Raw genomic sequence first — 57671 nt, 5'->3', positions numbered from 1 at the left:
GACCGAGGTCACGAGCGTTCATCGCGCCCGTGCCCTCGGTCGCGCGGCCACCGCCCCCAGCGGATCCGTCGAAGTTCTCGGGGGAGATCGATCGGGTCTGCACCGGTCGCAGCGCTGCGAGGGATGCCAGATCAGAAGCAGAGGAAGTCATGGGCGCCAATGTAATCGATTTCAGATGAGAACGCCAGAGAATCGAGGTGTGCGCGATACTGTTGCTTTCACGTCCGGCGCGTCCGGGCAGGCAGTGAGGGTGCATGGCCACGATCTATGACGTCGCGGAACTCGCGGGTGTCTCCCCGGCGACCGTCTCGCGTGTGTTCAACGGCACGAGCGTGTCCGAGGAGAAGGTGGCCGCCGTGCGCGACGCCGCGGCCCGGCTGAACTTCACGCCGAATCGCACGGCTCGTACACTCCGACGCCAGAGCTCCGAGGTCATCGCGCTCGTGATCCCGGACATCGAGAACCCCTACTTCACGGAGATGGCGCGAGGGGTCGAAGACGTCGCCTCCGAGGCGGGCTACTCGGTCGTCCTGTGCAACTCCGACGCGCAGATGGAGAAGGAGGCGACATACCTCCGTATCGCGATCTCCGAGCACATGTCGGGGATCATCATCGCGACGGCCGACGAGCGGTCCAACCTCGAGGGCATCCTCGCGACGGGGCGTCCCGTCGTGGCGGTCGACCGCAGCACCACGTACGACATCGACGGTGTCGTGATGGCGAACCGTGCAGCGGGCACGTCCGCGACGCAGGATCTGATCGACGCGGGCTATCGTCGCATCGCCTATATCGGCGGGCCCGAGCACATCGATACCGCGGCGGAGCGAGCCGCAGGATGGCGCTCCGTGCTCGCTGCGGCTCAGCCCGACCTCGACCTCGACGAGCTCGCACGATTCGCGACGTTCCGCGTGGAGGGGGGCCGTGCCGCTATGGAGGAGCTCCTCGCGCTTCCCGAGCCGCCCGATGCCGTGGTCGCCGGGAACAACCTCATCGGCGTCGGCGCCATCCAGGTGCTCACCGAGCACGGGCTCACTCCGCCGCAGGTCGGTGTCGCCGTGATCGGGTCACTGCCCTTCACGACGCTGTCTCCCACCGCCGTCACCGTCGTTCGCCTGCCGGCGCGCCACATGGGTGTGACGGCGGCGCGGATGCTGCTCGAGCGCATCAAGGGCGACCGGCAGCCCGCGCGCACCGTGGTGCTGCGCAACGAGATCCAACCCGCCAGCCAGCGGGTCTAGCGGGAGCCCCAGAAGCGGGTCGCCAGGTGGGCGACCTCTTTGTCGAGCTCTTCGAGTCGTCGATCGACAGAGCCCAGTCGCGCGTCGAACGTCGCCTCCAGAGCGTCGAATCGGGTGTCGACCCTCGCGTCCATCGCCTCGAACTTCGTCTCCATCGCCTGGAGCTTCGTCTCCATCGTCTCGAACCGGTATCCCAGCTCGCGCCGGAGGGACGATGTCATCTTGTCGTTCTGGCGGATGAGGACGGTGAGCGCCCCCAGCATGAAGGCAGCGAACACGCCGATCAGAGTCCAGACCTGGGGTTCGTTCATCTGCATGGCTCCATCCTGCGGGGGAGTCCTCAGATTGTCACGGTATTCCAGTGCGGCTCGGGCTCGAGCCCGTGAAGAGTGGAGAGCGCGCGCTCCCCGCAGATCGTGCAGGAAAGGTCGGATCTTCTTGCGATGTGAAATCGATTTCGCATAAAGTGGCCACAGGTTTCAGATTCTGTGCCCGGTTTCAAGGAGGACACCATGCGCTGCACCCTCGGGGTGGACATCGGCACGTCCAGCAGCAAAGGCGTGCTGGTGGGGGTCGACGGCACGATCATCGCGTCGGCGAGCCGTGCGCACGAGGTCCGCCGCCCCCACACCGGCTGGGTCGAGATGGACGGCGACGTGTGGTGGGACGAGTTCGTCTCGATCTCTCGCGAGCTGCTCGAGACGGTGCCCGATGCCGAGGTGGTCGGAGTCGGTGTGAGCGGGATGGGGCCGTGCATCCTCCTCGCCGACGAGGATGACCGCCCGGTGCGTCCCGCCATCCTCTATGGCGTCGACACACGCTCGACGGCGCAGATCGATCGGATGACGGCCGACCTCGGCATCGAGGAGATCACGCGCGTCGGCGGATCGACGCTCACCTCGCAGGCGGGTGGCCCCAAGATCGCCTGGATCGGGGATGAGGAGCCGGAGGCCCTGGCGCGTGCGCGACGCCTCTTCATGCCGGCGTCGTGGCTGACCAGGAACCTCACCGGGGCGTATGTGCTCGACCACCAGTCCGCGAGTCAGGTCTCGCCGTTCTACGACATCGAGGCCGAGAGCTGGTACGGGCCGTGGTGGGAGCTGTACGCGGGCGGTATCGAGCAGCCCGCACTGCTCTGGGCGGGCGACCTGGCAGGAGAGGTCACCGCCGGCGCGGCAGCGGCAACCGGCATCCCGGCGGGAACACCCGTGATCACGGGCAGCATCGACGCCTGGACGGAGGCGGTCAGCGTCGGCGCGCACGAGGTCGGCGACCTCATGCTCATGTACGGGACGACGATGTTCCTGGTCGCGACAGGGGCGGAGACTCTGCGCACCCCGTCGATGTGGACCACTGCGGGAGCGTTCGCCGGCACACGCAACCTCGCGGGCGGGCTCTCCACGTCCGGCGCGCTGACCGCCTGGTTGAAGGATCTGACCGGGGCGGATTACCCCGAGCTGCTGGCAGAGGCGGAGCTCTCTCCACCCGGTGCGAGGGGATTGCTCGTGCTGCCGTACTTCGCCGGGGAGCGTACCCCGATCCAAGACCCTGATGCCCGGGGCGTGATCGCCGGACTCACGCTCGAGCACACGCGAGGCGACCTCTATCGTGCCGCTCTCGAGGCCACGGCGCTCGGCGTGCGCCACAACGTGGAGACCATGCGCGCGGCGGGTGCCGACATTCGTCGGATCGTCGCGGTGGGCGGGGGCACCCAGGGGCGGCTCTGGCTGCAGGTGGTCTCCGACGTGACAGGTCTCGTGCAGGAGGTGCCGCAGACGACGATCGGCGCGAGTTACGGTGCGGCCTTCCTCGCCGCGACCGCGATCGCCGCGCCTGACGAGACGCCGGTGATCACGGACTGGAACCCCGTCGCGGAGACGATCCGGCCTGATGAGGCGCTGCGCCCGGCCTACGACGACCTGTTCGACAGATACGTGCGCCTCTACGCGGATTCGAAGGACGTCGTGCACGAACTCGCAGACACGCAGCGCGGAGCATCCGCATGACCCGCGAACGGCGCGCCCGCGGTATCCCGCACACGTCGCAGGCGACGGCGTTCCCGCTGGGAGGCATCGGCACGGGCAATGTGTCGATCGGTGCCAGGGGAGAGCTGCGCGACTGGGAGCTCGAGAACCTTCCGGACAAGGGGCGTCGCAACCCGCACTCCTTCTTCGCGATCCACGCGGCTCCGGAGGGCGGCGACGCGGTCACCCGAGTGCTCGAAGCGCGGCTCGGCGGGCGTCACGATGCAGACGCGGGCTACGCGTTCGACCAGCTCGCGGGCCTCCCGCGACTCGATGCCGCGACGCTGCACGGCGAGTACCCGGTGGTCGACGTCGACTTCAGCGACGCCGTCCTGCCGGTCGACGTCTCGCTGCACGCCTTCACACCCCTGGTGCCTCTCGACGCGGACGAGTCCGGCATCCCGGCAGCGGTGCTGCGTTACCGCGTGACGAACCCTGGGTCGGTCCCGGTGGCGGTCACGGTCGTGGGCAGCATCTCGCACACGGCGGGGCGTGGCACCCCGGGGCCGGATGCGCCATGGGGGATGCGTGCGACGCAGACGGTGCGCTGGCGCGACGACGGCGGGGTGCGCGGACTCGACTTCGGGGTGGATCTGCCCGAGGATGACTTCGGCTACGGGACGCTGAGCCTCACCACGACGGATGCGGCCACGACCGCCAAGCCGCAGTGGGTCACCAGCTACTGGCCCGACGGTGCACGGCTGTTCTGGAACGATCTGACTGACGACGGGCTGCTCGCGGCGGAGCCGAGGCTCACGCTGGAGGATCGGCCCAGAGGGCTCTTCGCCGAACCCGACGCCGATCCGGACGCCGCGCCGCTGACCGAAGCGGAGATGCTGGCGAAGCTTCCCCGTCTGCGCACCGGCTCGCTCGGCATCGTGCACGTCCTCGCTCCCGGTGAGAGCCGCGACTTCGAGTTCGTGCTGTCGTGGAGCTTCCCGAATCGTCGTCGTGGGTGGAACGGGCATATCGTGTTCGCCGACCCGAACCTCGACGAGATCGTGCGGAACCACTACGCGACGCTGTGGCCGGATGCCTGGGCCGCCGCTGCCCACGTGCACGCGCACCTCGCAGAGCTCGAGGAGACGACGGATGTGTTCGTCGAGGCGCTGTACGGCGGGAGTCTCGATCCGGTGCTGATCGATTCGATCGGAGCGAACATCGCGGCCGCCCGTTCCACGACCGGCTTCGTCATCGAATCCCCGAACTCCGAGCTGGGCGATGGACCGGTGTTCGCGGCGTGGGAGGGATCTTTCGATCACGGCGGCTCGTGCGAGGGCACCTGTACCCACGTGTGGTCGTATGCGCAGACCCTCGCCTGGCTCTTCCCCTCGCTCGAACGAAGTGCTCGGCGGGTGGAGTATCTGCTCGAGACGGACGAGTCCGGGGCGCAGAAGTTCCGCGGCAACCGCGTCTTCGGAGGTCCCTCCTGGTTCATGGGTCCGGCCGTCGACGGACAGCTCGGCACTCTGCTCCGCCTGCACCGGGAATGGCGCTTCAGCGGAGACGACGACTTCCTGCGTGAACTGTGGCCCGCAGCCGCTCGCACCCTGGACTACGCGATCAGGGTATGGGATCGCGACGGAGACGGGCTCCTCGACGGGGAGATGCACAACACCTACGACATCGAGTTCCACGGGGCAGAGCCCCTCGCGAACGGCGTGTACCTCGCGGCGCTCCGGGCGGGTACGCGCATGGCTGCCCATCTCGGTGAGGACCGGCGGGCGGAGGCATGGTCGGCTCGAGCGGACCATGTCGCCGCGGCGATGGACGAGACGCTGTGGAACGGTGAGTACTACCGCCAGGTGATCGGCGATGCCGACGCGCACCGGTACCAGTACGGCGATGGCGTGCTGTCGGATCAGCTCCTCGGGCAGTTCCACGCATTCGTGAACGGCCTCGGGCACATTCTTCCCCCGGAACGAGTCGATTCGGCGCTTGCCGCGATCGTGGCGCACAATCACCGTGACGACCTGTCTGCGCACGAGAGCACGCAGCGCGTCTACGCCCTGAACGACGAAGGTGGGCTCCTGCTCGCATCCTGGCCGCACGGTGGACGCCCGGCGATCCCCTTCGTCTACTCCGACGAGGTGTGGACGGGAGTCGAGCATCAGGTCGCGGCCTCGCTTCTCTATGCCGGCCGCGTCGATGACGCGATCCTCGTCGAGCGTTCGTTGCGCGGGCGGTATGACGGGCGTCACCGCAGTCCGTGGAACGAGATCGAATGCGGCAACCACTACGCACGATCGCTCGCGTCGTGGGCGCTTCTGCTCGGAGCGAGCGGTGTGCAGTGGGATGCCCCAAGCGGCGAGCTCTCCTTCGCTCCGGCGACCGGCGGTGATCTCCGCAGCCTGTTCACCACGGGAACCGGCTGGGGGCGTGTCGAGATCGACGAGCATGAGCTGGCCATCCATCTCGACGGCGGCACGCTCGATGTCGCAGACCTGCGGCTGAGCGGCCGGACCGTCGGCCGCGACATCCGACTCCGAGCCGGGGATACGCATCGTTCCCGGCTCACCCCGACCCCAACCCCGGAGGCATCATGACCACCTACACCCTGCCGACCACGGCATCCCGCCCGACGACCGCTCCGAAGACCGCGTATCTCATCACGTCCGGAGACCTTCGTGAGTCGGCGAACGTGGCGGGGTGGCCCACCCAGGTCGAGCTGGAGACCGGCGTCACCGGAGTGCTGAACGCCCTCGGGTGGGAGGTCATCCGGCCCTTCGGCGTCGACCCCGAGACCGGGCACGGATTCATCTCGAGCCAGCGCATGGGCCTCGAGGTGTTCACGCGCATCCCCGTCGACGCGCCGCTCATCGTCGCGATCGCCAACTGGCAGTACTCGCACCATGTGCTCGCCGGACTGCGATCCCACGAGGGGCCGATCCTCACGGTCGCGAACTTCGCCGGCGATTGGCCGGGCCTCGTCGGCCTTCTCGGGCTGAACGCGGGTCTGACCAAGATGGGCAAGCCCTACGCGACCACCTGGTCCGTCGACTTCGCCGATGAGTGGTTCACCGACGGCATCAAGGAATGGACGGAGTCCGGCGCCATCACGCACGACAGCTCGCACGTCCGACCGCTGCCCGCGCTGCCGGACAGCCCGGAGAAGCAGCTCGGCGAGGCGCTCGCGGCACAGCTGCTCTCCGAGAAGGCGATCATCGGCGTGTTCGATGAAGGCTGCATGGGCATGTACAACGCGATCTTCGACGACGAGCTGCTCAACCCGACCGGCATTTACAAGGAGCGCCTCTCGCAGTCGGCGTTGTACGCCGAGATGCTCGACGTCACGGACGATGAAGCCGACGCCGCGTACGACTGGTTGATCGATGCGGGGATGACGTTCCGCTACGGCGAAGACGGCGTCACCGAGCTCACCCGCGACCAGGTGCAGTGGCAGCTGAGGATGTACATCGCCGCGCTCCGCATCGCCGACGACTTCGGGCTCGACGCGGTCGGCATCCAGTACCAACAGGGCCTGAAGGACCTGGTGCCCGCCTCAGACCTGGCCGAGGGCATTCTGAACTCGACCGAGCGCCCGCCGGTGACCTCGCGCGACGGCTCTCGCGTTCTGCACGAGGGACGGGCCTTCCCGCACTTCAACGAGGCCGACGAGGGTGTCGCCGTGGACGCGCTCGTGACCGACCGGGTGTGGCGCGCGATGGGCCTCGTGCCCGACAACACGCTGCACGACGTCCGCTGGGGCGAGGACTACGACGGACAGTTCGTCTGGGTCTACGAGATCTCGGGGTCGGTGCCGGCATCGCACCTCGGGGGCTGGCAGCACGCGGAGGGATGGCGGCAGGGTCATGTGTTCTTCCCCGCGGGCGGCGCCACGATCAACGGCGTCTCGAAGCCCGGCGAGGTCGTGCTCTCCCGAGTGTTCATCGCCGAGGGCATCCTGCAGGCCGACATCTTCCGGGCGTCGGTGGTCGAGCTGCCGGCGGAGGAGACCCAGCGGCGGAAGGATGCCACGAACCCCGAGTGGCCGATCGCCCACGTGGTGCTGCACGGCGTCTCGCGCGACCAGTTCATGGCACGGCACAAGGCGAACCACGCGCAGCTCGTCTACGCGCCCGACGCCGAGACCGCGGACAAGGCCCTGATCGCGAAGGCCGCGATGTTCGACGGGATGGGGATCAAGGTCAACCTGGTGGGAGACGTGACGATCTGATCGGTCGCTGCACATCACTGCGAGCGCCAGAAGCGGGTCGCGAGGTTCGTGAGTTCCCTGTCGAGGTCGTCGACCTTGATCTCGATGCGGTCGAGCCGGGCATGGAGCCCATCGATCCGGGCCGAGAGCGTGCCTTCGACGCGGTCGATCTTCGCCGAGAGCGTGCCTTCGACGCGGTCGATCTTCGCCGAGAGCGTGCCTTCGACGCGGTCGACCTCGGCGCGGATCACCCGGCTGAGCTGCGTCGTCATCAGCGTCATGCCGCCCAGCATCACTGCTGCGAAAACGCCGATCAGAGTCCATACCTGCGGATCGTTCAAGCGCATGCCTCCAGTCTGATTCCGGAGGGCAAGGTTGTCACGGTATTCCGGTCGTGACGTGCTGTCATCCCGGTGGCTGTGGAGCGAATGGCGTGTAGAAGCACCGTGCAGAAGAGGTGAGGAATCGGTTGCAGCCGGAGACTCGGTGACCAAGGGCAACCTGCTCGACGGGCGAGAGCCGTGAACATGCACGCGAAGCGTCAGGCCATGGGCCGCGGTGGCGACGGCTTCGAGCATGGAAGGCATGACACTTCATGAAGAGGAAGGGGCCCCGGTCGTCGTACTCGGAGCCACCGGAACGACGGGCTCGCAGGTGGCGGATCTGCTGGAGGCCGCGGATGTGCGGGTGCGACGCGCCTCCCGCCGCTCGCCGTGGCGGTTCGACTGGGACGACGCGAGCACCTGGCCGTCGCTGTTCGACGGTGCCGGGGCGGTGTACGTGGTCCTCCCCGAGGATCGGATGGACCTCACCCCCTTCACACGGGTGCTCGCCGACGCCGGCGTCGAGCGCGCCGTGGTGCTCACCGCACGAAACCCGGGGGTCAGCGGTGACGGCATCGCGTCCGGAGCGGAGGAGGTTTTCGGTGCCGCCGCGCCCGCTTCGACCTTCCTGCGCCCCTCATGGTTCGCGCAGGGGTTCACCACAGGTCTCTTCGCCGCTCAGCTGGATGCCACCGGCGAGCTGCGGCTGCCGGTGGGAGATGGGAGGGAGCCGTTCATCGATGCACGCGACATCTCCAGAGTCGCAGCGACGCTCCTGCGATCGCAGACGCCGGGCCCGTCGCGCGTCGAGCTCTCCGGCCCGCAGTCGCTCTCGTTCGCCGAAGCCGTCGAGATCGTCGGGCGGCGCACCGGGCGTGCCCTGACTTTCGCCGACATCGGGGTCGACGAGTGGCGGGGATCCGTCGCGCCCTACCTGAAGCCGCGGATGGTGGATGCCCTCGCCAACCTGTTCGACGCGATCCGCGCCGGGCGCGATGATCATCTCTCCGACGGCGTCCACGATGTGCTCGGCGAACAGCCGCACGCGCTGGAGGCCGTGGTCGCCCGGGAAAGCGCGGTGGCGCGGTGACCGGCGAAGTGGCCACCGGGCCGATCCCCCGAGGGGTCAACAGGCGGATGGTGCTGGGCGCGGCACTGGGGGTGACCGCCGCGGTCGCTGCGGGAGCGGGCGGGGCGATCGTCCCGTCCGGCAGTGCTTCCGCCTCCCGTTCCCGCGCCGACCTCGTGCTCATCCACGGCGGATCGCACGGCGGCTGGGCCTGGCGGCGCGTCGTCGACGAACTCGATCCTCGCCGGGGACGGATCCTCACGCCCACCCTGCCGGGAGTCGGCGATCGTGCACACCGTCTCTCGCCCGACATCCGCTTCCAGGACGGCGTGGACGACATCGTGGCGACGATCGATGCCGAGGAACTGCGTGACGTGGTGCTCGTCGGACACAGCATCGGTGGTGCCTATGTCTCCGCCGTCGCCGAGCGGATCTCCGATCGCCTCCGCGGCGCGGTGTACCTCGACGCGGTCGTCGTCGATCCCGGGGAGCGGATCCTCGACGTGCTCACCCCCGCGAGTCGGGCCGCGCTGCCGACCGTGGTCGCGCAGGCGGGTCAGGGGTACTACGTCCCCAAGCCGCAGGATCCGACGATGTTCGGGGTGACGCGTCGGAACGACGTCGAATGGCTCGACCGCAGGCTCACCGGGCACCCGTGGAGCAGTTGGAGCGACGTCGCACCGATCACCGGCCCGATGCCCGATGTGCCCCTGCTCTACATCGACTGCACGGCCCCGCCGTTCGCCGATGTCGGCCCGTCGAAGGACCGTGTGCGTGCGCGGCCGGAGCGATGGTCCGTCACGAAGCTCGCGGCGGGACATGACGCCCTCGTCACGGCCCCTGCCGACGTCGCGCGTCGGATCCGGCGCTTCAGCGCGGGGGTCTAGCCCCGGACGCGGCTCGGCGCGGGATCCACGTAGTTGCGCGGACTCGCGCCGAAGCGGCGTTTGAACGCGGTGCTGAGCGCGAACTCGTCCGAATAGCCGAGCCGATCCGCGACGTCTTTCAACGGCATGTCGGGAGAGGCCTCGAGGAGTTCGAGCGCGTGCGCCATGCGCCACCGGGCGAGGTGCGACGACGGCGTCGCGCCGACGACCTCTCGGAAGAGCTTGGCGAACGCGGAGCGGGACATGTGGGCGTGCGCAGCCATGTCGGAGACCGTCCAGACCGTTCCGAGCTCGCTGTGCACCGCCTCGAGTGTGGCCCCGATCCTCGGATGCGCGACGCCGCCGATCCAGCCCGGTGGTGTCGGCGCCGTGTCGATCCAGGCGGCGACCGCCGCGCACACCGCGACTTCGGTGAGCTTGCAGAGCAGGCTGTCGACGACGGGGTCGCGCCTGCCCTCGGCGTGCAGCAATGCGACCACGGAGGCCAGCAGCGGTGTGCTGTCGACCACGATCGTCCGGGGGAGCTCCTGCTCGAGGAGCGTGTAGACGTGTCCGCGACTCTTGAACGCGATCGCTTCGACACCGAAGACAGACCGCATCTCGGAGCTGCTCTCGGCCTGGATCTCGCGGGTCAGAGCGATGGCGTCTCCCTCGGCCGGGCACACCACGGCGAGCTGGTCCGAGCGGACGAGGTGGCGTCGTCCTCCGATATCGACGTGAAGGTCGTCGTGCTCCGGAATGACGAGGAGCTGCGGGGGTGCGCCATCGCTGGGGACCGGCGGTCGATGGGCCTCGCAGCGCCGCGACGAGATCACTCTGATGCTCGAGAGGGCGCGATCCACCGAACTCACTCGACCCCCTCGCTGCGCGGCGGACGCCCCGTCACTCCATTCTCTCCCTGTGCCGGGGCGACGGCTCCGGGGTCGATGCCGGGCGCAGCCCGCTGGGTGGTCCGCTGAGCGCCCGCAGGGCGTAGAGGATGGTCGCGAGGTCGACGAGTTCCTGGACGAGCGCACCGACGACCGCCGGGATGACGCCGGTCATCGCGACGATCATGAGCCCGACGCTCAACCCGATGCCGATCCAGATCGCGGTCAGCGCGACCCGGAGCGTGTGGCGGCCGATCGAGACGGCGTCGACGACCTTCGCGAGCGAATCGACGAGGATCACGACGTCTGCGGCATCGCCGGCGGCAGTGGCTCCCTTCGCCCCCATCGCGATACCGATGTCTGCGGCTGCCAGCACGGGCGCGTCATTGACGCCGTCGCCCACCATGAGCACCGGGCGCGGCTGCATCTCGGCGGCGAGCCGCACCTTCTCGGGCGGCAGCAGCTCCGCGTGGATTTCATCGATGCCGAGCTGGCGTCCCACCGATTCCGCCGTCGAATCCACGTCGCCGGTGAGCATCGCGACGCGATCGACGTCGTGCAGCCGCAGCCACGAGATGACGGCGGACGCTTCGGGGCGGGCGGCGTCGGCAAGCACGAGCACGCCGGCGAAGCGCCCGTCCACCGCCACGTAGGCCGCGGCTTCGCCGGGTTCGAGCTGCGCCCGGACGGTGTCGGGTGCGAGCGAGGCGACGTAGGCGGGCTTTCCGACCACGACGGTGCGCCCGGCGATCGTTGCGGCGACCCCGTTCGTGGCGGTCTCGCTGGCTTCCCGAGCCGCGTGCAGGACGAGCCCCCGCGCATCGGCGGCGCGCCGGATGCCTTCGGCCAGCACGTGCGAGGAGTACTGCTCCGCGGATGCGGCCAGCTGCAGGATCTCGTCGGCGTCGAAGCCCGCAGCGGGGCGGACCTCCACGAGCTCGGGGCGGCCCTGCGTGAGCGTCCCGGTCTTGTCGAACGCGGCGGAGCGCACCCGGGCGATCTGTTCGATCACGGCCCCGCTCTTCATGATCACCCCGGATTTCGCCGCCCGTGAGAGGCCGCCGAGGAATGCCACGGGCGCCGCGATGAGGAGGGGGCACGGCGTCGCCAGCACGAGTACCTCGGCGAAGCGCGTGGAGTCGCCGGAGATCGCCCATGCGGTGCCGGCGAGCACGAGCGACACGGCGGTGAACGGGATGGCGAAGCGGTCGGCGAGGCGGACGATCGGCGCGTGCGACGACTCGGCGGAGTGCACCAGCGCGACGATCTGCTGGTACTGGCTGTCGGCACCGGTGCGCAGTGCTCTGATGCGGACGGCGCGGCTTCCGTTGATCGCCCCGGACAGCACCTCCCCGCCCGCCTCGCGCGTGACCGGCATGCTCTCGCCCGTCAGCGAGGACTCGTCGAACGTCCCCGTGTCGGTCAGGAGCGTCGCATCCACCGGCACGATCTCGGAGGGGCGCACCAGCAGCACGTCGCCGACCGCGACATCGTCGATCGGCACGTCGCGAGCTTCGTCGGAATCGGGCGAGTCCGGGTGTACCAGAACATGGGCGATGCGAGGCGAGCGGTCCAGCAGCGCCGACAGATCCCGCTTGGCCCTGCGTCCGGCGAAGTCCTCGAGCGCCTCACCGCCGGAGAGCATCAGCACGATGATGAGCGCAGCGATGTACTCGCCGACCGCCAGCGTGGCGACCATCGCGACGACGGCCAGGATGTCGAGCCCGACGTGTCCGTGCAGCACGTCGCGTACCATGCCGACCAGTGTCCAGACCACGACGGCCGACACGTACACCGTGGCGAGCCAGCGACCGATCCCCGCTTCGTCCACCGCGTGCAGCACCCCCACCGCAGCGAAGACCAACACGGTGAGCGTGATCACGGGGTACCGCCACAGCGGTCGAAGCGCGCGCATGCGTCCAGCATCCCGGGAAAGCGGTATCGGCGCCAGTGCCCGTGCGAGGCACTGCTCATGACAGTGGCCGGCACTCTTTCGGCCGCATCGCTTAAGCGATATAGTCGGCCGCGAGACGCACCGATGCGGCTCGATCTGGACACGACGACGAAGGAGACGAACTGTCATGAGTCAGCCGAAAGCCAGTAACCACCGGTTCCGTAGAGCACTTGCAGCCGCTGCGGCCCTCGCGCTCGCGGGGATGGGGGCGGTCGCCGGATCGACCGCGGCCGCTGCGGACGACACGGCCGCCGAGCCGAAGCTCGCTGTCTACGTGGAAGTCAACTCGAACGATTTAGCGAATGTCGCCGACTACACGCTCGCCGATTCGGGTCGGCCGGCCGTCGACCTGGCGATGATCTTCGCCGCCAACATCAACTACGACGGCGAGAAGGCCTACCTGCACTTCAACGAGCGCGTCACCGAGACGCTTCAGGATGCGCAGAACCAGATCCGACCGCTGCAGGCCCGCGGCACGAAGGTGCTGTTGTCCGTGCTGGGGAATCATCAGGGCGCCGGGTTCGCGAACTTCACGTCGTTCGCGGCCGCGGACGCCTTCGCCGCCCAGCTCGCCGACGCGGTCACGACCTACGGCCTCGACGGCATCGACTTCGACGACGAGTGGACGAACTACGGCGCGAACGGCACGCCGCAGCCCAACGCGCAGTCCTTCGGGTGGCTCGCCTCGGCGCTGCGTGATCGTCTCGGCCCTGACAAGATCATCACCCTGTACGCGATCGGCGAGACCTACACCGTGACGGACTTCACCCGGTTCGATGCCGCAGCGGTGATCGACCACGCCTGGAACCCCTACTACCCGTCCTACAACGCCCCCGCGGTGCCGGGTCTCGAGGACAGGGCGCGCCTCGGCGCGGCCGCGATCGACCTGTCGAACGTGAGCTCCGCGACAGCCGCGGACTACGCCCAGCGCACGGTCTCCGACGGCTACGGCGTCTATGTGGCGTACAACCTGACCGCGACCGACCAGTCGGGGCTGCTCTCCGGGATCACGCAGGCGCTCAAGGGAGAGGCGACCGAGTACCGAGCGGCTCCGTGAGCGGCACGAGACCCGAGCAGTCGAGATCGAAGAGCTCGATCTGACGGAGCGTGACCTCGGCTTCCGCCCGGACGCGGATCGCCGAGGTCACGACTCGTTCCGTGAACGTGAAGGGCGTCGTACGGTCGGCCGGGAGCTCGCAGACATGGGTCGTCGCGACGGTCTCCCACTCACCCGCAGTCGTCAGGTGCTCCCACAGCAGGGCGGAGGAGGAGGCCTCTGAGGTCGTGGTCACCGTGACGTCGCTGACACTCTGCAGCGAGGGGAACCGCCATCCGATCCAGTCCCCGGTGTGCAGGGTGCTCTCCTGCCGACCTTCGAGGGCGAGGCCCGCGCCATCGTCGAAGAGGTGCTCGGGGTTCGTGACCCCTGACGAGGCGAGGGGGTATCCGTCGCGCGACGTCAGATCCTGATGCCAGGGCACCGAGTGCTGCTGCGGACCCGCGACTTCCAGCGCCAGGAGGGGGTCGGTACCGAACCGCAGCTCCAGAACGGAGTCTCCGACCAGCGCATCGATCGGCAGGTCTGCCGACGTCAGGGTCACGCCGTCGAGTCGCGCCTCCTGCAGCACATGGGCGGACGGAGCGGAGCGTCGTGACCGGATCCGCAGCGTCGAGCCGTCGCCGCGAGCCACGCGGATGTCGTCGAACAGCGGGGACCCGATCCGGAGTCGTCCCGAGGCGAGCTCCAGGGGATAGAGCCCGAGTGCGGCCCAGAGCCACCACGCGCTCATCTCGCCGTTGTCCTCGTCGCCCGGGTACCCCTGGCCGATGTGGGCGCCGGCGAACAGGCGCCCGGCGAGGTCGTGCACGACGGACGCGGTCTGCCACGGGCGGTCGGAGAACGCGTACATGAAGGGGATGTGGTGGGCGGGTTGGTTGGAGATCGCGCACATCCCCGACCGCAGGGCGCGTGCCTCCCGCTGCTCGTGGATCACGGTGCCGTATGCACCGCCGAAACGCTCGTCCGCGGTCTCGGGTTCGGCGAAGAGCGCGTCGAGATGGCGGCCGAGGCGTTCGGGGCCGCCGTGGAGGTCGGCCAGTCCTGCGCCGTCGTGCACGGCTCCGACCGACATGCCCCAGGCGTTCGTCTCGACGTTGTCTCCGCCCCAGGAGCGGGGGTCGAAGCCTCCTGCGAACTCGCCGAGGGAATCCCTGCCGCGGAAGAATCCGGTGTCCGGGTCGAACAGGGTGCGATACGACCGCGCGCGGTTCGCGAAGTAGCGGGCAAAGGATCGATAGCGGGCAGCATCCGATTCGTACTCGCACTCGGCGGCCAGCTGCGCGGCGAAGTGGCCGAGGGCGGCATCGCTCACCGCGTTCTCGATGCTCCAGCTCATGCCCTCGGGCACCTCCGAGGAGATGTACCCGGTGAACCGGCCGGTCGCGATCCCCTTGCGGCCACGGCGTGCGTCGGGCCCCGGCTCGCAGGCGTTCCGCCACCCGCTCTCGAAGGCGGCCGCGCGGTCGAACCCGACGCCCCAGCGGGCGGCATCTCCGAAGATCTGGTCGCTGGAGGTGCCGACCATGCTGTCGACGTAGCCCGGGGCACTCCACCTCGCCATCCAGCCGCCCCGACGATACTGCTCGAGCTGCCCGTCGAGCAGCTCTCCCGCGAGGGCGGGGTCGAGCAGGGCGAGCGCCGGCCACTCGGTGCGATAGGTGTCCCAGTAGCCGTTGTTGACGACGAGCTCACCGTCGACGATCGGTGGGGTATCGCCCCAGGACGCACGCGCAGCGAACACGTCGGCGAACCGCCAGATGGGCGCCTCCGCCGTTCCGACGTTCTCCGCGGCGCTGTTGGGGTACAGGTGCATCCGGTGGAGGGCGGCGGCGATCCGGGAGCGGTGCTCTTCGTCGGCGAGCGAGCGATAGGGGAGGTCGGCGTCGGACAGCGGGGGGATCGTCACGCGCGACAGCAGCCGATCCCACTGGGCAGCGGTCGCATCGCGCAGCTCCTCGTAGGCGATCGACGCCGGCGCCTCGGTCTCCAGGGCACGTCGGGCCTGTTCCACGGAGAGGAAGGAGATGCCGATCCGCACCTCGAGTGAGCCCCGTCCGGAGACGTGGCCCGCGACCGCACCGCGTCCGTCGTCATCGAGCGGACCGTGTGCGAAGGTTGGTTCGTCCCCACTGGCGTCCTGGTCGGGGTGCATCACCACTCCGGCGAAGAAGCAGCGGGGAGCGTTGCCCCACTCCTCGGAGCCTTCAGGGATCCAGCCCTCGAACCCCCCGGCGTCCGTCCAGGCGAGGCACCCTTCGTCGCTGAGCTGGTCGATGACGAAGCCGATGCGGGCGTCGGCGTCGGAGCTGCACACGCGGAACGCGCCGGTGTGGGCGGTCGCCGTCAGCTGGACGCGGAGGCCATCGCCGAGCTCTGCCGTGTACTCGTGCGGCCGCGCCCGTTCGGTGGCCGGTGTGATCCAGCGCCGTCGCCCTGCACGGCTCGATGTCGGGTCTCCGAGGAAGGGCATCAGCTGCAGCACGGAACGATCGCCGATCCAGGGGCTGGGCTGATGCGAGAACTGCAGGGCCTCGAGTCGTCGCCCCTGCGGGTCGTCGTGCACGAACGGGCGATACGGCCAGCGGGAATCCTCCGCATCGGTCGCCGGCGTGACGAACGTGAACCCGTGGGGCACGGCGACCGCCGGGATGGTGTTGCCGCGGGAGAATCGTGCACCCGAGTGCGAGCCGCGGCGGGTGTCGACGCGTTCCGCGGGTGCGAGGTCGGCCGGCGCCGGCACCCTCTCCTCGACCATGAGCTGCACGAAGCCCGTGCAGCGCGAGGGGAGGTCCGCGGCATCGGCACGGGAAGCATCGGCACGGGAAGCATCGGCAGGGGAAGTATCGGCAGGCAGAGCCGCGGTGCCGAACACGACCTCGACCATCCCCGCGCGACCGGCGAAGGGAGCGAGGGCGACGGTGTCGGCGTTCCATTGCTCCGGCAGGCTCCACCGGGCGTCGAACTGCGCCTGCGCGGTTACCGGGAAGTCGTAGCGGTCCCGCACGGCCGCGTCGTCGCTCAGCCGCGAGCCGTCGGCGAAGCGCACATCGACCGTCACAGCGAGTGAGGCGTGCGGTGCCAGCGTCGCCGCCGGCCCGTCCGCGTAGAACGCCCAGTGCAGCACGGTGTCCTGGGTGATCTCGACAGCGGGGAGATCCGGAACGTCGACCCGCTGCTCGCCGGCGGACGGATCGAACGAGAAGGCGAAGACCGGAGCCCGGAGCACGCCGCTGCGGGGGCGGGAAGACGGGGGATCGGCCGGGCCGTCCGCCGGGATGAGGTGCACGCTGCTCACCCCTTGATCGCGCCTTCCTGCACGCCCTTGAAGAAGAACCGCTGCGTGAACGAGAACATGATCACGATGGGGACGAGGGCGATCATGGTGCCGGCCGCGATCAGACGCGGGTCGACCGAGAAGCTGCTGTTGAGGTAGGCCATCCCGACCGTCAGCGTGTACTTCGCGGGATCGGAGAGCACGATCAACGGCCAGAGGTAGTCGTCCCAGGCGCCGATGAAGGCGAAGATCGCCACCACCGAGACCATGCCGCGGATGTTCGGCCACACGATGTGGCGGATGCGCTGCCACGTGGTCGCGCCGTCGACGGTGGCCGCGTCGAGCACGTCCTTCGGGATCATGCGGCACGCGGTGGCGACCAGCAGCACGTTCATGGCGCTGATCGCTCCGGGCAGGAACACTCCCCACAGGGTGTCGGCGAGGCCGAGCGCACGGATCGTGAGGAAATTGCTCGTCACGGTCACCTCGCCGGGGAACAGCAGGGTCGACAGCAGGATGCCCATCACGATCCACTTGCCGCGGAACTTCATGCAGGCGAGCGCATAGCCGGCGAATGTGGCCAGGATCACGTTGCTGATCACGGTGCCGACGGAGACGAGCAGCGAGTGCCACGCATACAGGTACACGGGCACGACGTCGGCGACCCTGGTGTAGTTCTGCAGGGTCGGCTCGCGCGGGATCAGCTCCGGGGGGAAGGAGTAGATGTTCTCGGTCGCGCCCTTGAACGAGGTCGACAGCTGCCACACGAACGGTCCGATGACCAGGAAGAGCACGAGCACCAGCAAGGCGTATCGGCCGATCAGCCCGCCGAGAGTCGGCTTGCTGAAGTCGCCGGAGCCGCGGTGCCGGAAGATGCGCTCGCGCGCGGGAGCGGGAGCGTCCTGCGGCTTCTCATCGCGTTCGGGCGCGGTGATCGTCTGAGCGGTCATGCGGGAGCCTTCGCCTTCTTCTCGCGGTTCATGAACGCGATCGCCGCGAGCGGTATGAGCGTCAGGAGGAACAGGGCGACGCTGATCGCAGAGGCGTAGCCGATGTTGCCGTTCAGGCCGGAGCCGACCTGGCGGATGAGCATCACGAGCGACATGTCGTAGCCGCCGGGGCCGCCCGTGCTCTTGGACAGCACGTCGAGCTCGGCGAACACGCGCATGGCCGAGACGGCGATCAGCACCGCGATGAGGAGCATCGCGCCGCGGACCGACGGGATCGTCACCGAGAGGAAGCGGCGGAACGACCCGGCGCCGTCGAGCATCGCGGCCTCGTGCAGTTCCTTGCCGACGTTCCCGAGGGCAGCGAGGTACACGACCATGTAGTAGCCGAGTCCCTTCCACACCGTGAGCAGGATGGCGCACCCGAGCAGCAGCCAGCGGTCGACGAGGAAGGGCATCGGCTTGTCGATCAGGCCGAGGAAGTCGAGCGTCTGGTTGATGATGCCGCGGCTGTCGAACAGCCAGGTCCAGATGAGGGCGACCACCACGACCGAGGCGATCACGGGGAAGTAGAACGTGGTGCGGAAGAACGAGATGCCCGGCAGCTTCTTCTGCACGAGGAGGGCGAGCAGCAGCGGCAGGATCGTGAGCAGGGGCACGCACACCACCACGTAGATGAGACACGTGGTGAGGGCGTTCCAGAACATCTCGTCGCCGAACATGCGCTCGTAGTTGGCTCCACCGACGAAGCCGGGCGTGCGCAACGGCCTGGCGTCGGTGAAGCTGAGGAAGACCGTGTTCAGGAAGGGCCAGAGCGCGAACACCAGCACCCAGATCACGGCGGGGGCGATGAGCAGCCACGGTGTGTACCACTTGTGGGATCTCATCGTCTTCCTCCGGCTCCTGGTGCCGGTGTCCGCGCGCATGCTCACTGGTCCACGCGGTTGGCGTTGGCGTACTCGACGATCTTGTCGAGCTGGGCCTTCGGGTCCGCTTCGCCGTTGACGGCGAGGGCGATCTGCTGGGTCATGTAGGTGGCCATGTCGGACGTCCACTGGAACGGCAGGGCCTTGGCATCCTTCATCGCACCGAACACGGTGTCGATCGCGGCGAGCTGCTTCTCGTCGGTGACGGTCGAGGCGATGCTGTCGACGACCTGGTCTCCACCTTCGGCCGTGCCCGGCGCGGTGCCGACGGCCAGCGACGAGAACGCGACCTGGTTCTCCTGGTTCGTCGCGAACTCCGCGAACGCGAGCGCGGCTTCCTTGTTGTCGGAGTCGGCCGAGACGTTCAGTCCCTGCACGTACAGGGGTGCGACCCCGAGGCGGGGCGTTGCGACCGTGTTCTCGAGCAGTGCCGGGGCGTCCTTCTGCAGGTCGGTCGTGAACCCGGTGCCGCCGGTCGTGAAGGCGACCTTCTCCTGGATGTACGCCTCGGCGTTCCCGCCGTAGTCGCCCGTGAGGGCCTCGGCGGGCATGGCCCCCGCGGCGTAGGCGTCGGCGTACTTCTGGATGATCGCCGCCGCCTCGTCGGTGTTGAAGTCGAACTCGCCCTTGTCGTCGATGACCTCCATGCCGGCGGCCGTGAACGTGTCGAGGGCGGGGATGGAGGAGAGCAGCTGCACCTTGCCGCCAGACTCCGTCGCCACGTCTTCCGCGAGGGTGAGGAGCTCGTCGACCGTGGTCGGCAGGTTCTGCTCGGTCACCCCGAACGGCGCGAGCTGCGCGAGGTTCCACCACGAGGCGTCGCTGGAGAGGTACCAGGGGAGGCCGTAGGTTCCCTCGACACCGGGGTAGGCGCTGTACGCCTCCCATGCGCCGGTGTTGTAGGTCGACTTCAGATCGGGGTCCGCGGTCTCCAGGTCCACGAGCTTGCCTGCCGCGACGAGCGGGTAGGCGATGTCCGGCGGCAGGTTCAGCACATCGGGCAGGGTGTCGGCGTTCGCCTGGCTCAGGATCTTCTCCTGGTAGCCGTCGCCCGGCTGGTCGAGCCACTCCACCGTGACGTCGGGGTGCTCCTTCTCGAACGCGGCGATGAGGTCTTCGAAGTACGGGGTGAACTTCTCGTTCTTGAGCGACCAGGTCTGGAACTGGATCTTCCCGCTCAGCTCGCCCGATGTGTCGATGGGGCCGGAAGCACCGGAGGATGCGCCGCCTCCCGTGCAACTCGTCAGCGCCAGAACGCCGATGGTGAATGCTGCCAGAGCGACAATGCGTGTGGGAACTTTCATCGTGCTTCTTCCTCGAGGCGGGCGAATCCGCGCGGCAGTCCGATCGGGGACTACAACGCTTTAGCAGATGAAACCATCCGATTCCGTCCCTGTCAAGACACCCGGCCGCGAGATCACTGTCTGCGCGTAGGACAGGGTGCATCGTCTGTTGCTCAAGCGTTATAGTGGTGCGAAATCCGCCCTCTCCGGAGGACACGTCCGAAAGGCCTGACACATGACGCAGCGCGGCGCCCTCGATGCTCCTCTGAGGTTCGGGGCGAACTACACGCCGTCGAAGAACTGGATGCACTCCTGGCTCGACTTCACCCCCGACGACGTGCGTCGCGACTTCGCCGCCCTCGCCGAGCTCGGGCTCGACCATGTGCGCGTCTTCCCCCTGTGGACCGTGCTGCAGCCGAACCGCACGCTGATCCGCGAGAAGGCGATCGACGACGTGCGCGCCGTCGTCGACATCGCCGGCGAGTTCGGCATGGATGCCAGCATCGATGTGGTCCAGGGGCATCTCTCGAGCTTCGACTTCGTGCCGTCGTGGTTGTACACCTGGCACGACAAGAACATGTTCACCGACCCCAGGGCGCTCGAGGGGCAGATCGCGCTCGTCGACCGCCTGGGGCGAGCGCTGAGCGAGGCGCCGAACTTCCTCGGTCTGACGCTCGGCAACGAGACGAACCAGTTCTCCGCGCACACGCATCCGTCGCCCTGGCCGGTCACGCAGGACGAGGCCGGGGGGTGGATCTCCGCGCTGCTGTCGGCGGCGGAGGCGGCAGCGCCAGGGCTCCCGCACGTCCACAGCGAGTACGACGCGGTCTGGTACATGGACGGGCACGGCTTCACCCCCGCCCATGCCTCCCGTCTGGGCGCGATGACCACGATCCACTCCTGGATCTTCAACGGCACCGCCCAGCGTTACGGCGGGCGTTCCGTCGCCTCCGACCGTCATGCCGAGTACCTGATCGAGCTCTCCCGCGCCTTCGCGACAGACCCCGACCGGGTGGTGTGGCTGCAGGAGGTGGGCGCCCCCTCGAACTGTCTCACCGACGACGAGATGCCCGGCTTCCTGGAAGCGACCGTACGCTCGGCCGTGCGCACCGAGAACCTCTGGGGCATCACGTGGTGGTGCTCGCACGACGTGAGCCGTGACCTCGGAGACTTCCCCGAGCTCGAGTACACCCTGGGGCTGATCGGTCAGGACGGCGCCGCGAAGCCCATCGGTCGGCGTCTCGCCGAACTCATCCCCGAGCTGCGCCAGCGCGTCGCCCCGCCCGCGCGGGACACCGCGATCGTGGTCGACGTCGACGAGCGTGAGGTTCCCGTGAGCCGCGCGGCACTGAGCCCAGGGGGTGCCGTGTTCCAGGCATGGGTGGACGCCTGCGCCGCCGGACTCGATCCGACACTGGTCACCTCGCACGACGCACTCGACCCTGTCGCGCTCGACGCGCGCGGTATCCGCCGCCTGATCCGCCCCGACCTCTCGGCGGATGTCGTCGACCCCTACGGCTCGGTGAACACGGTCGTTCCCGGCTGATCCGGGTCGGGCGTTCGTCTCAGCCCGTGCGGGCGCTCAGCCCGTGCGAGCGGGCGGAGCCGTGCTCTCGCGCGCCGTGAGCACGGGAGTCGGGCCCTCGACGCTCGGCAGATTCGCTCCCGCCTCGATCTGCTGCAGCAGCAGGGTGGCGGCACACTCTCCGAGTTCGAAGGTGTCGCGGGTCATCGCCGTGATCGACGGATTGATGAGCCCGGCGATGACCGAGTCGTCGAAAGAGGCGAGGGAGACATCGCGAGGGACGGCGCGGCCCATCTCCTGGGCCACACGGAGACCTGCGACCGCCATCACGTCGTTGTCGTAGACGATGGCCGTCGGGCGCTGTCGCCCCGACAGCAGTGTCCGCGTCACCGCGGAGGCGCGTGCGGGTGAGAAGTCGGTGGTGATGACCTCGCCCTCGAGGCCGTCGGCGGTCATGCGCTCGAGCACCTGGGCCCGCAGTCGCGTGTGCTCGAGCTCGGCAGGCCCAGCGACGTAGGCGATGCGGGTGTGTCCGAGCGCGGACAGGTAGGAGAAGAGCGTCTCGGCCACGGTGTCGTCGCCGATCCAGACGCTGGGCACCGAACCCTCGGAGGAGGGCTCCGACCCGATCATCACGGCGCGGGCGTCGAGGGCTTCGATGCGCCCGACCCTGGGATCGTCTTCGCGGGGGTCGATGAAGATGAACCCGTCGACCTGATTGGAGGAGCGCCACTGCCGGTGCACCTCCATCTCCTCCGCGACATCGGCGACGAGTCGCAGCTGCAGGCTCACCTTGCTCTCCGACAGACGCGATTCGATGCCGGCGATGAGGTCGGTGAAGAAGGCCTCGGAGCCCAGGGAACGAGCGGGGCGGGCGAGGGCGAAGCCCACCGTGTTGGCGCGTGCACCGACCAGTGCGCGCGCCGCGGAGCTCGGCTGCCAGCCGTTCTCCTCGACGATCGCGAGGATGCGGTGCCTGGTCTCCTCGCTCACGCCGGGGCGCCCGTTGAGGGCGAAGGAGACGGCACCGGGGGACACGCCAGCCATGCGCGCGATATCGGCGATCGTGACGCGTTTCGCCGGACTCATAGTCCCTCACCCTACTTGATCGGTTTAGCCTCGGGAAAGAAGCCGGATCGTGCCCTAGACTCGTGCACTAGATCGCTTTAGTACAACAGATAGCATTCAGTCACAGCGCATCACCGCAGACCCGAATCAGCCCTCACCGTCGAGCCCGGAGACCCACTCATGCATGACGACACCTCGCTCACCGTCGGCCGCGTCAAGCGCGTTCTCGAGGAGCGCATCCGCCCGGCGATCCACTCGGCCTCCGTGCCGCTCGGCGTCGAGATCCACGAGCTGCCCGGCGAGCCCATCGCCCCCGCCGAGGGGCTCGCCCTCGACTACGCGCCAGGCGTCGTCGGGGCGCCGTGGGGGCCCGCCTGGGGCACCACCTGGTTCAAGCTCACCGGACGCGTCCCGGCAGAGTGGGCGGGCCGCCGGGTCGAGGCGCTCATCGACCTCGGCTTCGACGTGAACATGACCGGCTTCCAGTGCGAGGCCCTGGCTTATCGTCCGGACGGCACGCCGATCAAGAGCATCAACCCGCGCAACCAGTGGGTGCCGATCGCCGAGACCGCCGCGGGTGACGAACCCATCGAGCTGTACCTCGAGGCGGCGTCCAACCCGGTGCTGCTGGACTACCACCCCTTCCTGCCGACGCAGGAGGGCGACATCCTCACGTCCTCGAAGGAGCCGCTCTACCGCGCCCGCCGGATGGACCTGGCGGTGTTCGAGCCCGAGGTGTTCGACCTGTCCCTCGACCTCGAGGTGCTGTTCGAGCTGCAGGCGGAGCTCCCTGCCACGTCGCCGCGCCGCATGCGCATCCTGCAGGCCATGGACGACGCGCTCGACGTGCTCGACCTGCAGCACATCGTGGAGACCGCCTCCGACGCCCGCGCCCGCCTCGCCGATGTGCTGGCCGCTCCCGCAGAGGCGAGCGCGCACCGCATCTCGGCCGTCGGTCACGCGCACATCGACTCGGCCTGGCTGTGGCCGGTGCGCGAGACGATCCGCAAGGTCGCGCGCACGACCTCGTCCATGACCACGCTCATCGAGGAGCAGCCCGAGTTCCAGTACGGGATGTCGAGCGCGCAGCAGTACGCCTGGATCAAGGAGCACCGCCCCGAGGTGTGGGAGCGGGTCAAGGCTGCGGTCGCCGCCGGACGCTTCCTGCCGCTGGGCGGCATGTGGGTGGAGTCCGACACCGTCATGCCGACGGGAGAGTCGCTCGTGCGGCAGTTCTCGCACGGGCAGCGCTTCTTCGAGCGCGAGTTCGGCATCCGCTCGAAGGGCGTGTGGCTGCCGGACAGCTTCGGCTATTCGCCAGCCCTTCCGCAGCTGATGCGCCGTGCCGGGTTCGAGTGGTTCTTCACGCAGAAGATCTCGTGGAACCAGCAGAACGTGTTCCCGCACCACTCCTTCCTCTGGGAGGGCATCGACGGCTCGCAGGTGTTCACGCACTTCCCGTCGATGGACACCTACAACTCGCAGCTGAGCGGTATGGAGGTGGCGAAGGCCTCCCGTCAGTTCAAGGAGAACCGCCTCAGCTCGCGGTCGATCGCTCCGGTCGGCTGGGGCGACGGCGGCGGCGGCACGACCCGTGAGATGACCGGCAAGGCCGAGCGTCTGCGCGACCTCGAGGGCAGCGCGCAGGTCGTATGGGAGCACCCCGACGTGTTCTTCGACGCCGCCAAGGCCGAGCTGCCGAACCCGGCGGTGTGGGTCGGCGAGCTCTACCTCGAACTGCACCGCGGCACGCTCACCAGCCAGCACGCCACGAAGGCCCTGCACCGCTGGGCCGAGCATGCTCTGATCGAAGCAGAGCTGTGGGCCGCCACCGATGCCGTGCGCACCGGTGCCGAGTACCCGCAGGCGGAGCTCGACCGGCTGTGGCAGGCCGTGCTGTTGCACGAGTTCCACGACATCCTGCCCGGGACATCGATCGCGTGGGTGCACCGCGAGGCCGTCGCCGTGCTGTCCGACGTGCTGTCGGATGCGCGCGACATCGCCGACGCCGCGCGCCGGTCGCTCGCCGGCGAGGGTGACCGCGAGCTGCGGTTCGAGCCGAGCTCGGTCGCCGGTGGTCGGGCGCTGGGCGCCGCGTTCGTGGGGGAGTCGACGGTCGCACCCGTGACGCTCGTCGAGGAGGCCGATGGCTGGCGGATCGAGAACGACCTCGTGTCGGTGCTCGTCTCGGGCGAGGGGCTGATCGTGTCTGCCGTCGACAAGGCGTCGGGCAGGGAGACGGTCGCCGCAGGCAGGGCCGCGAACCTGTTCCAGTTGCACCAGGACTTCCCGAACATGTGGGACGCCTGGGACATCGACCGGTACTACCGCAACAGCGTCGACGACCTCACGGCGGTCTCCTCCATCGAGGCATCACTCGTGAACGGTGTCGCGCAGATCGTCGTCGTGCGCCCGTTCTCGGAGTCGACCATCACGCAGACGATCGTGCTCGCGCCGAAGTCGCGCACCGTGCTGCTGCGCAATGACATCGACTGGCACGAGACCGAGAAGCTGCTCAAGCTGGCGTTCCCGCTCGACATCCAGGCGTCGCACACCGAAGCCGAGACCCAGTTCGGTTACCAGGCGCGCGTCACGCACACGAACACCAGCTGGGAGGCCGCAAAGTTCGAGACCTCGATGCACCGGTTCGTGCTCGTGCGCGAGCAGGACTTCGGTGCGGCCCTCGTGAACGACTCGATCTACGGGTACGACACGACGCGCGAGGTCGGCGAGGACGGGGTCACCACAACCGTGCGGCTCTCCCTGCTGCGGGCGCCGCGCTTCCCCGACCCGGACACGGATCACGGTCCCCACGAGATCGAGGTCGGCTTCGTGATCGGCGCCGACGCCGCGATCGCCACAGCCGAGGGCATCCGCATCAACAGCCTGCCCACGGTTCTCCGCGGGGCGCGCGAGGTCGAGCCGCTGGTCTCGGTGCAGGGCGAGGGCATCGTCGTGTCGGCCGTGAAGCTCGCCGACGACGGTTCCGGCGACGTCATCGTGCGTGTGTACGAAGCGCTCGGGCGTCGTGCGGTCGGCGAGCTGTCCGTGGGCTTCGACCACCGTGAGGTGCGCGAGGTGAGTCTGATCGAGGACGAGATCGACGATGCACGGACGGGCGGTGCGCTGCGACTGCGTCCCTTCGAGGTGCGGACGCTGCGCATCGTGCGTTGAGCATCGTGCGCTGAGCCTCGTGTGCTGAGCCCGCGTGTGCTCCTGCTCTCGCGTGTGTGGGTGATGTGCGCGGACCCGTTGTCGTGGCAGGGCGAACGGGTGCACGATGGCGGGATGGTGAGCATCGACGATGTGCGCGCGATCGCCCTCGCCTTGCCCGGCGCCGAGGAATCCGTCGGCGGTCACACCGGAGCGGCGGCCTGGCGGCTGAAGAGCGGCCAGTTCGCGTGGCTTCGCGGACCGAGAACGACCGATCTGCGACAGCTCGCCGAGGTCGGGCGTGAGTGGCCCACCGGTGATGTGCTCGCGGTGCGGGTCGCCGACCTCGAAGAGAAGGATGCCCTTCTGGCCGCCGAGCCGGATGCGCTGTTCACGATCCCCCACTTCGACGGCTACCCGGGACTGCTCGTCCGTCTCGATGCCGTCGACCGGGGCCGGCTCGAAGAGATCATCACGGATGCATGGCTGGCGCGTGCCCCTGCGAGAGTCGCGAAGGCATGGTTGGATTCGCACGGACTGGAATGACGCGGGATGCGATCCGCGGCCTCCCGGGAATCACACGGGGAGCGGGAGAGCGATGTCAGGCAGGCGGCAGTCTCCGCACGTCGGGGGACTCGCCGCCCGTGAGGTCGTCGGCGATGCGGAGGCTGCGCGCGAGGTCGTCCAGCGCGCCGATCAGCGTGCCGAACCGCTCCTTGTCGCTGCACACGGCCGTCAACGTCACCAGGTGCGTACCCGTGTCCCAGGTGTACGTCGCGAACGGCGGCGAGGCGGGCGACGGCGGCATCGGGACGAGCAGTTTCTCGCCGACGCCGAGCCTCGTGGGGAACGACTCCGTGTCGTCGTAGTCCATCGGCATCGAGGCCCGGGCGATGCGCACATCAGGCGTCAGCACCTGTGCGGTCGCCATCGCCACGACGAGCTCGGGCTCCGCCTTCCACGTCCACACCAGCACGCGTCCGTCCGCACGCTTCATGAGCATCGGCGCCGCCTGGCTCATCGCCCACGCGCCGAACCTCGAGCCGGGTCGCTCCGTCGCTCCGACCGCGGCGTTGACCTGGCCGAGCAGCATCCGGATCGCGGCCTTCCGGTGGCGGCGGCCCTTCCAGCCGAGCGAGTCCGTCACGGGAATCCACAGCTGGGGATCGGCGTCGGCACTCAGTCGCATGACTCCACGGTAGCCGGTGCGTCTGAGTGATGCCCGGTACGCCTCGGCGGCACGATCAGGGCCCTCCGGTAGAGTGGCCAGCGCCCGACCAGGGCTCTCCCTTGGCCGCCACATCGTAAGGCAGCATGTCTGTGACCTCCTCCGACGATCCGATCGATCCGTCGAGCGGCTCCGCCGCCGAATCCGCGCCCCGACCGTTGAAGATCGTGATCGGCTGCGACACGTTCGCGCCCGACATCAACGGCGCCGCCCGCTTCGCCGAGCGCCTCGCCGCCGGCCTCGTGCAGCGCGGACACGACGTGCACGTCGTCGCCCTCAACCAGGCCTACCGCCGCGCCGAGCCGCGGACCGAGGTCATCGAAGGCGAGCCGATGACCCTGCACCGGCTGCCGTCGGTCCGCTGGCCTCCGCACGACTGGCTGCGTTTCGTATGGCCCTGGCGCTCGAAGCACTACGCCCGCAAGGTGCTCGACCGGGTGCAGCCGGACGTGGTGCACATCCAGTCGCACATCGTGATCGGTCGCGGACTGGCGCGCATCGCCCACGAGCGCGGCATCCCCGTCATCGCGACCAATCACGTGATGGCCGAGAACATCCTCGATCACACGACCATGCCCAAGTTCATCGACGACCTGGTGCTGAAGTTCGCCTGGGCCGACGCGAAGCGCACGTTCGACCTGACCAGGGCGATCACCACGCCCACCCGCCGTGCCGCCGACTTCCTCGAGAACACCGTCGAGGTGAAGGGGGTCATCCCCGTCAGCTGCGGTATCGACCGTTCGCAGTACACGCCGGTCATCGGTCCGCGCGAGAAGAACCGCATCGTGTTCGTCGGACGCCTCACCGCCGAGAAGCAGGTCGAGGTCATCCTCCAGGCCATGACGAAGCTCGACCCCGCGCTCGAGACCACGTTCGACATCGTGGGCGGGGGCGACCAGCGCAAGCAGCTGGAGCACCTGACCGCCCAGCTCGGTCTCTCCGACCGGGTGACCTTCCATGGGCGCACCACCGACGAGGAGCTGCGAGCCCTGCTGTCGCGGGCGAGCCTGTTCGTGATCGCCTCGATCGCCGAGCTGCAGTCGATCGCGACCATGGAGGCCATGGCTTCGGCCCTGCCCGTCGTCGCGGCCGATGCCGTGGCCCTCCCGCACCTGGTGCACGACGGCGAGAACGGCTACCTGTTCGAGCCGGGGAATGCCGACGAGCTCGCTGCACGCCTCACCGACGTGCTCACGGCGGAGCCCGCGGAGTACGAGCGGATGCAGCAGGCCTCGCTCGACGGCGTCCTGATCCACGACATCAACCGCACCCTCGACACCTTCGAGGCGCTGTACCGCGACGAGCCGCTGCCGGAGTAACCCGCCATGCACATCGTCTTCTTCGGCGATCAACACCTCGACTCCCTCGGGGGAGCGCAGGTGTCGATGCGGCTCCAGCGGGAGTTCCTGGAACGCGCCGGTCACACCGTGACGGTCGTGGCTCCGAAGATGCACGGATCGCGTGCGTCGTCCGGCACCCACGGCGGCGCGTACGTCGACCTGCCGTCGATGCCGATCACGACGGATCGCGAATACTCGATGAGCTGGCCCGGGCGCGGCACCGATCGCTTCCTCGACAAGGCCATGACCCGCCGTCCGCCCGTCGACCTGGTGCACGTCCAGGCCGACTTCTGGGGAGCCTTCATCGGACACCGGTATGCGCAGCGCCACGGCATCCCGGTCGTGCACACCATGCACAACCGGGTCGACGTCGGTATCGCCGCCGTCACTCCGCTGCACCGCCCGGTGCTCGCGGCGCTCAACGCCTGGCGCGGCATCGCCCTGCGCGGCATCGCGGTTCCGTCGAAGGGGCGATACCCGGCGAAGGGAAGCGACGGGTGGGCGTTCCTGCGCGGCCTCGCCGCCGGGGCGTCCGCCGTGACGGCCCCCTCGACGCACTTCGCCCGCCGCCTCGAGCAGCACGACGTCTTCCCGCATGTGGACGTGATCTGGAACGGCATCGACGACGACGTCCGCGAGCAGACGCTCGCGGACAAGCCCGCAGACCGCGTGCCGGGGATACCGCGGTTCGTCTGGCTCGGCCGGATGAGCCCGGAGAAGCGTCTCCTTCCGTTCCTCGAGGCGTTCGTCGCTTCGGGAGTCGTCGCCGATCTGGAGATCATCGGGGGAGGCGCTCAGCGCGCAGCCGCCGAGAAGATCGTCCGCGCACGCGACGGCGTGCACTTCGCCGGACGCCTCACCTACCCGCAGACGTTGGCGCGCATCGCCGCCGCCGACGCGCTCGTGCAGACGTCGATCGGCTTCGAGACCCAGGGGATGACCCCTTTCGAGGCAGCCACCCTCGGAACGCCGTCGGTGATCTGCGACCCCGACATCGCCGCGGAGCTCGGCGGCGGGCTGTGGGCCGTACCAGAGCCTGATGCGGAAGCAGGATCCGGGGTGGAGCGGGAGGCTCGCCGACGCGTCGCGCTGGCTGAGACGCTGCGACGTGCGGCAGACGACATCGCGCGTGGGGCGGCTCCTGTTCCGCTGCCCGAGGTGGCCGAGGCGTTCCGACAGTCATCGCGCACGGCGGCGATGGTCGAGGTCTACGAACGGGTGCTCGCATGATCACGACGGCGCCGGCAGTCGTGTCTTCGAGCAGGCAGCCTCAGAAGAACTGGTAGAAGAGCGACGACATCCAGGTGGTCGCCATGCCGATGGCGCCCACTCCGGCGATGCCGATCGCGATGCCGGCGAGCAGGTGCGGGCCGGGCCGGCGTACGGCGACGAGCCCGAGGATGAACGCCAGGACGTATGCGACGAGGCTCACCACGCCGACCAGGCCGGAGAGGGCGTTGTACCAGCCGTAACCGTCAGCGGCGAAGTAGGCGAACGGCGCCGTCAGCGAGATGACGAGATTGACGGCGAAAGCGATCACCGCGATGAGGAACGCGACCCTTCCGAGCGGGTTCCCCGTGTCAGCGGGGTGCTGCGGCGCACCATAAGACGGAAGCGGTGCCGGCGGGTACTGCGGGGCGGGGTACTGCGGGGCGGGGTACTGCGGGGAGGGGTTCTGCGGTGCTGCGGGGTTCTGCGATGTCGTCGGGTACTGCGGAGACGCGGACAGGTGCGGGGCGGGGGGATCGGAAGGTCGCTGAGGCTCGCTCATGACGACGAGCGTAGCCCCCGCGGTCATGGTGCTGGTCAGCGGTAACCGTGCCCCGACTCGGCCTGCTGCCCGACATCGCGTCCAGCGAGGCGCGTCCAGTCGGTCGGGGTGCGACGGTATCCGTCGCGGCGCAGTTCGACGAAGGTGGCGATCGTGGCCCACGCGGCGAGGGCGAGGAGTGCGATGAGGAGTATCATGGCAGAAACGCTACGTTCGATGCCGAACCGCCACGAGTGGCAGAATAGACTCTGAACGTATGAAAACTGCCAACCGGGAGTGTGTATGAAGACGGTCGCCTGTGTCATCCAGGACGGGTTCGCGCCCTTCGAATTCGGCGTCGCCTGCGAGGCGTTCGGCCTCGACCGCGCCGATGACGGGGTGCCGAACTTCGACTTCCGCATCGTCGCTCCCCGTGCCGGCGTCGTGACGTCGAAGATCGGCTTCTCGGTGAACGTCGAGCACGATCTGGCCTTCGCCTACGAAGCCGACCTCGTGGTGTTCTGCCCTCTTCCCCGGGAGAACTGGGGCGACGTGGATCCGCTTCTGGTCGACGTCGCCCGCCATGCGGTCGACCGCGGCGCGTGGGTGATGAGCGTGTGCAGTGGATCGTTCATCCTCGCCGCTGCCGGGGTGCTCGACGGTCGACGCGCCACCACGCACTGGATGTACGCGCACGTCATGGCCGACATGTATCCGCAGATCGACATCGACCCCGACGTGCTGTTCGTGCAGGACGGCAAGATCATCACGAGTGCCGGCACCGCGGCGGGCATCGACGCCTGCCTGCATCTGCTCCGGCAGGAGGTGGGTGCCGAGCTCACCAACCGCATCGCCCGCCGGATGGTCGTGCCCCCGCAGCGCGACGGAGGCCAGGCACAGTTCATCGATCGCCCCATCCCCGTCGTCCCCACCGATTCGCTCGCCGCGGTCGCCGACTGGGCTGTCGAGCACCTGCGCGAAGACCTCGGTGTCGACCAGCTGGCGGCCAGGGCCCTCATGTCGCCGCGCACGTTCGCCCGCCGGTTCAAAGCCGAATACGGCGCGACGCCGGCGGCCTGGCTCGCGCGTCAGCGCATCATCCACGCGCAGCGGATGCTGGAGCGCACCGACCTGCCGCTCGAGCACATCGCCGACGAGTGCGGATTCGGTTCAGCGGCCGTGCTGCGGCAGAACTTCGCGAGAGTGCTCGGGCTGACCCCCACCGCCTACCGTGCGCGGTTCTCCTGTGCCGAGGAATCCGCGGTGCCCGCGGCCTGAGCCGGGCGGGTCCATCACGCAGCCGGATTCAGTGTTCAGCCGGGGTCGCTGCTCAGCCAGGGTCAGTGTTCAGGCCGGATTCAGTGTTCAGACCAGTGCGCAGGTGCGGGCAGTGCGACGTCGCGCACCTCGACCCCGTCCTTGGTGACGGCGGCGATGCAGTAGAGCAGGGACTGCGTGGGGTAGCCGTGCGGCCGGTTGTCGCGGATGATCGCCCTGTCGTCTTCCGGAGGGAGCGCGGTCGAAGATGCGAGCAGGGCCGTCCACTCGGCCGTCCAGTCGTCGCTGTCGGCGGTCGGACCCAGGGCGCGGAATTCGGGCAGCCACGCCTGGATCCGCGGAGTCGTCGCATCGTCGAGATCGTCGTGCGCGATCATGTGCGTTCCGGGCTCGATGGGTGTCTCGCGAAGCTCGACGCCGTCCCACGAGAGCACTCTCGCGCCGGCGGGGCCCACCTCGAGCAGGTTGAAGCCGTGCATCGGCAGCGGTGCGACCGGCGATCGGCCCGTCACCGACTCCAGAGCGAGGGCGCCGCGGGACACCGCGTGAGCTGCGGGGAGGTCACGCACGTCCGCGCGGTTCAGCAGCACGGCGAGTCGTCCTTCTGCCGGGTTCGCGGCCAGCCACGCGCCGCCCGCTCGGCGGTCGCGGATACCCACCACGCCCGGGAAGTCGTCCGGCCACCACGCTCCGAGGGAGTCCCAGGCCCGCAGCGGGTCTTCGTCGCGGACCGCCAGAAGTCGTGCGGATCCGGCATTCTCGACATCGATCACGACCGTGCACACGGCATCAAGTCTAGGTCGGCGGAACGATCGTCGGCCCGCGGCGGTGGATGCTGGGGCAGAATCGAGACGTGAACATCGTGGTCGGAGTCACAGGCGGCATCGCCGCGTACAAGACGGTGCATCTGGTGCGCCTGCTCACGAAGGGCGGCCACGACGTGACCGTGGTGCCCACCGCGGATGCGCTGCGCTTCGTCGGGCTGCCTACATGGGAGGCGATCAGTCGTCACCCCGTGACAACGAGCGTGCACGAGGATGTGGCACGGGTGCGGCACGTGGCTCTCGGTCAGGCGGCCGACCTCGTGATCGTGGCGCCGGCGACCGCGAACTCGATCGCGAAGATCGCTGCCGGGCTCGCCGACGATCTCCTGGGGACCACCCTGCTCGCGACCGAGGCCCCGGTGCTGATCGCTCCGGCGATGCACGCCGAGATGTGGCGGAACAAGGCGACACAGGCGAACATCGCGACCCTGCGGGAGCGCGGTGTGCACCTGGTGGGTCCTGCCGACGGTGAGCTCGCCGGTGGTGACAGCGGTCCCGGCCGGATGTCGGAACCCGAGGAGGTCTTCGCCGCCGCGCAGGCGCTGCTGGCTCCCGGTGACCTCGCCGGCGTGCGGGTGGTGGTCTCGGCCGGCGGCACTCGCGAGCCGATCGATCCCGTGCGTTTCCTCGGCAACCGCTCCAGCGGCCGGCAGGGTGCGGCGCTCGCCGCGGAGGCGGCCGCTCGCGGAGCCGAGGTCACCCTGGTGTCGGCGAACATCTCGGGTGACGTGCTCGCCGACGTGCGGCATCCGTCGATCCGCGTCGTCGGCGTGGGCTCCGCGATCCAGCTCGCAGAGGTGATGAAGCGTGAGGCCGCAGAGTCGGACGTGATCGTGATGGCCGCCGCGGTCGCCGACTACCGACCGGTCGCGGTCTCGGAGCGCAAGCTCACCAAGGAGGGCGGCGGGGTACCCGCCATCGAGCTGATCGAGAACGAGGACGTCGTCGCAGCCCTGGCCTCTGCACGTCGCCCGGGTCAGCTCGTCGTCGGCTTCGCAGCCGAGACTCCGGAGGACGAGGCCGAACTGCTCGCTCGCGCTCGCGGCAAACAGCAGCGCAAGGGTGTCGACCTGCTGGTGGTGAACGAGGTCGGCTGGGAGCGCGGGTTCGAGAGCGCGGAGAATGCCGTGCACATCCTGGGCCCCGGGGGTGCGGTGGCGGCGATCGTCTCCGGCTCCAAACGCGCTGTCGCGTCCGCGATCTGGGACGCGATCGGACGGGAGCGCTGACGAGGCGGACGGACTGGAGGAGAATCTCGGCGAGTGCTAAACTTGAGTCAATAAGACTCAACTTTGATCCCGTCCTCCGACTTGGTGGACGGGAGACGACCAGAAGGAGCAACTCCAGGAGGAGCGCATGACCACCCCGCAGACCGGCAACCAGAACCAAGAGCAGCAGTCCGCCCTCGAGCAGTTCGGCATCAACCTCACCGACCGTGCCCGCGAAGGCAAGCTCGACCCCGTGATCGGACGCGACAGCGAGATCCGTCGGGTCAGTCAGGTGCTCACCCGACGCACGAAGAACAACCCCGTGCTGATCGGCGAGCCCGGCGTCGGTAAGACCGCCGTCGTCGAAGGCCTCGCCCAGCGCATCGTCGCCGGCGACGTCGCCGAGTCCCTCAAGGACAAGGAGCTGGTCACGCTCGACATCTCCGCCCTCGTGGCCGGCGCCATGTACCGCGGCCAGTTCGAGGAGCGGCTGAAGCAGGTGCTCAAGGAGATCACCGAGTCCGACGGGCAGGTCATCACGTTCATCGATGAGCTGCACGTGCTGATGGGCGCCGGTGGCGGTGAAGGCTCGGTCGCGGCATCCAACATGCTGAAGCCGATGCTGGCCCGCGGCGAGTTGCGATTGATCGGCGCGACCACCCTCAACGAGTATCGCGAGTTCATCGAGAAGGACGCAGCGCTCGAGCGCCGCTTCCAGCAGGTCTACGTCGGAGAGCCCACTGTCGAGGACACGATCGCGATCCTCCGCGGCCTCAAGGGTCGGTACGAGGCGCACCACGGGGTGACCATCTCCGACAGTGCTCTCGTTGCGGCCGCGGCCCTGTCGAACCGGTACCTGCCCGCGCGTCAGCTGCCCGACAAGGCGATCGACCTGATCGACGAGTCGATGTCGCGGCTCAAGATGGAGATCGACTCGTCTCCGGTCGAGATCGACCAGCTCAAGCGTCAGGTCGACCGGATGAAGCTCGAGGAGCTCGCCCTCAAGCGCGAGAAGGACGCTGCGTCCAAGGAGCGACTGAGCGCCTTGCGCGAGCAGCTCGTCGGCATGGAGCGACAGCTCGCCGAGCTCGAAGCCCGCTGGGCACGCGAGCGTCAGGGTCTGAACCGGGTGGGCGAGCTCAAGAAGCAGCTCGACGACGCGATCACGCAGCGCGACCTCGCCATGCGCAATGCCGACTACACGAAGGCTTCGAAGCTCGAGTACGAGACGATCAAGCGCCTGGAGCGCGACATCGCGGAGGCCGAGCAGGCGGAGGACACCGCGTCGAGCGAGCCTCGCATGGTCAACGAGCAGGTGACCGAGGAGGACATCGCGGCCGTGATCGCCGCGTGGACCGGCATCCCCGTCGGCCGGTTGCTGCAGGGTGAGAGTGAGAAGCTGCTGCACCTGGAGAACGAGCTCGGCAAGCGCCTGATCGGGCAGAAGGACGCCGTGAAGGCCGTGTCCGACGCCGTCCGCCGTTCGCGCGCGGGGATCAGCGACCCCGGTCGTCCGACCGGATCGTTCCTGTTCCTCGGCCCGACCGGTGTCGGCAAGACCGAGCTTGCCAAGGCGCTGGCGGAGTTCCTCTTCGACGACGAGCACGCCATGGTGCGCATCGACATGTCGGAGTACGGCGAGAAGCACTCGGTGTCCCGGCTCGTCGGCGCCCCTCCCGGGTACGTCGGCTACGAGCAGGGTGGTCAGCTGACCGAGGCCGTGCGTCGCCGGCCGTACAGTGTGATCCTGCTCGACGAGGTCGAGAAGGCGCACCCCGAGGTGTTCGACGTGCTGCTGCAGGTGCTCGACGACGGTCGGCTCACCGATGGGCAGGGGCGCACGGTCGACTTCTCGAACGTGATCCTGATCCTCACCTCGAACCTGGGCTCGCCCATCCTCATCGACCCCGTGCTCGCACCCGATGAGAAACGCGACCAGGTGATGGCGCTCGTGCGGCAGGCGTTCCGTCCGGAATTCCTGAACCGCCTCGACGACATCGTGATGTTCTCGGCGCTGAGCGAAGACGACCTCGCACAGATCGTGGAGCTCTCGGTCGACCAGCTGCACGACCGGCTGAAGGACCGGCGACTCACCCTCGCGGTCACTCCGGATGCGCGGGCCTGGCTCGCCGAGCGCGGGTACGACCCCATGTTCGGTGCTCGTCCGCTGCGCCGCCTCATCCAGAGCGAGGTGCAGAACAAGCTCGCGACCGCGCTGCTCTCGGGCAACGTGCACGACGGCGACACGGTTCGCGTCGACGTGGCCGCCGACGGGATGGGCCTCGTGCTCACCTCGACGACGCCGGAGCCCGAGGCCGACTCCGACTCCGACGAGGATGACGTGATCGAGGCGGAGCTCCTCGAGGACTGACACGCCACGACTGAGCTGAACCGCTCGGACACAGAAGAGGGACCAGCGGGTGATCCGCGGGTCCCTCTTCTCGTGGGGTCTCGGCTTTGACGTGCGGGCTCAGCACTCTCGTGCAGGCTCAGCCGCGCAGACCGGAGGCCGCGGCGAGTGCGCGACCGGTGAGGGAGTCGTCGTCACGCACGATCTCGGACGGCGTCCCGCTGAAGATCAGGCTCCCGCCGTCGGATCCCGCCCCCGGACCGATGTCGATGATGTGATCGGCACGGGCGACCACTCGCAGGTTGTGCTCCACGACCACCAGCGTCGCTCCCTCCTCGAGCAGGTCGTCGAAGAGGAGGTTGATGGTGTCGACGTCGGAGGGGTGCAGGCCGGAGGTCGGCTCGTCGAGGATGATGCGGTCCGCCCGGTCGCGGTGCGGATCGCTGAGGTGGCGGGCCAGCAGCAGACGCTGCTTCTCCCCACCGGACAGCGTGTCGAGCGACCGGCCGACCGGGATGTATCCCAGTCCGGTGCGTTGCACCCAGGCCAGGGCCTCGACCACGTCGGCATGGGCGGAGAAGAGGGCGCTGACCTCGGCCGGTGGTGCCGCCAGCACGTCGGCGATCGTGGCGCCGTCGACCTGCACGGCCAGAGCGGTCGGGTTGAAGCGCAGCCCGCCGCACGCATCGCAGGGGAGGGACACGTCGTCGAGGAACGCGAGCTCGGTCGTGATGTGGCCGCGGCCGCGACAGGTGGGGCACGCCCCGCGGGAATTGAAGCTGAACCAGGAGGGGTCGAGGCCGGAGGCATCCGCGAACACCGCCCTGACGGTGTCGGCGATGCGCAGGATGCTCAGGGTCGTGGATCGGACGCCGCCGCGCAGCGGTTCCTGTCCGACGACCGTGAAGTCCGGGTGCTGGCGTGGCAGCTCCGTGGTCGCGAACGAGCTCTTGCCGGAACCGGCGACTCCCGTGACGGCCGTGAGCACGCCCAACGGGATGTCGACGTCGAAACCTCGCAGGTTGTGCGAGCGCGCATCCCGCACCGTGATCCGGCCTGACGGTGCCCGTGTCGCTCGACGGATCGGCAACGGCTCGGCGAGCAGGCGCCCCGTCAGTGTGTCGCCGGCGCTGAGCTCGGCCGGCGTCCCCTCGAACTGCACGAGCCCACCGGCAGACCCCGCACCGGGACCGAGGTCGATGATGTGGTCGGCGACCGCGATCACCTGCGGGTGATGCTCGACGACGAGGATCGTGTTCCCGGCATCGCGCAGTCGTTGGAGCAGGGCGACGAGGCGCTGGATGTCGGCGGGGTGCAGCCCGGTGCTCGGCTCGTCGAACACGTAGGTGACGTCGGTGAGCGCGCTGCCGAGGTGTCGCACGATCTTGACGCGCTGCGCCTCGCCGCCGGACAGCGTCGCCGACTCGCGGTCGAGCGCGAGGTAGCCGAGGCCGACCGAGAGCAGGGCGTCGAGCGCATGACGGATCCCTTCGACCGCCGGTGCCACCCGTGGGTCGTCGAACTCCTCGAGCAGCGCGTGCAGCTCGGAGACCGGCATGCGCATCCAGTCCACGATCGAGCGCCCGGCGATGAGGCTGGCCCTCGCGGCTTCGTTCACGCGCGCGCCGCGGCAGTCGGGGCAGGTGTGATGCGTCACGAGTCGGTCGAGCTCTTCGCGCACGGAGGCTGACATCTTCACCGGACGCTGCTTGAGGAACACGTCGCGCATCCGCGTGATGACCCCGTCGAAGCGCGCGCTCTGCGGGAAACGCGGGTCGGGGTCCTCGAGCTTGAGCTTGTCGGCATAGAGGAACTGGTCCATCTCCTCGGCCGTGTAGTCCTTGAGCGGCTTCTCGCGGTCGAACAGTCCACAGTAGGCGAAGCGTTTCCAGCGGTACACGCCTGGACGGAACAGGCTGAACCGCACCGGGCCCTCGTCGATGTTCTTCTCGGGGTCGATCAGTTCATCGATGTCGATGTCGTACACCGTGCCGAGCCCTTCGCAGGTCGGGCACATGCCGGAGGGGTCGTTGAACGAGTACGCGGGGGAGTAGCCGGCTGACGGCTCGCCGACGCGGGAGAAGACGAGGCGCACGAGCGAGGCCAGATCGGTCGCGGTCGCCACGGTCGAGCGCGCGTTGCCCGTGAACCGACGTTGGTCGATCAGCACCGTGAACGTCAGACCGTCCATCGCCTGCACGTCCGGAGTGGGCAGCTGCGGCAGTCGCGACCGGATGAACGTCGAATAGGAGTCGTTCACGAGCCGCTGCGCCTCGGCGGCGATCGTGTCGAGCACCAGCGACGACTTGCCCGAACCCGAGACCCCGGTGAAGACGGTCAGCAGCTTCTTGGGGACGACGACGGAGACGTCGCGGAGGTTGTTCGTCCGTGCGCCGGTGATGCGGAGCATATCCATCCGCACACGCTAACGGGGCCCCCGGACAAACCGGAGACCCCGTTGACAGCGTCGGCGGGAGCGGTCAGGCGCTGAGGACGACCGTCTCGTCGATGGGGCGACGCACGCGCGGGGCGACCTCGCGCTGCTGCAGCACCTCGGGCAGGGCCTCGATGTCGCCGAACTCGCCGACGGCGAAGACCGTGACCGGCGCGAACCGGGCCTCGAGGTCCGCGAACTCACGGACCACCTCGGGGTCGAAGCCGCTCATCTGGTGCACGAGCAGGCCGTCGTGGTGGGCCTGCACCGAGAAGTGCGCGACCGCCTGGCCGAGGTCGTAGAGTGCGTGCGTGATCGGGGTGCCATCGGCGGTGGCGGTCTCCGCGATCGCGACGACGAGAACCGCGGCGTTGCCGGCCCATGCCTGGTTGAAGCCCATCAGGGCGTCGACGACCTGGGCGTGGAGTGCAGTGCCGCGACGGGCGACGATGAAGCGCCAGGGCTGGATGTTGTTGGCGGACGGGCTCCAGCGGGCGGCCTCGAGGGCGGTCGCGAGCTTGGCCTCGTCGATCGAGTTCTGCGCGTCGAAGGCGCGGGGGCTCCAGCGGCCGGCGAGGACGTCGAGGACGGGGTGCTCGGTCGGGGCGGTGCGGTCGATCACGGGGGTGCTCACAGAAGTGCCTTTCGGAAGGAGTGGATCGGACTCCTTCGTCCGGGTACACGGGAGCCAACAGATGTATGTGCATGCATATTCCCGGATCGTCCGGATGCCCTCGATGGCCGGATCCCGCAGCGACCGGATGCCGATCGCGGTGACGAACAGCGTGACGGCGATCGCGAGCGCCACGGCCACGGGGCCGGCGGACGACACCTCGGCGACGTCGAGCCAGGCGATCGTGTAGGTCGCGACGGCCGCGACCGGGAAGGTGAACGACCAGAAGCCGAGCGTGAACGGGAGCCGACGGTAACGCGGGATGGTGGCGACCTGCGCGGCGACGAGGAGCGTCATGAGACCGGCGAACGCGGACGAGAGCGGCGATGCGATGCCGTCGGTCAGGGCGAAGAGCGCGAGTCCGCCGACGGCCGGCGGGGCCATCAGCACCGCCAGGCTGGGGGTGAGCGCATCCGGCAGCGGGGGGCCGGCGACCAGGCGCACGAGCACGAGCGTCGTCATCACGACCCAGAAGAGGCATCCGACGCCGAACGCCGCCCATCCGAGCCCCGGCAGCCCGAGTGCCTCCGCGGCGGTCGCGGTGATGAATCCGCCGGCGACCGGCGGCAGGATGTACCCGCCGTGGATCGCGGCGAGCTCGATCCGGCCGGCCATCCAGGTGCTCACCAGCCAGCCCGCCCACACCGCGGTGCTGGCCATCGAGGCGATCACGATCGTCGAGCCCGCGACGGGGAGCGAGGGAAGCAGCCGGATGCCGATGAGCATCCCTACCAGAGGGAGGATCACGGCGAACGGTGCCTGCACGGGGTCGCGGAGCTGCGCGCGCAGAGGTGTGCCGCTGCGCACGCCTCTCGCGGTGTGCGCGGCGAGCAGTCCGATCGTCGCCATCGCCGACAGGCCCCAGAAGGCAGGGGCGACGGAAGCGGGCACCGGGGCGACGGCGGTGGCCGCCGACCAGGTCGACGCGACGCCGGCGAGGCCCAGCGCGATCGCCAGAGTGCTCAGCGGGATCCGTGCGGGAGGATTCCGGCCGGAGCGGGTGCGCGTGGAAGAGGACATGTCGAGGTAACCTGTGACATTTTACTCCGCGGTTCACGAAGGCGGCGCGGATGCCGAAGGCGGCGCAGACCCCGAGGCTAGGCGGCGAGGTCGTGCGAGGCCGCGTCGGCGAGTGCGCTGCGCACCGCGCGGATCGAGGGAGCGTCCGCAGACACACGCCTCGCGGAGGAGAAGATCTCGCGCCGAGGTTCCTGCGGCAGCGGTGCCAGGTCGACCGTCGGGGTGTCGCCCGCCCACACGAGCTCCGGCAGCAGCCCCACCGCGAGTCCGGCATGGATCAGCCGCACGTGGGCGGTGAGGTCGGCGATCTCGAAGCGCACATCGGGCTCGAACCCGGCGGTGCGGCACAGCTGCTCCGCCCAGGCGCGCGACGCGGTGCCGGCAGGTTCCAGCACCCAGGGTTCGTCGCGGGTCGACCACAGCGCGGCGACGGCGTCGGCGTGCGCGGGGGTCCCTGGCCGCCGCGCGAGGGCGATCGCGTCGTGTGCGAGCGCCACCCGGTCGAGGTCGGCGTGGATCGGGCGTGTGCGGCCCGGGTACTGCTCGGCGAGGATGAGGTCGAAGTCGCGGCTGGACACTCCGACGAGTCCGGTCTCCGGGTCGGACTCGGTGACCTCCACGCGCAGGGCAGGATGACGTTCCTTGAGGGCTTCGAGCCCGCGGGGCAGGAGCGAGTGTGCCGTGGACTGGAAGACCGCGATGCGCACGGTGCCCGTGACCTCGGTCAGGGATTCGGCGACGGCGACCTGGGCGTGCTCGAGCTGGTCGAGGATGCCGATGGCCTCGGCGACGAGCACGTTCCCCTGCGGCGTGAACTGCACCCCGCGCCCGACCCGGCGCAGCAGCGGCACGCCCACGTCGCGCTCCAGCGCACTGAGCTGCTGCGACACCGATGCCTTGCTGTAGGACAGGGCGTCGGCGACGGCCGACAGTGTCCCGCGACGCGACAGCTCCACCAGCATCCGCAGTCTGTTCACGTCGAGCACGGCGGATCCTTCGTTCGGCGCCTATCGTTCAGTGGAACTGAACAGAATCCACGCAAATCGGTTGATAGACGGAGCCTACCGAGCGGCAGGACAATGATCCAGCCGCACACGAAATCCCGGTGTGCGCTCTCTTGGAAGGTCCCACCGATGCCTGTCGCCGCCGACACCACCACCCCCCGCACCGAAGACGTCGCCGCCCTGGTGCAGCGCTGGCTCGCCGAGAGCGAGACCCACCCCGTCGAGCCGGCCGCCCAGCGCCTCTCCGAGGTGCTCAAGGACCCGAACGGACTCGCGTTCACGGTCGGCTTCGTCGACGGCGTCATGCGCCCGGAAGACCTGCGCGTCGCCGGCCGCAAGCTCGCCGAGCTGAGCGACATCACCCCGTCGCTGCTGCCCGGATACCTGCGTGCCGCGATCAAGACCGGCGGCTTCTGGGCGCCGAAGCTCCCCGGCGTTGTCGTGCCGATCTCGCGCCGCGTGCTGCGCGCCATGGTCGGGCACCTCGTGCTCGACGCCACTCCGTCCAAGCTCGGCCCCGCCATCGCGAAGCTGCGCAAGAGCGGCAACCGCCTGAACCTCAACCTGCTCGGCGAGGCCGTGCTCGGAGAGCGGGAAGCCGGACACCGGCTGCAGGGCACCCGTGACTTCCTGGCCCGCGACGACGTCGACTACGTGTCGATCAAGGTCTCCAGCGTCGTGAGCCAGCTGTCGATGTGGTCGTTCGACGAGGCCGTGGCGGACGTCGTGGACAAGCTCACCCCGCTCTACGAGCTCGCCGCGCGTGCCGAGGCCAAGGGCAAGGCCAAGTTCATCAACCTCGACATGGAGGAGTACCGCGACCTCGACCTGACGATCGCGGCCTTCACGAGCATCCTCGACCAGCCGGGCTTGGAGAACCTCGAAGCCGGCATCGTGCTGCAGGCGTACCTCCCCGACGCGCTCGGCGCGATGCAGCACCTGCAGGAGTGGGCAGCCGCCCGCCGCGCCAAGGGGGGAGCGCCGATCAAGGTGCGCGTCGTCAAGGGCGCGAACCTCGCGATGGAGGAGGTCGACGCCGCGATCCATGGCTGGCCGCTCGCCACCTACGGCACCAAGCAGGACTCGGACACCAACTACAAGCGGGTGCTCGACTGGGCCATGACGCCCGAGCGCCTGGACGCCGTGCGCATCGGGATCGCCGGTCACAACCTCTTCGACATCGCCTACACCTGGCTGCTCGCCCAGGCGCGCGGGGTGGCCGACCCGACCGGCGCCGACCCCCTCGTCGAGTACGAGATGCTGCTGGGCATGGCGACCGGTCAGGCCGAAGCCGTCCGCAAGGACGTCGGCCGTCTGCTGCTCTACACGCCGGTCGTGAACCCGGCGGAGTTCGACGTGGCGATCGCGTACCTGGTGCGCCGCCTCGAGGAGAACGCCAGCCCGGAGAACTTCATGTCGGCGGTGTTCGAACTGGCCTCCAACCCCACGCTCCTCACCAGGGAGCGCGAGCGGTTCGAGCGCTCGCTGGCCGCGCTCGCGACCGATGAGCCGCAGTACGTCCCCGCGGCCCACCGCGTGCAGGATCGCACCGCTGCGGTGCCCGCCGGCACGACGACCGGCTTCGAGAACCAGGCCGACACCGATCCGGCGATCGCCGCGAACCGCGCGTGGGGTCGCGAGATCCTGAGCCGTTCGGTCGGCTCGACGCTGGGTCTGGACAGCATCGCGCTGGCCAAGGTCGAGACGGACGCCGAACTCGACGGCATCTTCTCCGCAGCGACAGCGGCCGCCGAGAAGTGGGCGGCGCTGCCGGCCGCCGACCGTGCCGCCGTGCTGCACCGCGCCGGCGACGAACTCGCCGCGCGCCGTGGTCAGCTGATCGAGATCATGGCCCACGAGGCGGGCAAGACCATTGCCGAAGCCGACCCCGAGATCAGCGAGGCCATCGACTTCGCGCATTACTACGCCGAGCGCGCGAAGGACCTCGAAACCGTCTCCGGTGCCGAATTCGTGCCGTCGAAGGTCACCGTGGTCACTCCTCCCTGGAACTTCCCGGTCGCGATCCCCGCCGGCGGTGTGCTCGCGGGCCTGGCCTCGGGCTCTGCCGTGATCATCAAGCCGGCCAAGCTCACCCAGCGCTGCGGTGCGGTGATGGTGGAGGCACTGTGGGCCGCCGGTGTGCCGCGCGACCTGCTCGCGCTCGTCGATCTGGCTTCCCGCGACCTGGGCACGCGCCTCGTCGCCGGCCCCGCGGTGGACCGTGTGATCCTCACCGGGGCGTACGAGACGGCGCAGCTGTTCCGCTCGTTCCGCTCCGACCTGCCGCTGCTCGCCGAGACCAGCGGCAAGAACGCGATCATCGTGACCCCCTCAGCCGACCTCGATCTCGCGGCCGCCGATGTGGCCCGCAGTGCGTTCGGCCACGCAGGGCAGAAGTGCTCCGCCGCGTCGCTCGCGATCCTCGTCGGATCCGTCGCCGACTCGAAGCGGTTCGAGCGTCAGCTGGTGGATGCGGTGACCTCGATGCGCGTCGGCCTGCCCGACGACCCGGCCACGCAGATGGGTCCGATCATCGAGCCCGCGAACGGCAAGCTGCTCACCGCGCTCACGAAGCTCGAGAAGGGCGAGCGCTGGCTGGTCGAGCCGCGCAAGCTCGACGACGAGGGCAAGCAGTGGACGCCCGGGGTGAAGACCGGTGTGCGCGAGGGATCGTACTTCCACCTGACCGAGTTCTTCGGGCCGGTGCTCGGCATCATGCACGCCAAGGATCTGGACGAGGCCCTGCGCCTGCAGAACGCGGTCGACTACGGCCTCACGGCCGGCATCCACTCGCTCGACTCCGACGAGGTCGCCACCTGGCTCGACCGTGTCGAGGCCGGCAACCTCTACGTGAACCGCGGCATCACCGGGGCGATCGTGCAGCGTCAGCCGTTCGGCGGCTGGAAGCGCTCGGCGGTCGGCGCCGGAGCCAAGGCCGGTGGCCCGAACTACCTCTTCGGTCTCGGCGAGTGGGCTCCTGCGGAGCTTCCGGCCGCGGCGCCGGGTGCGGCCGTCGTCCCCGTCGTGCGGGCACTGCTGGAGGCGGCGTCCTCCGAGGTGGACGCGACCGAGGCCGAGTGGCTGCAGCGTGCTGCCGCATCCGACGAGCATGCCTGGATCGACGAGTTCGGCGCCGTGAGCGACAAGTCCGGCCTCGGGGTCGAGCGCAACCTGTTCCGCTACCGTCCCGTCGCCGTCGACGTGCGCATCGCCGACGACGCTCCTCTGGTGGATGGCCTCCGTGTGCTCGCGGCCGCCCTGCGCAGCGGCAGCCCGTTCACGGTGTCGGCTCCCGCTCTGCCCTCTCGCGTCGAGAAGGCCCTGCGCGCGCACGGCGTGACCGTCAAGCACGAATCGGACGCGGCGTGGACCAAGCGCTACGCCAAGGCCGCGAACTCGTGGCACCGCGTGCGTCTGGTCGGCGGCGACGCCGCGGCCCTCCACGAGGCGCTCGGCGGAAGCCCGGATGTGGCGGTCTGGTCGCACGCCGTGACCGGGGCGGGACGGGTCGAGATGCTTCCGTTCCTGCACGAGCAGGCCGTATCGATCACGAACCACCGCTTCGGCAACCCCACCACCCTGGCCGACGGCGTGATCTGACCTGACCCGCACACCGAGACCCATCGGCCACAACGAAACCCACCGTCGCTGACGTCTGCGACGGTGGGTTTCGGCGTGCGGGATGGGTCTCGGCGGCAAGGGAGGGGGCTAACCCCGCAGCGCCTCGCGGAGCTTGACGCGGGAGCCCATGCGCAGGAGCGAGTTCTCGTAGATCTTCGCGCCGATGACGATCGCGGCCACGCAGCTGGCGAGCAGGATCACGAGGCTCAGCAGCGGCTCCCACCACTGCGCCTCTCCCACGAACAGGCGCATCGGCATGCCGACCGGGGCGGAGAACGGCACGTACGACATGATCGTCAGCACCAGCGGGTTGTCGTTGAAGACGATGACCAGGATGTACGGCGCCATGATGAGCATCGTGATCGGTGTCGTGGTGGACCCGATGTCCTCCTGGCGAGAGACCATCGACGCCGCGGCCGCGAACATCGCCGCCAGCAGGATGAAGCCGAACAGGAAGAAGATCGCGAACCAGATGATGGGCGCCCCCAGCGTCGTGAGCACCTCCCGTTGACCGGTGACGATCAGGCCGATGGTGGCGACCGCCGCCAGGGCGAGGATCTGCCCCATCGCGAGCACGGTGTTGCCGATCACCTTGCCGGCGAGGAGCGTTCGGGCCGGGATCGCCGAGAGGAGGACCTCGACCACGCGGGTCTGCTTCTCCTCCACGACGCTCTGTGCGATCGTGCCGCCGAACGTCGCCGCAGCCATCATGAAGACGAGGCCGAACGCGATCGCGATGAAGTACCGCAGCAGCGGGTTCGTGGTCGCGGGCTCGAGGCTGACGATCTCGGGAGCGATCGACAGGGCTGAGACGATCTCGCCCGGGGGATCCTGCATCGCGATGATCGTGTATCCCGACGGTCCGTCGCCTTCGATCACCGCGGCATCGACCTTGTCATCGCGCACGAGCTGTTCGGCTGCGGCCCGGTCGGCGACCGTGGTGACCTCGACGTTCGGGATGGCCGAGACGGCGGAGGCGGTCTCCGCGGTCACGGCGATCGGCGTGGTCTCGGTGTTCTTGCTCGCGAACCCGCCGAACAGGATGCCGGCGAGGGCGAGGACCAGCAGGATGCCGGTGGAGATCAGGAAGGCCTTGCTGCGCAGCTTCGATCCGATCTCGCGCTCGGCGACGAGCCAGATGCCGTTCGAGCTGCGAACGGGGGAGGGGGTGCTCACTGGATGACCTCCTTGAAGATCTGGGCGAGGGACGGATGCTTGGGGGCGAAGCTGGCGACATCGCCACGCTGTACGGCGGACTGCAGCACGCGCTGGGCCGTCTCCGGGCCGTCCGCGTCGAACAGGGCGTAGCCGCCCTCGAAGTCGACCACCGTGACACCGGGCTCGGTGCGCAGCCACCCGGCGTCTCCGGCCGAGACCAGCTCGTACCGGTCGCGCGCGTGCTCGGCGCGGAGTGCGTCGCGTGAGCCCGCCGCGCGGATCGTGCCACCGGCGAGGATGACCAGGTCGTCGCACAGCCGTTCCACCACGTCGAGCTGGTGGGAGGAGAACAGGATCGATGCCCCCTTGGCCGCGCTGGACTGCAGGACACCCGCGACCACGTCGACGGCGAGGGGATCCAGGCCGGAGAACGGCTCGTCGAGGATGAGCACCTCGGGGTCGTGCACGAGCGAGGCGGCGATCTGCGCGCGCTGCTGGTTGCCGAGCGACAGAGATTCGATGGTGTCGTTCAGCCGCTCACCGAGCCCGAGTTCCGTGAGCAGCGAGGTCGCCCGCTCCATCGCCTCCTGCTTGCCGAAGCCGTGCAGGCGTGCGAGGTAGACGATCTGCTCGAGCACCTTCATCTTCGGGTAGAGGCCGCGCTCCTCGGGCATGTAGCCGAAGCGGCGCCGGTCGGCGGTCGTCAAGGGAGCACCGTCCAGATCGACGCGTCCGCCGTCCGACGACAGCAGCCCCAGCACGATCCGCATGGTGGTGGTCTTGCCGGCGCCGTTGCCGCCGACGAAGCCCGTGAGCCGCCCGGGGGCGACCGTGAAGGACACGTCATCGAGCACGCGCCGAGAGCCGTAGCTCTTGGTGATGCCGGAGAGTTCGAGCATTCCTGTGGTCATACCCTCACGCTACGGAGCACACGTGTCTCGGACATCCCCCGCATGGCGGACTCCGCAGGATCACCCGAGCGGGGGAGGAGGAGGTCAGTTGCGCGCGGTGTGCAGCACCGTGCGCACGAGGAGGCCGGCGACGAGGGCCCAGAACGCGGCGCTGACCCCGAGCACGGCGATCCCTGACGCGGCCACGAGGAACGTCACCACGGCGGGGATGCGCTCACCCGGGTCGTCGATGGCCTGCTGCACGGACGATCCGAACGCGGCGAACAGCGCGAGGCCCGCGACCGCCGGGATGACGGCGGCAGGTGCCAGCACCACGAGCGCGGCGAAGGCCGCCGAGAACACGGCGAGCACGAGGTAGGACACTCCGGTCGAGACCCCGGCGACCCACCGCCGTTTCGGGTCGGGGTCGGCGTCCGGCGAGGCGGCGAGCGCGGCGCTGATCGCGGCGAGGTTGATGGCGTGCCCGCCCGCCGTCGCACCGAGCGCCGTGCCGACCCCGGTGACGAGCATGGCCGGGTGCCACGGCACCTCGTATCCGAAGCTGCGCATGATCGCGACGCCAGGGACGTTCTGAGACGCCATCGTCACGATGAACAACGGCAGCGCGAGGCCCACGAGGGCGCCCACCGTGAACGTGGGAGCGGTGAATTCGAGGCGCGGCAGCAGCAGACGCGGATCGAACGAAGCGCCATCGCCGATCAGGGACACCGCGACCACCACGGCCGCAGCGGCGAACGCGAGCGGCACGGCCCAGCGCGGGGCGAGCCGCGCGAACACCAGCCAGGTGAGGACGACGGGCACCACACCCCAGGGATTCGCCACCAGACCGGTGATCGGGGCGAGGCACAGGGGCAGCAGCACTCCGGCCAGCATCGCCTGCGCGATGGACGGAGGGATGCGAGCGATCAGGGCGCCGAGTGCGGGCCACAGCGCCGTGAGCAGGATGAGCGCGGCGGTGACCAGGAACGCACCGACCGCGGCAGGCCAGCCGCCTTCGACCGTGCCCGTGGCCACGAGGAGGGCGGCCCCCGGCGTGGACCAGGCGACGGTGATCGGCATCCGATACCGCCATGCGAGCACGACGCATGCGAGACCCATCATGAGGCTGACCGCGAGCAGCCCGCTGGCCGCCTGCGCCGCGTCCGCCCCGACGGCGTCGAGTCCGGTCAGCACCACCGCGAACGAACTCGTGAACCCGACGAGTGCCGTCACCACTCCCGCCAGGATCGGGCGGGACAGGGGTGCGGCGTCGGGCATGGCTTCGAGGCTACCGCGGGTGGTGCACCGTCGCCCGGTCAGTCGCCGAAGAACAGCCGCGTCGACTCCGCGACGAAACCCGTCTGTCCCAGGTGTTCTCGCAGTCGGTGGTACTCGTGGGCGTCGACCCCGGCGACGTACGTGATCTGATCGGTGCCATCCGTGACCGCGCCGTAGGCGATCTCGGCGATCTCTTCGGCAGAGGAGCGCGTGGCGTCGCGAGCCGGGTCGCGGAATCGCCGAGTCGCGGCGACGAGCGCATCAGCGTACACGGCGTGGCTCGACTGATCGAGGCTCCGACCACCGAAGTCGGTGCGGATCCCTCCGGGGGCGAGTGTCTTGACGCGGATGCCGAACGGCTTGAGCTCGTAGGACAGGCTCTCGCTCCAGCCCTCCACGCCGAACTTCGCCGCGTGATAGACCGAGTTGAACGGCATCGTGACGAGACCGCCGATCGAGGTCGTGGTGAGGATCACTCCCGAGCCCTGCTCTCGGAATGCCGGAATGAACTCCTTGGTGACGCGCATCGGGCCGAGCAGGTTCGTCGTGAGGTTCTTCACGATCTGCTCGTCGCTGCTCGCCTCGAACGGTCCGGCGAGGCCGTATCCCGCGTTGTTGAAGAGCACATCGACCGGATGTTCGGCGAGGGTCTCCGCGACCACGCGCACGATAGCTTCGGCATCGTCGACGTCGAGCCGTTTGAGGATCACCCCGGGCAGGGCGCCGAGTTCCTGCTCCTTCTCGGGGTCTCTCATCGTCGCGATCACCCGCCAACCCCGTCCTGAGAACAGCGTGACGGCCGCGCGGCCGAGTCCGGTCGACGTGCCGGTGATGAAGATGGCGCCGGGTCTCGGCTCCGAAGCGCTCATGCGAGTCGCCGCACGCGGGGCGTCAGCACCCGGGAACAGTCCTGACCGCCGACGCGGAAGAGGGCCTGGTGTGACGACGCCGGGGCCTTCCCGTGCGGATGCTCGACAGTGGATCTCATCTCCGGCAGTGCTGGCGCGTTCATTCTCATCCCTCGGGCGTCGGTGGTCTCCAACGTCGGAAGAGATGGGGAATCCGCGCGTTCATAACGGAGAACGGGCGGATTGCTTCGACGGCGGTGTCGTGGGGGACCGAGACGGTGCGACGGCCGTGGCTAGGCGAGCCCCATGCGATGGGCGAGCACGACCGCCTGCACGCGATCGCGGGCGCCCAGCTTCTGCAGGATGCGTGAGACGTGCGTCTTGACGGTGGCTTCTCCGATGAAGAGCGCCTGCGCGATCTCGGCGTTGCTCCGAGCGTCGGCGAGCAGCGTCAGCACCTCGGCCTCGCGCTCGGTGAGAGGCTCGGCGAGCACGACCGGGATGGCGCCGCCCGAGGGAGGAACGGAGCTGGGGGCGGACACCGGCGGGGGCGTCGCGGCGAAGCGTGCCAGCACACGGCGCGTCACCTCGGGGGCGAGCATCCCGTCGCCGGCGGCGAGCGCCCGGACGGCCGCGATCAGATCTTCGGGACCGGCGTTCTTGAGCAGGAAGCCGCCGGCTCCGGCCTCCAGTGCCCGGTACAGGTAGTCGTCGCGGTCGAAGGTCGTGACGATTGCGATGGCCGCGTGGACCGCGGGGTCGGCGACGATGCGTCCGGTCGCTTCGATCCCGTCCATGTCGGGCATCTGCACGTCCATCATGATGACGTCGGGACGGAGGGCGGATGCCTGCGCCACCGCCTCCGCACCGGTCGACGCCTCGCCGACCACCGCGATGTCGGGCTGCGTGTCGAGAATCGTGCGGAAGCCGGCGCGCAGCAGGGCGTGGTCGTCGACGAGCAGCACGCGGATCGGATCGTTCATCGGCTCGCACCCGTCCCGGTCGCCGCGGCGAAGGGTACGCGGGCGCGCACGCGCAGGCCCCCGAACGGCCGGGGGGTCACCTCGAGCGTGCCACCAGAGGCCGTGGCGCGCTCGCGCATGCCCAGTTGGCCGAGTCCTGGCCGCAGCTGCGCCACCGGTCGTCCCGTGTTCACGATCTCGACCTCGACGCCGTCGTCGTCGTAGCGCACGCGGACGTCGGCGGTCGCGTCGGGTCCGGCGTGACGGCGGGCGTTCGTCAGCGATTCCTGCGCGATGCGGTACAGATTCACGGCGACGACCGAGGGAACGGGCGCGGGCTCGCCGATCACCGTGTACGCGGTCGGCAGTCCCGCCTCGGTCGAGGCCTCGGCGAGTTCTGCGATGTCGTCGAGAGCCAGGGTCGAGGCGCCGTCGGTCGGCTCTCCTCCCGGGGTCCGCAGAGTCTCCAGCAGTTGGCGCAGCTCGTGGATGGCGTCGCGCGCCGACCCCTCGATGCCCGTGAGGATGCGAGAGGCCTCCACCGGATCCCGCTCCAGCACCAGGCGCGCGGCCCCGGCCTGCACGCCCATGACGGACACGTGATGGGCGACGACATCGTGCAGCTCTCTGGCGATGCGCACCCGGTCGAGCGCGACGGCCTGGGCCGCGGTGACCTCGCGTTCGCGCTCGAGCTCGGCCGTCCGCTGCTCGAGCACGGCCAGCTGTGCCGCCGCTGCCCACGAGCGCTCACCGAAGTAGTAGGCGCCGCCGAAGTAGAGCACGTTCAGCAGCAGTTGGATGAGCATGAAGGCCACGTAGGGCGACATGGCTCCGGCGATCACATCCGCCTTGTCCGCCTCGCGGATCGCGTCGCGGTACATGGTGATCAGCAGCCACACGAACATGCTGACGATGATCCCGACGCGCACGATGAGCGCACGCCGGCGGTTGTTCATCCAGGCGCCGACCGTGTAGATCGCGATGAACATGGCGATGTTGCCGACGTAGATCTCGGGGATGCGGATCGTCACGGCGGTGAAGTAGGCGGCCACCACGATGACGGCGACGGTGCCTGGCCAGCGCCGGCGCACGGCCAGGGGAGCGGTGACGACCACCGCGTACACGAGGGCGGTCCACAGCGGCGCCTGTTCGTCGCCGTACATCTCCGCGATCGAGGAGAGCGCTGCGCTCAGCACGGCACCGACGAACAGCACGGTGGCGAGCACGAGATCGCTGCGCCGTTCGCGCTCGGTCGGCGTGCGGATGAACGGGGCGGCGGACATCCCTCCACCGTAGGGCGGGCCGTGGCGGCGCCGCATCCCTCGTGTGGGGGATCGTTCCGAGCTTGCTATTGACAAGCGTGATTGCTTTTAACAAGCTTGTCCTCAACGAGCTCACCGACCGATGAGCTCACACCTCCGGAGGAGCCATCATGACCAAGGTGTTCGTCAACCTGCCCACCACCGACCTCGAGCGCGCGAAGGCCTTCTACACCGCGCTCGGCTGCGAGATCAGCCCCCAGTTCACCGACGAGAATGCGGCGTGCGTCGTGTGGAGCGAGGACATCTACTTCATGATCCTCAAGCGCGAGTTCTTCTCGACCTTCACCGACAAGCCCATCGCCGACCCGAACGAAGTCGTCCAGGTCTCGGTGGCGTTCAGCCAGGACTCCCGCGAGGAGGTCGATGCGATCCTCGCGAAGGGTCTGGCGGCCGGTGGCGCCGAGCCGAAGCCCGTACAGGACTACGGCTTCATGTACTCGCGTGACCTCGACGACCCCGACGGCAACTCGCTCGGCTTCCTCTACATGACGCCCGAAGCCATCGAGAACGGCCCGGATCACGTGGCCGACACCGCCACGTCGGCCTGACATGGCGGCGCGCAGCTACGGCCAGTACTGCGGTGTGACGACGGCCGTCGAGCTGATCGGGGAGCGGTGGGCGCTGCTCATCGTCCGTGATCTGCTCGTCGGACCGCGTCGGTACACCGACCTCAAGCAGGGCCTGCCGCGCATCCCCACCAACATCCTGTCCACGCGACTGAAAGAGCTGCAGGAGGGTGGGGTCGTGCGACGTGTGCCGCTGTTGAACTGCGGACTCGTGTACGAGCTCACCCCCTACGGGCGCTCCTTCGAGCCGATCATGCTCGCCCTCGGACGCTGGGGCTTCCAGGCGATGGGAGACCCGGACGAGGGCGACGTCGTCACGGCCGATTCCCTCACGATGGCGCTGCGCACGGCGTTCGTCACCGAGAGCGCGCTGGACGCGGAGTACGAACTGCACGTCGGCGATGTCGCCCTCCGTGCATCGGTGCGCGACGGCGAGCTCCGCGTCGCGCAGCTCGCTCCTCCGGCGCCTCCCGTCGGCGGGCGCACCCCCGAAGGAGAACCGGATGCGGTGATCGTCGCCGGTCCCGGCATCCGCCGCCTCATCGGCGGCGACATCACCCCGGCCGAGGCGTTGGCGCAGGACGTCGTCGCGGTCGTCCGTGGCGATGCATCGCTGTTGGACTCGTTCGCCGACACCTTCCACATCGCACGACTGACAGTGGGGAGCACGACATGAACAACCAATATGCCGATGAACAACAGGCGCCCGATGAACAACAGACACCCGGTCGCATCCTGATCGACCTCTTCACCTCTCTCGACGGAGTCGCCCAGGGTCCCGGCGGCACCGATGAGGACACGTCGGGCGGATTCCGGTTCAGCGGGTGGCAGGCCGGATACCCCTCCTCCGGCGTCGGACCCGAGATCGAGAAGGGCATGCGCGGTCTCGATGCGCTGCTGCTCGGGCGGCACACGTACGACATCTTCGCCTCGTACTGGCCGCATCACACCGAGGGCGAATCCGGCGACATCGGCACGCTCTTCAACCGCGTGCCGAAGTACGTCGCGACCCGGGATGCGGATCTCGCGCTCGACTGGGAGGGCAGCACGCGCGTCGGTGTCGACCTCGCCGCGGAGATCGCGGCGATGCGGACGGCCCATCGCGAGGTGCATGTGATCGGCAGCATCGATTTCGTGCACACGCTGCTCGCCGACGGGCTCTTCGACGAGCTGAACCTCTGGGTCTACCCACTGCTGCTCGGAGCGGGCAAGAAGGTGTTCGACGACAACGCGTTGCCGAGCGTGCTGCGTCTGCTCGAGCCGCCGATCACCGACGACGCCGGGGTGACACTGCTGCGCTACGCACGGACCGATCGGGTGCCGGAGGTCGGCACGTTCGATTGACATGAAGCGCGCCCCTGGTGCAATACGATCCGAACGTGGGGGTTGGAAAGCAGTCGCGGCAGGCGGAGCGCGTCGCAGCCTTCCAACGGGTCTTCGAACAGAATTGGGCTCGTGTTCGACACCACATCGAGTGCGTGGTCGACGACCCGGATGAGGTATCGGATCTCGTCTCCGACGTGTTCACGCTCGCGTGGTCGAAGCTGGATGAGCGCAAGCCACTCGGCTTGATCTGGCTGCTGCGCGCCGCGGACAACAAGCTCAAAGATCGTGAGCGCAGGAGACGATCCGAGGTCAGGGCGATGGATGCCCTGCGTCACGGCGTCGGGGGCCGACGCCAGTCCGACGTCCTCGATGCCATCGCGGTGCGTCATGCGATCGAGACCGCCTTGACCCCACGGGAGAAGAGGATGGTCGTCCTCTTCTACTGGGACCGATTGGCCGCGGGGGAGATCGCCGAGCTGCTGCGTTGCTCGCAGTCGGTGGTCTTCACGACATTGAGCAGGGCGCGGGTGAAGCTGGAACGGGAGCTCGGACTCGACCGCCTCCCCGAAGCCTCCATTGCCCGAGCGGCGAATACCTTACAAAGGGATTGATCGAGGAGATGGATATTGCGCACGCTCCCAGCTGAACCATAGCTTTCGTCTGTGAATCTCCTTCCTTCGGGTTCGCGCAGGCTCGCGCGTTCCGGCCTCGGGTCTGTCTGCGTCCTCGCCATCGTCCTGAGCGGGGGAGCGTTGTCGGCATCGGCCGCGCCGACGGCAGGTGCAGCAAGAGAGCTGTCGGTGCAGTCGTTCCGCGATATCCGGGAGCGTGCGGTCTCGTCTGCGGCATCTGCGGCTCGCGCTACCGGGGAACCGGTACCGGTCGTGGGGATGATCACCCCCACAGAGCAGACGCTGGCGATGCCGGATGGGACGATGCGGTACGAGGCATCGAGCGTGCCGGTGCGGGTCGAGCGGGGCGGTGACTGGGTACCCGTCGACACGACACTCGCATCGACCGGCGAGTGGTTCGAGCCGATCGCCTCCGCGGCTCCCGTGCGCTTCTCGTCAGGCGGCACCGACCGGCTCGCTCAGGTGCAGGCTGAATCGGGCGAGTGGATCACCGAGATCTGGCCCTACGGGATCCTGCCGACCCCGGCGGTCGAAGGGGACACCGCGACCTATTCTGAGGTGCTGCCCGGTGTCGACCTGAAGATGGTCGCGACGAAGACCGGGCAGGCGTCGATCTACGTCGTCAAGACCGAGGAGGCAGCGCAGTCCGCGAAGCTCGACGGTCTTCACGTCGTCGTCGAGAACGCAGAGCTGAGCGCGGACTCGACGGGCACCGTCACCGCGGAGACAGGGGATGAGTCGAGCATCGTCGCCGGTCAGCCGCTGTGGTGGGACTCCTCCGAGGGGGGCACCTATCGCGAGCCGGGCGGCGAAGCACCGCCGTTGCCCGTGACGCACGACGTGGGGGCGGACCGAGTGCTGCTCGACGTGGGCGATTCGGTGACGAAGCACGAGAAGCGCGACGGGGATGTCGTGTATCCGATCTTCGTCGACCCTGACTGGTCGTCGGGGATCACAGCCTCCTGGTACACGGACGCGGCCTATCCGAACCAGTCGTACCTGTCGGCGGGGGCTTCCGATGTGCTGCGCGTCGGCATCTACCAGCAGTATCGCTCGGACATGTTCTTCCAGTTCCCCATCGGCGCTCTGGCGGGCAAGGTCGTGACGAGCGCCCGACTGAACACCACTCAGCTCGCGGTCGCGTCCAGCGGGGCGGGTGCGATCCAGGTCCACACCTATGGGATCAAGCCGACCGGGTTCACCTGGGCGCAGGAACAGGCGTGGAACGCGGCAGGAACGGGTGGGTGGAGTGCCCCGCTGCAGGCTCCGTGGTACGGCCCCGGCCTGGGCTCGGCGCCGATGGCGGTGGGCTGGAACGTGACATCGGGCGTGCAGGCCAAAGTGGGGGCGTCTGCCATTCAGTTCGCCTTCACTTACACGAATGCGAACCTGCCGTCGCGTCGTCACTACAGCCGCGCGGCAACGCTCATCGTCTCTTACAACACCCTGCCGAACACGCCCACCGCCCCGTCGTTCACCTCCCCTTCGCGTGCGTGTGGCACCGCTGCGGCTCCGGCCGCGGTCGGTCAGACGGACGTCGCGGTCGCGGTGAATCAGACGGATCCCGACGGAGGAAGCGTCGGTACCAACTTCTACCTGGCCAAGGCCGGCAATCTCGGTGTCCTCGTGCAGACACTGGGGTCCGGCCTCGCCGCCGGAGGGACGAAGACAGTGACGTTCACCGGCCTGGTCGATGGCGAGACGTACGCGTGGCGCGGGAGAGGTCAGGACACGACGCATCATGGCACCGGCTACAGCGAGTGGTGCTACTTCACGGTGGATACGACGAAGCCGGCTGTGCCGGTGGTGGAGGCCCCGACGGGTGCTTCCTATGCCGTCGGGACTGGAGTCCCGTTGTCGGTGACCGGGGCAGCGGATGTCGCGGGATACGTCTACTGGGTGACCCCCACGCAGCTGGTCGCCCCTGCACCTCCGGTGCCGGCTGACGGCACGGTCTCCGTGGCTGCGGCCCTTCCGAACTGCGCGACCACAGTGACCAACAGCGTCCGGTGGGCCTGCAAGACCGGCAGCGGGGCGACGACCGTCACCGTCGCGCCTGTCGACTCGCTGTCGACGGTGTGGGTCTCCGCCTACGACAAGGCGGGCAATCAGTCTGCTCCCACAGGGCATCCGCTCTATCCCGGCGGGAACACCGGGACCCCGGCCACCGCCGCGAACCTCGACGCGGGACACGCCTGGCAGCTCACGACGATGTCATCGCCGCTTCCGGAGGCGATTCCGGACTCCAACCCATGGATCGGTGCGAACGCCATCGACCTCATGATCCCCGCGACTGCGTCGACGACCACGACGGACCTCCCCGACTTCCCGGTCGCCTCGCCCGTGCTCTCCACGAACGTGGCGACCGCAGGATACGAGATCACCGCCCTGGCGGCTCCCGTCGACGCGTCCAAGAGCTTCTCCTTCAGCCTCTGGGTCAAGCCGGCACACGTGGCGCCGACGTCCCAGATCATCGCCATCCAGCGGGGCCAGGGCATCGGGACGATGCAGTTGCAGATCACCAGCACCGGCAAGTACGCCTTCTGCCTCGGCGAGCAGTACGTGAACATGAGCAACACCGCCCGCGACAACAACTGCGTCACCGGGGGAACGGTCCTGCCCAGCACTTGGCAGATGGTCACCGGGATCTGGGATGCCGCGAACCAGCAGCTCCGCCTCCACATCGGCAACTCCATCACGCCGGTCGCCGTCAACAGCCACGTCAACGGCAGCGGTGATCGCTCGGCGAACGGAAGCTTGATGTTCGCCCCGGGCCCCGACAGCCTCCGGTTCATCGGGCTCATCACGAACCCCGTCATGGTCCCCGGTGTCGTCGACCATGCGCAGCTGGCGCGAATGGCCGCCTTCGAACTCCCCTTCACCGACTGAGTACCGGAGACTGACCATGGCGCGTCGGAGCACCCGCACGATTCTTACTGTTCTCACCACCTCGGTGCTCGCGTGTGGAGTGCTGGTCGCGGCTCCGGGAGCAGCCTTCGCCGAGTCGCCGACACCGACCGTCGAGACCCCGGTCTTCGGCGATCCGGTACCGGGTTCGACGGTCAGCGAGGCGGATGCGGGCGCCGACCCGCTCTCGTCGGTGAACTCGGCCACCCCCGAGGTCATGGAGATGCCGTCGCTGGAGAGCACCGACGTGGTTCTCGAGCAGTCGGATCTGGAGGGCGTCACGACCGACGCGGCGGAAGGCGCGGAGGGGGCTGCGCCGGCGACTGTGGCCGGGGAGTGGAAGCCGCTCGGCGATACGGGGCTTGCTATCGCACCCGCGTCCGGCATCGGGGCGGCCGAGAAGGAGAACGCAGCAGAGAACGATGCCGAGAACGATGCCGAGAACGCGGAGGGGGAGGAAGGCGACGCGGCGTCTCAGAGCCCGTCCGTGGTCGTGGAGATCCTCGACGAGAAGGCGGCGGCCAAGAAGGGGCTCGACGGCATCGTCGTCTCTCTGGCGCAGCAGGACGCGGAGGAAGAAGGGGAGCCGGTCGCGGTGCGGATGCCTCAGCAGCTGCTCGCCGGTGCCTATGGCGGCGACTTCGCGAGTCGCCTGGAGTGGGTGCAGGTGCCCGCGTCGACGAAGCCGGAGGACGTGTCGGAGAAGGCCGTCCCCGTGGCGACCGCGGCGACGGACGAGGGGCTGGTGCTCACACCGAAGGTCTCGAAAGAGCCGATGATGCTCGCGGCGGTGTCGGGCGCGAGCAGCGCGAACGGCACGGGCTCGTATGCGGCCACACCGTTGAAGTCGTCGTCGACGTGGGACGTCGCAGAGCAGACCGGCGCGTTCACGTGGAACTACGACATGGCCGTCCCCGCTCCCGGTGCGGGGCCGACGCCGTCGGTGGGCCTGTCATACAACTCGCAGTCGGTGGATGGGCTCACAGCATCGACGAACAACCAGCCGTCGGTGGTGGGTGAGGGATGGGACCTCACCGCCGCCGGGTTCATCGAGCGCAGCTATATCCCGTGCGCGAAGGATGACGGTGCCAGTGGTGCGGTCACGACATCCGGCGACCTGTGCTGGAGAACCGACAACGCCACGGTATCGATGGCCGGGCGGTCGGGCGCGCTCATCAAGGACACGGCCAGCGGTGTCTGGAAGCTGCAGAACGATGACGGCACCCGCTTCGAGCGCCTTGTCGGTGCCGCGCAGGGCTGTGCGGCGAACGGAACGGTGAACAACGAGTGCTGGCG

45 protein-coding genes and 1 pseudogene (2 of these 46 running past the window's edge) are annotated in these 57671 nt (G+C 68.9%); 22 read left to right on the top strand and 24 right to left on the bottom strand.

From position 1 onward, the window contains the following. A protein-coding gene (locus ABRP18_RS16580) for a glycoside hydrolase family 172 protein (RefSeq protein WP_046748706.1) crosses the window boundary here: on the bottom strand, positions 1 to 151 show its beginning. It extends 983 nt beyond the left edge of the window; only the first 151 of its 1134 coding nucleotides appear in the window; it begins with the start codon at positions 149 to 151; the stop codon falls past the left edge of the window. 103 nt (positions 152 to 254) lie between these two features. On the opposite strand from ABRP18_RS16580, the gene ABRP18_RS16575 reads away from it, so the two are divergent. After that, a complete protein-coding gene (locus ABRP18_RS16575; RefSeq protein WP_349885059.1) occupies positions 255 to 1238 on the top strand; it encodes a LacI family DNA-binding transcriptional regulator in 984 nt (327 codons plus the stop codon). Here the strand turns inward: ABRP18_RS16575 and ABRP18_RS16570 are convergent. Then, the gene (locus ABRP18_RS16570; protein ID WP_046748708.1) at positions 1235 to 1555 is read right to left on the bottom strand and encodes a hypothetical protein; all 321 of its coding nucleotides are present in this window, start codon (positions 1553 to 1555) and stop codon (positions 1235 to 1237) included. The two genes, ABRP18_RS16575 and ABRP18_RS16570, sit on opposite strands and share 4 nt — an antisense overlap. 195 nt (positions 1556 to 1750) lie before the next feature. Here ABRP18_RS16570 and ABRP18_RS16565 point away from each other — a divergent pair, with 195 nt between their 5' ends. Genes ABRP18_RS16565 through ABRP18_RS16555 form a run of 3 tightly spaced genes read left to right on the top strand, consistent with a single transcriptional unit; the run spans position 1751 to position 7439 of the window. After that, positions 1751 to 3244 (top strand): FGGY family carbohydrate kinase, encoded by a 1494-nt coding sequence (locus ABRP18_RS16565; protein WP_349885058.1) that lies wholly within the window; start codon positions 1751 to 1753, stop codon positions 3242 to 3244. Next, on the top strand, positions 3241 to 5808 hold the full coding sequence (locus ABRP18_RS16560; protein ID WP_349885057.1) for a GH116 family glycosyl-hydrolase: 2568 nt from the start codon (positions 3241 to 3243) through the stop codon (positions 5806 to 5808). Before ABRP18_RS16565 ends, ABRP18_RS16560 begins: the two co-directional genes overlap by 4 nt. Then, on the top strand, positions 5805 to 7439 hold the full coding sequence (locus ABRP18_RS16555; protein WP_349885056.1) for a fucose isomerase: 1635 nt from the start codon (positions 5805 to 5807) through the stop codon (positions 7437 to 7439). Before ABRP18_RS16560 ends, ABRP18_RS16555 begins: the two co-directional genes overlap by 4 nt. A gap of 14 nt (positions 7440 to 7453) precedes the next feature. Here ABRP18_RS16555 and ABRP18_RS16550 read toward each other — a convergent pair whose 3' ends face one another. After that, positions 7454 to 7765, bottom strand: a complete 312-nt coding sequence (locus tag ABRP18_RS16550; RefSeq protein WP_113681049.1) for a hypothetical protein — start codon at positions 7763 to 7765, stop codon at positions 7454 to 7456. A gap of 238 nt (positions 7766 to 8003) precedes the next feature. Here ABRP18_RS16550 and ABRP18_RS16545 point away from each other — a divergent pair, with 238 nt between their 5' ends. Together ABRP18_RS16545 and ABRP18_RS16540 are read left to right on the top strand one after the other, a co-directional pair. Next, positions 8004 to 8831 (top strand): hypothetical protein, encoded by an 828-nt coding sequence (locus tag ABRP18_RS16545; protein ID WP_349885054.1) that lies wholly within the window; start codon positions 8004 to 8006, stop codon positions 8829 to 8831. Continuing rightward, positions 8828 to 9697: an alpha/beta hydrolase gene (locus ABRP18_RS16540; RefSeq protein WP_349885053.1), complete on the top strand. Its 870-nt coding sequence runs from the start codon at positions 8828 to 8830 to the stop codon at positions 9695 to 9697. Before ABRP18_RS16545 ends, ABRP18_RS16540 begins: the two co-directional genes overlap by 4 nt. On the opposite strand, the gene ABRP18_RS16535 is transcribed toward ABRP18_RS16540, so the two are convergent. Then, positions 9694 to 10548, bottom strand: a complete 855-nt coding sequence (locus ABRP18_RS16535) for a helix-turn-helix transcriptional regulator (protein WP_058632321.1) — start codon at positions 10546 to 10548, stop codon at positions 9694 to 9696. The two genes, ABRP18_RS16540 and ABRP18_RS16535, sit on opposite strands and share 4 nt — an antisense overlap. A 31-nt stretch (positions 10549 to 10579) precedes the next feature. Next, positions 10580 to 12481: a heavy metal translocating P-type ATPase gene (locus tag ABRP18_RS16530; protein ID WP_349885052.1), complete on the bottom strand. Its 1902-nt coding sequence runs from the start codon at positions 12479 to 12481 to the stop codon at positions 10580 to 10582. Positions 12482 to 12647: 166 nt separating this feature from the next. Between ABRP18_RS16530 and ABRP18_RS16525 the strand changes: the two genes are divergently transcribed. After that, complete coding sequence (locus tag ABRP18_RS16525; protein WP_227750888.1) at positions 12648 to 13577, top strand: endo-beta-N-acetylglucosaminidase H; 930 nt, start codon at positions 12648 to 12650, stop codon at positions 13575 to 13577. Here ABRP18_RS16525 and ABRP18_RS16520 read toward each other — a convergent pair. From ABRP18_RS16520 to ABRP18_RS16505, 4 genes are read right to left on the bottom strand one after another with little or no spacing between them, the layout of a single operon-like run. After that, the gene (locus tag ABRP18_RS16520; protein WP_349885051.1) at positions 13540 to 16875 is read right to left on the bottom strand and encodes a glycoside hydrolase domain-containing protein; all 3336 of its coding nucleotides are present in this window, start codon (positions 16873 to 16875) and stop codon (positions 13540 to 13542) included. The two genes, ABRP18_RS16525 and ABRP18_RS16520, sit on opposite strands and share 38 nt — an antisense overlap. Next, positions 16872 to 17804, bottom strand: coding sequence for a carbohydrate ABC transporter permease (locus tag ABRP18_RS16515; RefSeq protein ID WP_113680770.1), 933 nt, complete (start codon positions 17802 to 17804; stop codon positions 16872 to 16874). Before ABRP18_RS16515 ends, ABRP18_RS16520 begins: the two co-directional genes overlap by 4 nt. Then, positions 17801 to 18688: a carbohydrate ABC transporter permease gene (locus ABRP18_RS16510; protein ID WP_058632343.1), complete on the bottom strand. Its 888-nt coding sequence runs from the start codon at positions 18686 to 18688 to the stop codon at positions 17801 to 17803. Before ABRP18_RS16510 ends, ABRP18_RS16515 begins: the two co-directional genes overlap by 4 nt. A gap of 41 nt (positions 18689 to 18729) precedes the next feature. Then, complete coding sequence (locus tag ABRP18_RS16505) at positions 18730 to 20031, bottom strand: ABC transporter substrate-binding protein (RefSeq protein WP_061018009.1); 1302 nt, start codon at positions 20029 to 20031, stop codon at positions 18730 to 18732. 214 nt (positions 20032 to 20245) lie between these two features. On the opposite strand from ABRP18_RS16505, the gene ABRP18_RS16500 reads away from it, so the two are divergent. Continuing rightward, positions 20246 to 21556 carry a hypothetical protein gene (locus tag ABRP18_RS16500; protein ID WP_046748719.1) on the top strand — a complete coding sequence of 437 codons (1311 nt, stop codon included), beginning with the start codon at positions 20246 to 20248 and terminating at the stop codon, positions 21554 to 21556. Between the two features lie 36 nt (positions 21557 to 21592). Here ABRP18_RS16500 and ABRP18_RS16495 read toward each other — a convergent pair whose 3' ends face one another. Next, on the bottom strand, positions 21593 to 22624 hold the full coding sequence (locus ABRP18_RS16495; RefSeq protein WP_349885050.1) for a LacI family DNA-binding transcriptional regulator: 1032 nt from the start codon (positions 22622 to 22624) through the stop codon (positions 21593 to 21595). A 159-nt stretch (positions 22625 to 22783) separates the two neighbouring features. On the opposite strand from ABRP18_RS16495, the gene ABRP18_RS16490 reads away from it, so the two are divergent. Both ABRP18_RS16490 and ABRP18_RS16485 read left to right on the top strand, forming a co-directional pair. Then, on the top strand, positions 22784 to 25777 hold the full coding sequence (locus ABRP18_RS16490; protein WP_179515738.1) for a glycoside hydrolase family 38 C-terminal domain-containing protein: 2994 nt from the start codon (positions 22784 to 22786) through the stop codon (positions 25775 to 25777). A 114-nt stretch (positions 25778 to 25891) separates the two neighbouring features. Continuing rightward, positions 25892 to 26302, top strand: coding sequence for an MmcQ/YjbR family DNA-binding protein (locus ABRP18_RS16485; RefSeq protein WP_349885049.1), 411 nt, complete (start codon positions 25892 to 25894; stop codon positions 26300 to 26302). A 55-nt stretch (positions 26303 to 26357) separates the two neighbouring features. On the opposite strand, the gene ABRP18_RS16480 is transcribed toward ABRP18_RS16485, so the two are convergent. Then, positions 26358 to 26945 carry a hypothetical protein gene (locus ABRP18_RS16480; RefSeq protein ID WP_349885048.1) on the bottom strand — a complete coding sequence of 196 codons (588 nt, stop codon included), beginning with the start codon at positions 26943 to 26945 and terminating at the stop codon, positions 26358 to 26360. Positions 26946 to 27070: 125 nt separating this feature from the next. On the opposite strand from ABRP18_RS16480, the gene ABRP18_RS16475 reads away from it, so the two are divergent. Continuing rightward, positions 27071 to 28303 carry a glycosyltransferase gene (locus ABRP18_RS16475; RefSeq protein WP_061018016.1) on the top strand — a complete coding sequence of 411 codons (1233 nt, stop codon included), beginning with the start codon at positions 27071 to 27073 and terminating at the stop codon, positions 28301 to 28303. A gap of 6 nt (positions 28304 to 28309) precedes the next feature. Continuing rightward, positions 28310 to 29554 carry a glycosyltransferase gene (locus ABRP18_RS16470; RefSeq protein WP_349885047.1) on the top strand — a complete coding sequence of 415 codons (1245 nt, stop codon included), beginning with the start codon at positions 28310 to 28312 and terminating at the stop codon, positions 29552 to 29554. A gap of 40 nt (positions 29555 to 29594) precedes the next feature. Here ABRP18_RS16470 and ABRP18_RS16465 read toward each other — a convergent pair whose 3' ends face one another. Both ABRP18_RS16465 and ABRP18_RS16460 read right to left on the bottom strand, forming a co-directional pair. Then, complete coding sequence (locus tag ABRP18_RS16465; RefSeq protein ID WP_349885046.1) at positions 29595 to 30095, bottom strand: hypothetical protein; 501 nt, start codon at positions 30093 to 30095, stop codon at positions 29595 to 29597. A 35-nt stretch (positions 30096 to 30130) separates the two neighbouring features. Continuing rightward, the gene (locus tag ABRP18_RS16460; protein WP_179515740.1) at positions 30131 to 30292 is read right to left on the bottom strand and encodes a hypothetical protein; all 162 of its coding nucleotides are present in this window, start codon (positions 30290 to 30292) and stop codon (positions 30131 to 30133) included. Positions 30293 to 30377: 85 nt separating this feature from the next. Between ABRP18_RS16460 and ABRP18_RS16455 the strand changes: the two genes are divergently transcribed. Continuing rightward, positions 30378 to 31352: a GlxA family transcriptional regulator gene (locus ABRP18_RS16455; protein ID WP_046748727.1), complete on the top strand. Its 975-nt coding sequence runs from the start codon at positions 30378 to 30380 to the stop codon at positions 31350 to 31352. Positions 31353 to 31432: 80 nt separating this feature from the next. Here the strand turns inward: ABRP18_RS16455 and ABRP18_RS16450 are convergent, their stop codons facing one another. Continuing rightward, positions 31433 to 32137: an NRDE family protein gene (locus tag ABRP18_RS16450; RefSeq protein ID WP_046748728.1), complete on the bottom strand. Its 705-nt coding sequence runs from the start codon at positions 32135 to 32137 to the stop codon at positions 31433 to 31435. A gap of 68 nt (positions 32138 to 32205) precedes the next feature. Between ABRP18_RS16450 and coaBC the strand changes: the two genes are divergently transcribed. Further along, positions 32206 to 33405, top strand: coding sequence for a bifunctional phosphopantothenoylcysteine decarboxylase/phosphopantothenate--cysteine ligase CoaBC (gene coaBC, locus ABRP18_RS16445; RefSeq protein ID WP_349885045.1), 1200 nt, complete (start codon positions 32206 to 32208; stop codon positions 33403 to 33405). A 127-nt stretch (positions 33406 to 33532) separates the two neighbouring features. Then, the gene (locus ABRP18_RS16440) at positions 33533 to 35755 is read left to right on the top strand and encodes an ATP-dependent Clp protease ATP-binding subunit (protein WP_082738409.1); all 2223 of its coding nucleotides are present in this window, start codon (positions 33533 to 33535) and stop codon (positions 35753 to 35755) included. 118 nt (positions 35756 to 35873) lie between these two features. Here the strand turns inward: ABRP18_RS16440 and ABRP18_RS16435 are convergent, their stop codons facing one another. The 4 genes and pseudogenes from ABRP18_RS16435 to ABRP18_RS16420 form a co-directional block, all read right to left on the bottom strand. Continuing rightward, positions 35874 to 38150 (bottom strand): ATP-binding cassette domain-containing protein, encoded by a 2277-nt coding sequence (locus ABRP18_RS16435; RefSeq protein WP_349885044.1) that lies wholly within the window; start codon positions 38148 to 38150, stop codon positions 35874 to 35876. A gap of 64 nt (positions 38151 to 38214) precedes the next feature. Then, a complete protein-coding gene (locus ABRP18_RS16430; RefSeq protein WP_258546257.1) occupies positions 38215 to 38802 on the bottom strand; it encodes a nitroreductase family protein in 588 nt (195 codons plus the stop codon). Positions 38803 to 38940: 138 nt separating this feature from the next. Continuing rightward, a pseudogene (locus ABRP18_RS16425) lies at positions 38941 to 39861 on the bottom strand (transporter); the annotation flags it as partial. A 77-nt stretch (positions 39862 to 39938) separates the two neighbouring features. Beyond that, on the bottom strand, positions 39939 to 40847 hold the full coding sequence (locus ABRP18_RS16420; RefSeq protein WP_058631741.1) for a LysR substrate-binding domain-containing protein: 909 nt from the start codon (positions 40845 to 40847) through the stop codon (positions 39939 to 39941). A 147-nt stretch (positions 40848 to 40994) separates the two neighbouring features. Between ABRP18_RS16420 and ABRP18_RS16415 the strand changes: the two genes are divergently transcribed. Further along, positions 40995 to 44465, top strand: coding sequence for a bifunctional proline dehydrogenase/L-glutamate gamma-semialdehyde dehydrogenase (locus ABRP18_RS16415; protein ID WP_349885043.1), 3471 nt, complete (start codon positions 40995 to 40997; stop codon positions 44463 to 44465). Positions 44466 to 44573: 108 nt separating this feature from the next. On the opposite strand, the gene ABRP18_RS16410 is transcribed toward ABRP18_RS16415, so the two are convergent. From ABRP18_RS16410 to ABRP18_RS16385, 6 genes are all read right to left on the bottom strand, one after another. Further along, positions 44574 to 45662, bottom strand: a complete 1089-nt coding sequence (locus ABRP18_RS16410; protein WP_058631739.1) for an ABC transporter permease — start codon at positions 45660 to 45662, stop codon at positions 44574 to 44576. Next, the gene (locus tag ABRP18_RS16405) at positions 45659 to 46543 is read right to left on the bottom strand and encodes an ABC transporter ATP-binding protein (RefSeq protein ID WP_058631738.1); all 885 of its coding nucleotides are present in this window, start codon (positions 46541 to 46543) and stop codon (positions 45659 to 45661) included. Before ABRP18_RS16405 ends, ABRP18_RS16410 begins: the two co-directional genes overlap by 4 nt. Positions 46544 to 46639: 96 nt before the next feature. Beyond that, positions 46640 to 47812: a benzoate/H(+) symporter BenE family transporter gene (locus ABRP18_RS16400; RefSeq protein WP_349885042.1), complete on the bottom strand. Its 1173-nt coding sequence runs from the start codon at positions 47810 to 47812 to the stop codon at positions 46640 to 46642. Between the two features lie 38 nt (positions 47813 to 47850). Then, complete coding sequence (locus ABRP18_RS16395; RefSeq protein WP_349885041.1) at positions 47851 to 48681, bottom strand: SDR family oxidoreductase; 831 nt, start codon at positions 48679 to 48681, stop codon at positions 47851 to 47853. A 272-nt stretch (positions 48682 to 48953) separates the two neighbouring features. Further along, positions 48954 to 49643 carry a response regulator transcription factor gene (locus ABRP18_RS16390; RefSeq protein WP_061016741.1) on the bottom strand — a complete coding sequence of 230 codons (690 nt, stop codon included), beginning with the start codon at positions 49641 to 49643 and terminating at the stop codon, positions 48954 to 48956. After that, positions 49640 to 50905 carry a sensor histidine kinase gene (locus tag ABRP18_RS16385; RefSeq protein ID WP_349885040.1) on the bottom strand — a complete coding sequence of 422 codons (1266 nt, stop codon included), beginning with the start codon at positions 50903 to 50905 and terminating at the stop codon, positions 49640 to 49642. Before ABRP18_RS16385 ends, ABRP18_RS16390 begins: the two co-directional genes overlap by 4 nt. Before the next feature lie 149 nt (positions 50906 to 51054). On the opposite strand from ABRP18_RS16385, the gene ABRP18_RS16380 reads away from it, so the two are divergent. The 6 genes in view from ABRP18_RS16380 to ABRP18_RS16355 are tightly spaced (at most 51 nt apart) and all read left to right on the top strand, a layout consistent with a single transcriptional unit that may run on beyond the window. Continuing rightward, on the top strand, positions 51055 to 51492 hold the full coding sequence (locus ABRP18_RS16380; protein WP_171011015.1) for a VOC family protein: 438 nt from the start codon (positions 51055 to 51057) through the stop codon (positions 51490 to 51492). A gap of 1 nt (position 51493) precedes the next feature. Then, positions 51494 to 52186 carry a helix-turn-helix domain-containing protein gene (locus tag ABRP18_RS16375; protein ID WP_193761218.1) on the top strand — a complete coding sequence of 231 codons (693 nt, stop codon included), beginning with the start codon at positions 51494 to 51496 and terminating at the stop codon, positions 52184 to 52186. Beyond that, positions 52183 to 52854 (top strand): dihydrofolate reductase family protein, encoded by a 672-nt coding sequence (locus ABRP18_RS16370; RefSeq protein ID WP_193761219.1) that lies wholly within the window; start codon positions 52183 to 52185, stop codon positions 52852 to 52854. Before ABRP18_RS16375 ends, ABRP18_RS16370 begins: the two co-directional genes overlap by 4 nt. Positions 52855 to 52889: 35 nt before the next feature. After that, a complete protein-coding gene (locus tag ABRP18_RS16365; RefSeq protein WP_179515749.1) occupies positions 52890 to 53447 on the top strand; it encodes an RNA polymerase sigma factor in 558 nt (185 codons plus the stop codon). 51 nt (positions 53448 to 53498) lie between these two features. Beyond that, a complete protein-coding gene (locus ABRP18_RS16360; RefSeq protein ID WP_374168952.1) occupies positions 53499 to 56357 on the top strand; it encodes a LamG-like jellyroll fold domain-containing protein in 2859 nt (952 codons plus the stop codon). 16 nt (positions 56358 to 56373) lie between these two features. After that, positions 56374 to 57671 carry the start of an RHS repeat-associated core domain-containing protein gene (locus ABRP18_RS16355; protein WP_349885038.1) on the top strand. The gene runs 4939 nt beyond the window's last position, so 1298 of the gene's 6237 nt are visible here — the first part of the coding sequence; the start codon lies at positions 56374 to 56376; its stop codon lies beyond the right edge, outside the window.

It is taken from the genome of Microbacterium sp. WHRI 7836 (assembly GCF_040223885.2).
GTDB lineage: Bacteria > Actinomycetota > Actinomycetes > Actinomycetales > Microbacteriaceae > Microbacterium > Microbacterium oxydans.
The sequence above is the reverse complement of the archived record's forward strand: the minus strand, read 5'-3'. Positions and strand labels throughout refer to the sequence as shown.

Excerpts from the sequence above, each read along its gene's own strand:
- ABRP18_RS16575 (WP_349885059.1), top strand. The coding sequence starts at position 255 with ATGGCCACGATCTATGACGTCGCGGAACTCGCGGGTGTCTCCCCGGCG.
- ABRP18_RS16570 (WP_046748708.1), bottom strand. The coding sequence starts at position 1,555 with ATGCAGATGAACGAACCCCAGGTCTGGACTCTGATCGGCGTGTTCGCT.
- ABRP18_RS16565 (WP_349885058.1), top strand. The coding sequence starts at position 1,751 with ATGCGCTGCACCCTCGGGGTGGACATCGGCACGTCCAGCAGCAAAGGC.
- ABRP18_RS16560 (WP_349885057.1), top strand. The coding sequence starts at position 3,241 with ATGACCCGCGAACGGCGCGCCCGCGGTATCCCGCACACGTCGCAGGCG.
- ABRP18_RS16555 (WP_349885056.1), top strand. The coding sequence starts at position 5,805 with ATGACCACCTACACCCTGCCGACCACGGCATCCCGCCCGACGACCGCT.
- ABRP18_RS16550 (WP_113681049.1), bottom strand. The coding sequence starts at position 7,765 with ATGCGCTTGAACGATCCGCAGGTATGGACTCTGATCGGCGTTTTCGCA.
- ABRP18_RS16545 (WP_349885054.1), top strand. The coding sequence starts at position 8,004 with ATGACACTTCATGAAGAGGAAGGGGCCCCGGTCGTCGTACTCGGAGCC.
- ABRP18_RS16530 (WP_349885052.1), bottom strand. The coding sequence starts at position 12,481 with ATGCGCGCGCTTCGACCGCTGTGGCGGTACCCCGTGATCACGCTCACC.
- ABRP18_RS16525 (WP_227750888.1), top strand. The coding sequence starts at position 12,648 with ATGAGTCAGCCGAAAGCCAGTAACCACCGGTTCCGTAGAGCACTTGCA.
- ABRP18_RS16515 (WP_113680770.1), bottom strand. The coding sequence starts at position 17,804 with ATGACCGCTCAGACGATCACCGCGCCCGAACGCGATGAGAAGCCGCAG.
- ABRP18_RS16510 (WP_058632343.1), bottom strand. The coding sequence starts at position 18,688 with ATGAGATCCCACAAGTGGTACACACCGTGGCTGCTCATCGCCCCCGCC.
- ABRP18_RS16505 (WP_061018009.1), bottom strand. The coding sequence starts at position 20,031 with ATGAAAGTTCCCACACGCATTGTCGCTCTGGCAGCATTCACCATCGGC.
- ABRP18_RS16500 (WP_046748719.1), top strand. The coding sequence starts at position 20,246 with ATGACGCAGCGCGGCGCCCTCGATGCTCCTCTGAGGTTCGGGGCGAAC.
- ABRP18_RS16495 (WP_349885050.1), bottom strand. The coding sequence starts at position 22,624 with ATGAGTCCGGCGAAACGCGTCACGATCGCCGATATCGCGCGCATGGCT.
- ABRP18_RS16490 (WP_179515738.1), top strand. The coding sequence starts at position 22,784 with ATGCATGACGACACCTCGCTCACCGTCGGCCGCGTCAAGCGCGTTCTC.
- ABRP18_RS16485 (WP_349885049.1), top strand. The coding sequence starts at position 25,892 with ATGGTGAGCATCGACGATGTGCGCGCGATCGCCCTCGCCTTGCCCGGC.
- ABRP18_RS16480 (WP_349885048.1), bottom strand. The coding sequence starts at position 26,945 with ATGCGACTGAGTGCCGACGCCGATCCCCAGCTGTGGATTCCCGTGACG.
- ABRP18_RS16475 (WP_061018016.1), top strand. The coding sequence starts at position 27,071 with ATGTCTGTGACCTCCTCCGACGATCCGATCGATCCGTCGAGCGGCTCC.
- ABRP18_RS16470 (WP_349885047.1), top strand. The coding sequence starts at position 28,310 with ATGCACATCGTCTTCTTCGGCGATCAACACCTCGACTCCCTCGGGGGA.
- ABRP18_RS16465 (WP_349885046.1), bottom strand. The coding sequence starts at position 30,095 with ATGAGCGAGCCTCAGCGACCTTCCGATCCCCCCGCCCCGCACCTGTCC.
- ABRP18_RS16460 (WP_179515740.1), bottom strand. The coding sequence starts at position 30,292 with ATGATACTCCTCATCGCACTCCTCGCCCTCGCCGCGTGGGCCACGATC.
- ABRP18_RS16455 (WP_046748727.1), top strand. The coding sequence starts at position 30,378 with ATGAAGACGGTCGCCTGTGTCATCCAGGACGGGTTCGCGCCCTTCGAA.
- ABRP18_RS16440 (WP_082738409.1), top strand. The coding sequence starts at position 33,533 with ATGACCACCCCGCAGACCGGCAACCAGAACCAAGAGCAGCAGTCCGCC.
- ABRP18_RS16435 (WP_349885044.1), bottom strand. The coding sequence starts at position 38,150 with ATGGATATGCTCCGCATCACCGGCGCACGGACGAACAACCTCCGCGAC.
- ABRP18_RS16415 (WP_349885043.1), top strand. The coding sequence starts at position 40,995 with ATGCCTGTCGCCGCCGACACCACCACCCCCCGCACCGAAGACGTCGCC.
- ABRP18_RS16405 (WP_058631738.1), bottom strand. The coding sequence starts at position 46,543 with ATGCTCGAACTCTCCGGCATCACCAAGAGCTACGGCTCTCGGCGCGTG.
- ABRP18_RS16400 (WP_349885042.1), bottom strand. The coding sequence starts at position 47,812 with ATGCCCGACGCCGCACCCCTGTCCCGCCCGATCCTGGCGGGAGTGGTG.
- ABRP18_RS16395 (WP_349885041.1), bottom strand. The coding sequence starts at position 48,681 with ATGAGCGCTTCGGAGCCGAGACCCGGCGCCATCTTCATCACCGGCACG.
- ABRP18_RS16390 (WP_061016741.1), bottom strand. The coding sequence starts at position 49,643 with ATGAACGATCCGATCCGCGTGCTGCTCGTCGACGACCACGCCCTGCTG.
- ABRP18_RS16385 (WP_349885040.1), bottom strand. The coding sequence starts at position 50,905 with ATGTCCGCCGCCCCGTTCATCCGCACGCCGACCGAGCGCGAACGGCGC.
- ABRP18_RS16380 (WP_171011015.1), top strand. The coding sequence starts at position 51,055 with ATGACCAAGGTGTTCGTCAACCTGCCCACCACCGACCTCGAGCGCGCG.
- ABRP18_RS16375 (WP_193761218.1), top strand. The coding sequence starts at position 51,494 with ATGGCGGCGCGCAGCTACGGCCAGTACTGCGGTGTGACGACGGCCGTC.
- ABRP18_RS16370 (WP_193761219.1), top strand. The coding sequence starts at position 52,183 with ATGAACAACCAATATGCCGATGAACAACAGGCGCCCGATGAACAACAG.